This window comes from Kitasatospora misakiensis (assembly GCF_042656005.1).
GTDB lineage: Bacteria > Actinomycetota > Actinomycetes > Streptomycetales > Streptomycetaceae > Kitasatospora > Kitasatospora misakiensis.
The window spans coordinates 1-56135 of sequence record NZ_JBHSOF010000024.1 but is presented as its reverse complement, the minus strand read 5'-3'; the positions used below and the strand labels follow the sequence as shown (position 1 = coordinate 56135).

Annotated in this window: 52 protein-coding genes (1 of these 52 running past the window's edge); 22 read left to right on the top strand and 30 right to left on the bottom strand. The window is 75.6% G+C overall.

Annotated elements, in window-relative coordinates:
• Positions 1 to 2237 carry the 3' portion of a cytochrome P450 gene (locus tag ACFP3U_RS19495; protein ID WP_380226844.1) on the top strand. The gene continues 760 nt to the left of window position 1, outside the view, so the window shows 2237 of its 2997 coding nt (coding positions 761-2997); the start codon falls outside the window, past its left edge; its stop codon occupies positions 2235 to 2237.
• 85 nt (positions 2238 to 2322) lie between these two features.
• Here the strand turns inward: ACFP3U_RS19495 and ACFP3U_RS19490 are convergent, their stop codons facing one another.
• The 7 genes from ACFP3U_RS19490 to pdxR (ACFP3U_RS19460) all read right to left on the bottom strand — a co-directional run bounded on the left by ACFP3U_RS19490 (position 2323) and on the right by pdxR (ACFP3U_RS19460) (position 8586).
• On the bottom strand, positions 2323 to 2532 hold the full coding sequence (locus ACFP3U_RS19490) for a DUF6126 family protein (protein ID WP_380226843.1): 210 nt from the start codon (positions 2530 to 2532) through the stop codon (positions 2323 to 2325).
• Positions 2529 to 2921, bottom strand: coding sequence for an ArsR/SmtB family transcription factor (locus ACFP3U_RS19485; RefSeq protein WP_380226842.1), 393 nt, complete (start codon positions 2919 to 2921; stop codon positions 2529 to 2531). Before ACFP3U_RS19485 ends, ACFP3U_RS19490 begins: the two co-directional genes overlap by 4 nt.
• Before the next feature lie 123 nt (positions 2922 to 3044).
• On the bottom strand, positions 3045 to 3911 hold the full coding sequence (locus tag ACFP3U_RS19480) for a hypothetical protein (RefSeq protein ID WP_380226841.1): 867 nt from the start codon (positions 3909 to 3911) through the stop codon (positions 3045 to 3047).
• 122 nt (positions 3912 to 4033) lie between these two features.
• Positions 4034 to 4495: a hypothetical protein gene (locus tag ACFP3U_RS19475; RefSeq protein WP_380226840.1), complete on the bottom strand. Its 462-nt coding sequence runs from the start codon at positions 4493 to 4495 to the stop codon at positions 4034 to 4036.
• A 255-nt stretch (positions 4496 to 4750) separates the two neighbouring features.
• Entirely contained in the window at positions 4751 to 5578 is an 828-nt protein-coding gene (locus ACFP3U_RS19470) for a nucleotidyltransferase domain-containing protein (protein WP_380226839.1), read from the bottom strand.
• A 262-nt stretch (positions 5579 to 5840) separates the two neighbouring features.
• Positions 5841 to 6860, bottom strand: coding sequence for a glycoside hydrolase family 3 N-terminal domain-containing protein (locus tag ACFP3U_RS19465; RefSeq protein WP_380226838.1), 1020 nt, complete (start codon positions 6858 to 6860; stop codon positions 5841 to 5843).
• Positions 6861 to 6990: 130 nt separating this feature from the next.
• Complete coding sequence (gene pdxR, locus ACFP3U_RS19460) at positions 6991 to 8586, bottom strand: MocR-like pyridoxine biosynthesis transcription factor PdxR (protein ID WP_380226837.1); 1596 nt, start codon at positions 8584 to 8586, stop codon at positions 6991 to 6993.
• A gap of 28 nt (positions 8587 to 8614) precedes the next feature.
• Here pdxR (ACFP3U_RS19460) and ACFP3U_RS19455 point away from each other — a divergent pair, with 28 nt between their 5' ends.
• Complete coding sequence (locus ACFP3U_RS19455; protein ID WP_380226836.1) at positions 8615 to 9481, top strand: methyltransferase domain-containing protein; 867 nt, start codon at positions 8615 to 8617, stop codon at positions 9479 to 9481.
• A 118-nt stretch (positions 9482 to 9599) separates the two neighbouring features.
• Here ACFP3U_RS19455 and ACFP3U_RS19450 read toward each other — a convergent pair whose 3' ends face one another.
• Positions 9600 to 10106, bottom strand: coding sequence for a MarR family winged helix-turn-helix transcriptional regulator (locus ACFP3U_RS19450; RefSeq protein WP_380226835.1), 507 nt, complete (start codon positions 10104 to 10106; stop codon positions 9600 to 9602).
• 99 nt (positions 10107 to 10205) lie between these two features.
• On the opposite strand from ACFP3U_RS19450, the gene ACFP3U_RS19445 reads away from it, so the two are divergent.
• From ACFP3U_RS19445 to ACFP3U_RS19435, 3 genes are all read left to right on the top strand, one after another.
• Positions 10206 to 11180: an EamA family transporter gene (locus ACFP3U_RS19445; RefSeq protein WP_380226834.1), complete on the top strand. Its 975-nt coding sequence runs from the start codon at positions 10206 to 10208 to the stop codon at positions 11178 to 11180.
• A gap of 81 nt (positions 11181 to 11261) precedes the next feature.
• The gene (locus ACFP3U_RS19440) at positions 11262 to 11900 is read left to right on the top strand and encodes an NAD(P)-dependent oxidoreductase (RefSeq protein WP_380226833.1); all 639 of its coding nucleotides are present in this window, start codon (positions 11262 to 11264) and stop codon (positions 11898 to 11900) included.
• Positions 11901 to 12169: 269 nt separating this feature from the next.
• Positions 12170 to 13738 (top strand): alpha/beta hydrolase, encoded by a 1569-nt coding sequence (locus ACFP3U_RS19435; RefSeq protein ID WP_380226832.1) that lies wholly within the window; start codon positions 12170 to 12172, stop codon positions 13736 to 13738.
• Positions 13739 to 13842: 104 nt separating this feature from the next.
• Here ACFP3U_RS19435 and ACFP3U_RS19430 read toward each other — a convergent pair whose 3' ends face one another.
• Entirely contained in the window at positions 13843 to 14208 is a 366-nt protein-coding gene (locus tag ACFP3U_RS19430) for a hypothetical protein (RefSeq protein ID WP_380226831.1), read from the bottom strand.
• A gap of 123 nt (positions 14209 to 14331) precedes the next feature.
• Positions 14332 to 15198, bottom strand: coding sequence for a helix-turn-helix transcriptional regulator (locus tag ACFP3U_RS19425; RefSeq protein WP_380226895.1), 867 nt, complete (start codon positions 15196 to 15198; stop codon positions 14332 to 14334).
• Positions 15199 to 15388: 190 nt separating this feature from the next.
• On the opposite strand from ACFP3U_RS19425, the gene ACFP3U_RS19420 reads away from it, so the two are divergent.
• Complete coding sequence (locus ACFP3U_RS19420) at positions 15389 to 16273, top strand: NAD-dependent epimerase/dehydratase family protein (protein ID WP_380226830.1); 885 nt, start codon at positions 15389 to 15391, stop codon at positions 16271 to 16273.
• A 105-nt stretch (positions 16274 to 16378) separates the two neighbouring features.
• On the opposite strand, the gene fusA is transcribed toward ACFP3U_RS19420, so the two are convergent.
• Together fusA and ACFP3U_RS19410 are read right to left on the bottom strand one after the other, a co-directional pair.
• Positions 16379 to 18547, bottom strand: a complete 2169-nt coding sequence (gene fusA, locus ACFP3U_RS19415; protein ID WP_380226829.1) for an elongation factor G — start codon at positions 18545 to 18547, stop codon at positions 16379 to 16381.
• Positions 18548 to 19803: 1256 nt separating this feature from the next.
• Positions 19804 to 20850 carry a DUF2690 domain-containing protein gene (locus ACFP3U_RS19410; RefSeq protein WP_380226828.1) on the bottom strand — a complete coding sequence of 349 codons (1047 nt, stop codon included), beginning with the start codon at positions 20848 to 20850 and terminating at the stop codon, positions 19804 to 19806.
• 227 nt (positions 20851 to 21077) lie between these two features.
• Between ACFP3U_RS19410 and ACFP3U_RS19405 the strand changes: the two genes are divergently transcribed.
• Both ACFP3U_RS19405 and ACFP3U_RS19400 read left to right on the top strand, forming a co-directional pair.
• Complete coding sequence (locus ACFP3U_RS19405; protein WP_380226827.1) at positions 21078 to 21779, top strand: CHAP domain-containing protein; 702 nt, start codon at positions 21078 to 21080, stop codon at positions 21777 to 21779.
• A gap of 237 nt (positions 21780 to 22016) precedes the next feature.
• Entirely contained in the window at positions 22017 to 22328 is a 312-nt protein-coding gene (locus ACFP3U_RS19400; protein ID WP_380226826.1) for a hypothetical protein, read from the top strand.
• A gap of 33 nt (positions 22329 to 22361) precedes the next feature.
• Here ACFP3U_RS19400 and ACFP3U_RS19395 read toward each other — a convergent pair whose 3' ends face one another.
• The gene (locus ACFP3U_RS19395) at positions 22362 to 23324 is read right to left on the bottom strand and encodes a DMT family transporter (RefSeq protein WP_380226825.1); all 963 of its coding nucleotides are present in this window, start codon (positions 23322 to 23324) and stop codon (positions 22362 to 22364) included.
• Between the two features lie 47 nt (positions 23325 to 23371).
• On the opposite strand from ACFP3U_RS19395, the gene ACFP3U_RS19390 reads away from it, so the two are divergent.
• Positions 23372 to 23959, top strand: coding sequence for a MarR family winged helix-turn-helix transcriptional regulator (locus tag ACFP3U_RS19390; RefSeq protein WP_380226824.1), 588 nt, complete (start codon positions 23372 to 23374; stop codon positions 23957 to 23959).
• Between the two features lie 107 nt (positions 23960 to 24066).
• On the opposite strand, the gene ACFP3U_RS19385 is transcribed toward ACFP3U_RS19390, so the two are convergent.
• Complete coding sequence (locus ACFP3U_RS19385) at positions 24067 to 24471, bottom strand: winged helix-turn-helix transcriptional regulator (protein ID WP_380226823.1); 405 nt, start codon at positions 24469 to 24471, stop codon at positions 24067 to 24069.
• Positions 24472 to 24605: 134 nt separating this feature from the next.
• On the opposite strand from ACFP3U_RS19385, the gene ACFP3U_RS19380 reads away from it, so the two are divergent.
• Positions 24606 to 25544 carry an NADP-dependent oxidoreductase gene (locus ACFP3U_RS19380; protein ID WP_380226822.1) on the top strand — a complete coding sequence of 313 codons (939 nt, stop codon included), beginning with the start codon at positions 24606 to 24608 and terminating at the stop codon, positions 25542 to 25544.
• Positions 25545 to 25612: 68 nt separating this feature from the next.
• Positions 25613 to 26335, top strand: a complete 723-nt coding sequence (locus ACFP3U_RS19375) for a ribonuclease H family protein (protein WP_380226821.1) — start codon at positions 25613 to 25615, stop codon at positions 26333 to 26335.
• Between the two features lie 21 nt (positions 26336 to 26356).
• On the opposite strand, the gene ACFP3U_RS19370 is transcribed toward ACFP3U_RS19375, so the two are convergent.
• On the bottom strand, positions 26357 to 26623 hold the full coding sequence (locus tag ACFP3U_RS19370) for a hypothetical protein (protein ID WP_380226820.1): 267 nt from the start codon (positions 26621 to 26623) through the stop codon (positions 26357 to 26359).
• 88 nt (positions 26624 to 26711) lie between these two features.
• Entirely contained in the window at positions 26712 to 27095 is a 384-nt protein-coding gene (locus ACFP3U_RS19365; RefSeq protein ID WP_380226819.1) for a hypothetical protein, read from the bottom strand.
• Positions 27096 to 27557: 462 nt separating this feature from the next.
• Between ACFP3U_RS19365 and ACFP3U_RS19360 the strand changes: the two genes are divergently transcribed.
• From ACFP3U_RS19360 to ACFP3U_RS19330, 7 genes are all read left to right on the top strand, one after another.
• The gene (locus ACFP3U_RS19360) at positions 27558 to 28232 is read left to right on the top strand and encodes a hypothetical protein (RefSeq protein ID WP_380226818.1); all 675 of its coding nucleotides are present in this window, start codon (positions 27558 to 27560) and stop codon (positions 28230 to 28232) included.
• 304 nt (positions 28233 to 28536) lie between these two features.
• The gene (locus tag ACFP3U_RS19355; RefSeq protein WP_380226817.1) at positions 28537 to 30192 is read left to right on the top strand and encodes an outer membrane protein assembly factor BamB family protein; all 1656 of its coding nucleotides are present in this window, start codon (positions 28537 to 28539) and stop codon (positions 30190 to 30192) included.
• Positions 30193 to 30517: 325 nt separating this feature from the next.
• Positions 30518 to 30676, top strand: a complete 159-nt coding sequence (gene pqqA / locus ACFP3U_RS19350) for a pyrroloquinoline quinone precursor peptide PqqA (RefSeq protein WP_380226816.1) — start codon at positions 30518 to 30520, stop codon at positions 30674 to 30676.
• Complete coding sequence (pqqC, locus tag ACFP3U_RS19345) at positions 30673 to 31479, top strand: pyrroloquinoline-quinone synthase PqqC (RefSeq protein ID WP_380226815.1); 807 nt, start codon at positions 30673 to 30675, stop codon at positions 31477 to 31479. The genes pqqA and pqqC overlap by 4 nt, the downstream gene beginning before the upstream one ends.
• Positions 31476 to 32921 (top strand): pyrroloquinoline quinone biosynthesis protein PqqE, encoded by a 1446-nt coding sequence (gene pqqE / locus ACFP3U_RS19340; protein WP_380226814.1) that lies wholly within the window; start codon positions 31476 to 31478, stop codon positions 32919 to 32921. Before pqqC ends, pqqE begins: the two co-directional genes overlap by 4 nt.
• A gap of 10 nt (positions 32922 to 32931) precedes the next feature.
• A complete protein-coding gene (pqqB, locus tag ACFP3U_RS19335) occupies positions 32932 to 33879 on the top strand; it encodes a pyrroloquinoline quinone biosynthesis protein PqqB (protein ID WP_380226894.1) in 948 nt (315 codons plus the stop codon).
• A 227-nt stretch (positions 33880 to 34106) separates the two neighbouring features.
• Positions 34107 to 35654: a lytic transglycosylase domain-containing protein gene (locus ACFP3U_RS19330; RefSeq protein WP_380226813.1), complete on the top strand. Its 1548-nt coding sequence runs from the start codon at positions 34107 to 34109 to the stop codon at positions 35652 to 35654.
• 107 nt (positions 35655 to 35761) lie between these two features.
• Here the strand turns inward: ACFP3U_RS19330 and ACFP3U_RS19325 are convergent, their stop codons facing one another.
• Positions 35762 to 36103, bottom strand: a complete 342-nt coding sequence (locus ACFP3U_RS19325; RefSeq protein ID WP_380226812.1) for a hypothetical protein — start codon at positions 36101 to 36103, stop codon at positions 35762 to 35764.
• Between the two features lie 455 nt (positions 36104 to 36558).
• On the opposite strand from ACFP3U_RS19325, the gene fxsT reads away from it, so the two are divergent.
• The 3 genes from fxsT (at position 36559) to ACFP3U_RS19310 (ending at position 41911) form a co-directional block, all read left to right on the top strand.
• Positions 36559 to 39432, top strand: coding sequence for an FxSxx-COOH system tetratricopeptide repeat protein (gene fxsT, locus ACFP3U_RS19320; protein WP_380226811.1), 2874 nt, complete (start codon positions 36559 to 36561; stop codon positions 39430 to 39432).
• A gap of 183 nt (positions 39433 to 39615) precedes the next feature.
• Entirely contained in the window at positions 39616 to 40569 is a 954-nt protein-coding gene (locus ACFP3U_RS19315) for an ATP-grasp domain-containing protein (RefSeq protein WP_380226810.1), read from the top strand.
• A gap of 52 nt (positions 40570 to 40621) precedes the next feature.
• Positions 40622 to 41911 carry a cytochrome P450 gene (locus ACFP3U_RS19310; RefSeq protein ID WP_380226809.1) on the top strand — a complete coding sequence of 430 codons (1290 nt, stop codon included), beginning with the start codon at positions 40622 to 40624 and terminating at the stop codon, positions 41909 to 41911.
• Between the two features lie 56 nt (positions 41912 to 41967).
• Here the strand turns inward: ACFP3U_RS19310 and ACFP3U_RS19305 are convergent, their stop codons facing one another.
• The 12 genes from ACFP3U_RS19305 to ACFP3U_RS19250 form a co-directional block, all read right to left on the bottom strand.
• Positions 41968 to 43029 (bottom strand): DUF5954 family protein, encoded by a 1062-nt coding sequence (locus ACFP3U_RS19305; RefSeq protein WP_380226808.1) that lies wholly within the window; start codon positions 43027 to 43029, stop codon positions 41968 to 41970.
• 142 nt (positions 43030 to 43171) lie between these two features.
• Positions 43172 to 43756: a TerD family protein gene (locus ACFP3U_RS19300; protein WP_380226806.1), complete on the bottom strand. Its 585-nt coding sequence runs from the start codon at positions 43754 to 43756 to the stop codon at positions 43172 to 43174.
• Between the two features lie 163 nt (positions 43757 to 43919).
• The gene (locus tag ACFP3U_RS19295; RefSeq protein WP_380226805.1) at positions 43920 to 44564 is read right to left on the bottom strand and encodes a class I SAM-dependent methyltransferase; all 645 of its coding nucleotides are present in this window, start codon (positions 44562 to 44564) and stop codon (positions 43920 to 43922) included.
• A gap of 110 nt (positions 44565 to 44674) precedes the next feature.
• Positions 44675 to 45340: a membrane protein insertion efficiency factor YidD gene (yidD, locus tag ACFP3U_RS19290; RefSeq protein ID WP_380226804.1), complete on the bottom strand. Its 666-nt coding sequence runs from the start codon at positions 45338 to 45340 to the stop codon at positions 44675 to 44677.
• Positions 45341 to 45453: 113 nt separating this feature from the next.
• Positions 45454 to 46227, bottom strand: coding sequence for a bestrophin-like domain (locus ACFP3U_RS19285; RefSeq protein WP_380226803.1), 774 nt, complete (start codon positions 46225 to 46227; stop codon positions 45454 to 45456).
• Positions 46228 to 46306: 79 nt separating this feature from the next.
• Positions 46307 to 46990 carry a hypothetical protein gene (locus ACFP3U_RS19280; protein ID WP_380226802.1) on the bottom strand — a complete coding sequence of 228 codons (684 nt, stop codon included), beginning with the start codon at positions 46988 to 46990 and terminating at the stop codon, positions 46307 to 46309.
• A 656-nt stretch (positions 46991 to 47646) separates the two neighbouring features.
• Complete coding sequence (locus tag ACFP3U_RS19275) at positions 47647 to 49053, bottom strand: family 2B encapsulin nanocompartment shell protein (RefSeq protein WP_380226801.1); 1407 nt, start codon at positions 49051 to 49053, stop codon at positions 47647 to 47649.
• A 502-nt stretch (positions 49054 to 49555) separates the two neighbouring features.
• Positions 49556 to 50683 (bottom strand): hypothetical protein, encoded by a 1128-nt coding sequence (locus ACFP3U_RS19270; RefSeq protein ID WP_380226800.1) that lies wholly within the window; start codon positions 50681 to 50683, stop codon positions 49556 to 49558.
• Between the two features lie 144 nt (positions 50684 to 50827).
• The gene (locus tag ACFP3U_RS19265) at positions 50828 to 51652 is read right to left on the bottom strand and encodes a DUF1963 domain-containing protein (protein ID WP_380226799.1); all 825 of its coding nucleotides are present in this window, start codon (positions 51650 to 51652) and stop codon (positions 50828 to 50830) included.
• 158 nt (positions 51653 to 51810) lie between these two features.
• The gene (locus tag ACFP3U_RS19260) at positions 51811 to 52320 is read right to left on the bottom strand and encodes a hypothetical protein (RefSeq protein WP_380226798.1); all 510 of its coding nucleotides are present in this window, start codon (positions 52318 to 52320) and stop codon (positions 51811 to 51813) included.
• 209 nt (positions 52321 to 52529) lie between these two features.
• Complete coding sequence (pdxR, locus tag ACFP3U_RS19255) at positions 52530 to 54089, bottom strand: MocR-like pyridoxine biosynthesis transcription factor PdxR (RefSeq protein ID WP_380226797.1); 1560 nt, start codon at positions 54087 to 54089, stop codon at positions 52530 to 52532.
• A gap of 93 nt (positions 54090 to 54182) precedes the next feature.
• A complete protein-coding gene (locus ACFP3U_RS19250) occupies positions 54183 to 54470 on the bottom strand; it encodes a hypothetical protein (protein ID WP_380226796.1) in 288 nt (95 codons plus the stop codon).
• 360 nt (positions 54471 to 54830) lie between these two features.
• On the opposite strand from ACFP3U_RS19250, the gene ACFP3U_RS19245 reads away from it, so the two are divergent.
• Entirely contained in the window at positions 54831 to 55139 is a 309-nt protein-coding gene (locus tag ACFP3U_RS19245) for a chaplin (RefSeq protein WP_380226795.1), read from the top strand.
• A 120-nt stretch (positions 55140 to 55259) separates the two neighbouring features.
• On the opposite strand, the gene ACFP3U_RS19240 is transcribed toward ACFP3U_RS19245, so the two are convergent.
• Positions 55260 to 55673 (bottom strand): universal stress protein, encoded by a 414-nt coding sequence (locus tag ACFP3U_RS19240; RefSeq protein ID WP_380226893.1) that lies wholly within the window; start codon positions 55671 to 55673, stop codon positions 55260 to 55262.
• Positions 55674 to 56135: the final 462 nt, after the last annotated feature.

Genomic DNA, 56135 nt, shown 5'->3' with positions numbered 1-56135 from the left:
GGCCCGGCAGTGGCCGGTACGGCGCCGCGTCCGGCGGCGGCTGCCCGATGACCGGGGGCGGCGGCCGGCGCGCCACCCTGCCCGCGCTGCTGCGCGCCGCCGTCGACCCCGCCACCGGCCGGCCGCTCACCGAGGCCGACGTCCGCTCCGAGGCGATCACCATGTTCGGCGCCGGCACCGAGACCGTCTCCACCACGCTCACCTGGCTGATCGACGAACTGGTCCGGCACCCCGACGTCGAGGCGCGCGTGCTGGCCGAGTTGGACGAGCACCTCCCGGCCGGCACGGTGCCCACCCCGGAGGCGCTCGCCCGGCTCACCTACACCCGCGCCGTCACCCAGGAGGTCGTCCGGCTGCACGCGCCGAACGCCTTCCTGATGCGCACCGCGCGGGTGCCGGTCGCGCTCGGCCCGTACCGGATCCCGGCCGGCACCGAACTGCTCTACAGCCTCACCGCCGTCCACCGCGACCCCGCCCTCTACCCGGACCCGCTCCGGTTCCGCCCCGACCGCTGGACCGGCACGACCGGCACCGGCGGCGCGGACGGCGCGAGCGGGGCCGGCGCCGCCCGCCAGGCGTTCCTGCCGTTCGGCGCCGGCAAGCACAAGTGCATCGGCGAGGCCTTCGCCTGGGCCGAGTTGACCGTGGCGGCCGCCGCCGTCCTGCGCCGCTGGCGCCCCACGGCCGTCCCGAGAGCGCGCGCCCGCGAGGTGGTCTGGACGACCGTCCAGGCCCAGGGCCTGCGGGTACGGCTCGCCCCGCGCGGCAGCCGGGCCCCGCACGCCCCCGGCACCCGCCGCACCCCCACGCCCGGCGGCCGGGACGACACGCCTGCCCGGTGCCTGCCGATCGCCGGCCCGCGCCGCCACGGCCCGTCCCCGGCCGAGACCGGACCCTCCGGCGCGGCTCCCCCGGCACCCAAGTCCCCCGCAACCCCCGCCGGCGGCACCGTCCCCGTCGAACCGCTGCGCACCGTCGGATCCGCCGGACCGCGCCGCTCGACGGTGCTCCCCGCCCGCTCGGCCTCCGGCCTCCGCCGGACCCCGGCCGCCGGACGCCCGCACACCACCGCCCTCCGGACCGCCGCGCGCACGGTCGCCCGCACCGCGTCACGCAGCGCCCAACGGACCGGCGCCGCCCCCCGGAGCGGTACCTCCGCAGCGAGCACGAAGACCGTCCGGCCGCTCACCACCCCCGGGCCCCTCGGCCTGCTCGGGCCGACCACCGCCGTCCCCCGGCCGCTCCCCCCGCTCCGGCCCGCGCCGGCGCTCCACCCCGGGACGCGCACCGCCCCCGACACCGCCCGGCCCACCCGGCGCACCGCCGAGGGTCCGCGCCCCCCGGCGGAGCTGCGGGCCGCCGCCGCCCGGCACAGCGACTGGGCGCTCGCCCACGGCCTGCTCGCCCCGGCCGACCTCGCGCGCTACCACACCTACGCGCTGCCCGAGCTGATCGGCCACTCCTACCCCCGTGCCCGCGGCGCCGAGTTGGACCTGCTGATCGACGTCCTCGGCTGGTTCACCATCCTCGACGACCGCTTCGACGGCCCGCCCGGCCGCGACCCCGCCCAGGCCCGGGCGATCGTCGAACCCCTGCTCGCCGTCCTCGCCGGCCGGCCCGTCCCCACCGGCACGCCCCAGCCCCAGTTGCTCGACGCCTGGCGGGAACTGTGGCAGCGCCAGAGCGCCCCCATGCCCGCGGACTGGCGCCGCCGCACCGCCGGGGAATGGCGCGCCTGCCTGGAGACCTTCCTCGCCGAGACCGCCCACCGGGCCGCCCGCACCCACCCCGACCTCACCGAGACCGTCCGGCTGCGCCGCCACGCCAGCTGCCTCTACCCGTTCATGGGCATACTGGAGCACGTCCACGGCGGTGAGGCTCCGGCCGCCCTGCACGCGGACCCCGCGCTGCACCGCCTGCGCGCGAACACCGCCGACGTGTCGACGCTGATCAACGACCTCTACTCGGCCGACCGCGAGGCACGCCAGAAGCTCGCGGCCTTCAACACCGTGCTCACCCTGCAACGGGTCCGCGGCTGCACCCGCGCCCGGGCCGTCCGCGCGGTCGGGAGCAGGATCGCCCGGCTGACCGCGGAGAGCGAGACGCTGCGCCGCCGGCTGCTGCTCCGGCACCCCGCCGGCCACTGGTACCTCGACGGCACTCGGGAACTCGTCGACGGCGTCTACGCCTGGACCAGCACCAGCCGCCGCTACACCGGGGAGGACACCCCGCGCTGATCCCGGCCGGCGACCGTCCGGAGGAGTCCGGCCCCGGGGCCGACCCGGGGCCGGACTCGGGGCCGAACTCGGGGTCGGACCCGGGTCACTTCCGGTCGCCGAGGGCGAACAGCAGCAGGACGAAACCCGCGAACAGGTGGGTGGCGAAGATGTAGACGCCCGCGCGGATCAGCATGGCCCTACGCCGTGCCTTCTCCTCCAGCGTCGCCCTCGCCTCGGGCATCGCCTGCTCGTCGGACATCGTCTGCTCCTCGGGCGTCGCCGCCGGCCCGCTCTCGCGGGGGTACTCGCTCATCGCTGACCCGCCCGCACGGCACCGGCACCGGTACCGGCGCCTGCACCAGCAGCACCACCGGCCTCCGGCGCCCGCAGCTCGGTGAGCAGCGCGCCCTGGTCGGTGATCAGCTCGGTCAGGATCCGCCGGGCGGCCCGCAGCAGCTCGGCGACGTCCGGCGTGCTGAGGGCGTAGACGACGGTGTTGCCCTCGCGGGTCGCCGTGACCAACTGGGTCCGGCGCAGGACGGCGAGTTGCTGGGAGAGGTTCGACGGCTCGATCTCGATCGCGGCCAGCAGCTCGCGGACCGGCCGCGGTCCGTCCTGGAGCAGTTCCAGGACGCGGATGCGGACGGGGTGTCCGAGCGTCCGGAAGAACTCCGCCTTCGCCTGGTAGAGCGGGACCGGCATCGTCCGTTCCCTCCCTGTATGTCGGTGGTGCGCGTATTGGTGGTGCGCGTGTCGGTGGGTGCCGTGGTTCGCCACCGGGTGGCGGGAAGCATCATCCTTCCAGATGAAGATTTCTTCAAGTCCTCATGGACGGGTGGCCGCCGCCGACGGCGCGGGCCGGGTGGCCGTCGCGGACGGCGTGGGCGGGGCGCAGACCGCCGCCGGGAACCGCGGCTCGACGCGCCGCACGCTGGCGCAGCCGTCCGTCGAGGCGGCGGTGGCGATCACCGACCAGCCCTCGGGCTTCGCGCGGAAGTACCAGCGCGCCGTGCGCCCATGGCTCTGACAGTCCGGTCCGGCCTCACCGCAGACCGGCCCGGTCGGGTAGGAGATGTCCAGCGCGAGCCAGCTCCCGTCGCAGCCGACCAGGTCCCACATCGAGTGCTTCGGCGAGTCGGCGTCCGCCATGGCCTGTTCGTACGAGCTCGGGGTGCAGCCGGTCGGCTCGGGGTCGCAGCCGCGCGGCCCGCAGCGGCGCAGGGCCGGCGGCACGGCGCCCTTGGCGGTGAAGACGTAGGAGGTGTTGATGAACACCTTCTGCTCACCGATCGGACCGGGCAGCGGCACGGTCGTGCTCCCCGGTTCCGAGCCGACGCAGCCCGACCGGGTGTCCGCCGAGCGGCTCTCGTAGGTGACCCGGACGTAGACGGTGCCGTTCTCCACGGTGTCCACGACGCCCTTGGCCCCGCGCGCGCAGTCCGGTGCGCCCGCCGACACGGGGAACTCGACCGCGAGCGCCCGTCCGTCGTCGGTGAGCCGGACGGCGGTGACGTCGGACGGTCCGACCTCCGTCCACGCCGGGCCCGCGCCGTCGCCGGGTCCGCCGCCGGACCCGGCGCCGTCGGTGGCCGCGCGGCTGCCGCAGCCGGCCATCAGCAGCAGGGCCGCCGACACCCCCAGCGCCCGCGCCGTGAGCCGTCCGGCGTTTCCGGCACGCAGGTGCCCGATCATCTTGCCCCCCGAGGTGCGGTCTTTCGTCCGCCCACCGTACCCGCGGGTAGAACGGCGCGGGCCCGGGGCCGTCCTCGAACCCCGGGCCCGCACCGCCCCGTCCTAGCGGTGGGCGCGCGTCATCAACACGGCACCACGACGTCGACGGTCACCGGCACCGGACCCCACGGGTAGGTGGCGACGCTGAAGCTGCCGCGCACGGTGGAGCCGCACGGCACGGTGCCGCCGACGCCGCGCACCTGGACGGTGCTGGCGGTGAACAGCGTGCGCCCGCTGACCGAGCCGAGCGACGGGCCGCCGACGACCTGGCCGGACAGGCCGGTGAGCAGCTCGACGGTCTGCGGCCACGGGCTGCCGGGGCTCGGCGGGCCGGCCAGGCTGACCTGCCCGTACAGCTGGACGCTGTCGCCGGTGACCTCGGCGCACACCTTGGTCGACAGTCCGGCCTGCAGGCCGGACGCGCCGCAGGTGACGCTGGTGGACGTGGTGGTGGCCCGGGCCGCGCTCGCCTCGGCCGGCACCGCCAGCAGAGCCGCCGCTCCGACGATCCCGGCCGCGGTCAGGGTGAGTCGGTTCATCCGCATGGTCCGCCCCTCCTCTTTCTCTCTTCGCCTACAAGGCGCTACAGGACCACATGTGACATTTCACATGTGGCATGACGTCAGCCTGGCATGCGATTCGAATGTGCAAAAGGATCACGATCCGAAGAGTTGATGATCGGACCGGAAACTGGCCTTCGATGGCGTGATCACCCGCCCTGGACGGCGCGATCAGGCCCCTGAGCGGCGGATCCGGCCACCTCGGCGGGAGCGCCCCCCCGGCCGCCGCTCCTCCGGCCGCTACTCCCCCAGCGGCAGCCGCCCGACGCCCAGGCGACGGGCGCTCTCGATGGCCATGCCCGTGAACGCCAGCGCGTCGGCCCGCCGGGTGAACGGGTTCGGGTAGAGCGAGCGGCGCCGCCCGCCGTCCCGGATCCGCAGGCACTCGTCCACGATCCGGTGCCACCGGTCGTCGAACACCGCCCGGGCGTACTCGCCGGCCCCGCGCTTCGAGGCGATCCGCCCGGTGGCCAGCGTGTAGTGCAGCCGGCTCACCCCGAGCACGCCCCAGGCCGGGCCCCCGGCGCTCAGACAGGCCAGCCCCGGACGGGACGCCAGCCGCGAGGAGCGCCGCACCCACGGGCGCCAGTACTCCTCCAGATTGCCGACCGCCCACGCGGCCAGCTCCCCCGGCGCGGTGTCGATCATCAGCTCCTGGGCCCGCGGGCCACAGAGCGTGACGCCGTGCTGGGCCAGCGTGTGCCAGAGCACCGGCGTGCGGCCGGTTCTCACCCGGCGCCGGACCGTCCCCCCGAACACGTGCGGCCCCGGCGCCGCCTGCGCGGGCGAACCCGCGAGTTCGTGCCAGGTCAGATAGGGGCCGTCGAACGCGGGGCGCGGATAGCGGACCGCCAGCCGGGCGTGCGCGCGCTCCACTCCCGCGAGCTGCGCCGCCGTCAGCGGTTCGGCGGAGACGGCCACGAAGTCGATGTCGCTCCGCGACGGGTGGAAGTCGCCCAGGGCGGTCGAACCGACCACGTACAGGCCCTCGACCAGCCCGGGCGCGGCGGCGTCGACCAGGGCCAGGTAGGCGTCGGCGATCTCGTGTACGAGAGGGTGCACAGTCACGGCGGCAAGCCTGCCATCAGGATGACCCTCCGTGTCCGCTCGTTTCCGTTAACGATCGGCGCGTGTTGGTCATCTGTGCACCCTCTTTGCGCCACCCTCACCCCTTTGCGCGCCACCCCCACGCCACCCTCGCCACTCGCGCCACCACGGGCGGGTGCGGACGGTGCCGGGCGCGGCCGGGCGGGCGTTGGAGAAGGCGGGCAGTGGCGGGCGGTGGCGCGTGTCGGCGGGCGGTGGCGCGCCGGTTCGGGGCGGCGGCGGTTCAGGGGCGCGCGAGGGAGGTGCGGAGGGCGTCGACGCGGTCGACGGCGTCGGCGAACTCGGTGGCGTCGAGCCGGCCGCTGTCCAGCGCGGTGGCGAGGGCCTCGACGGCGGCCTCGCCCTGCTGGACCTTGCGGCCGGAGCACAGCAGGAGGTCCATGCCGGCCTCGGCCGCCGCGACGGCCCGGTCCCCGGTGTCCCCGAAGGCGGTGAGGGCCTTGGCCTCCAGGGCGTCGGTGATGGTCACCCCGCGGAACCCGAGGCGCTTGCGCAACTCGCCCCAGACGACGGTGCGCGACAGCCCGGCCGGGTGGTAGGCGTCGAGGGCCGGGTAGACCGCCCACGACATCATGACCAGCCGGACGCCGGCGGCGACGGCGGCCCGGTACGGCTCCTCGCCCCGCGCCCGGAGCTCGGCCAGCGGGACGGACAGCACGACGGGGCCCTCGTCGGTGTTCTCCTCACGGGCGGCGGCGCCGAGCCCGGGGAAGTGCTTGGCGGTCGCGGCCACGCCGAGGCTCTGCTGGGCGGTGAGGAAGGCGGTGCCCAACTCGGCCACCACCTCGGGCTTCCGGCCGTACGAGCGCTCGAAGTGGTCGATGAAGTTGTCCGGTGTGTCGAAGACGTCCAGCACGGGCGCGAGGTTGACGTTCAGACCCGCGTCGACCAGGGTGCGGCCCGCTCCGGCGCCGGAGCGGGCCGCCTCGCCGGCCGGGTCGGCGGCGGCCCCGGTCTGCCGGGCGGAGAGGACCGGCTCCCCGGGCAGCCGGCGGACCTTCCCGCCCTCCTGGTCGGTCATCAGCAGCAGCGGGGCGCCTCCCGGGGCCTCCGCCGCGGCCTGCTTCAACTGCGTGACGGCCGCCTGGAGTTCCGCGGGCACGAGGGCGTTGTCCTTGAACAGGATGACGCCGGCGGAGCGGCCCGCACGGATGGCGTCGAGCAGCGCGGGCGGCGGGACGGCATCCGTGTAGGAGTGGACGACCCGGCGGCCGGCGAGCTGGAGCGATGCGGTGGTGGGCACGGGGGTGGTCCTCTCCCTGGGCGTGGTGGCGTCGTCGGGCTCGTCGGGCTCGTCGGGCTCGTCGCGACGGGGCCGGTCCTCGGGTCGGCGACGCGCCCACGGACGGGCCGGGGACGTGACACCAGCAGCCTCACCCCCGGAGCGGTGGTCCCGCCTCCCGGAGCAGCCGTCCGAGGACGGCGACGCCCTCCTCGATCTCCCCGGGCGCCCCGGCCGCGTAACCGAGGACCAGCCCAGGCGGGTGCGGCAGCCGGGCGTGCCAGGAGAGCGGATGCACCTTCACCCCGTGCGCCAGCGCCGCCGTGGCGAGCTCGGTGTCGGTGCAGCTCAGACCGGCCGGGAAGGTGAGCATCAGGTGCAGCCCGGCCGCCTCGCCGTGAACCACGGCGCCGGGCAGCCGGGCGCCGATGGCGGCGATCATCGCGTCGCGTCGGCGCCGGTGACGGGTGCGCAGCAGGCGCAGATGGCGTTCCAGGGCGCCCGACTCCATCAGCCGGGCGAGGACCAACTGCGGGAGCGCGGCGTTGCCGAGGTCGCTGAGCCGTTTGGCGTCGACCAGGCGGTCCCGGTAGCGGGCCGGGGCGAGCATCCAGCCGGTGCGCAGGGCGGGGGCGAGCAGTTTGGAGACACTGCCCAGGTAGAGGACCCGCTCGGGGAGGACGCCGCGCAGCGCGGGCACCGGCGGGCGGTCGTAGCGGTGTTCGGCGTCGTAGTCGTCCTCGATCACCAGCCCGCCCTCGGCCGCCCACTGGAGCAGCGCGCGCCGCCGGGCGCCGCCGAGCACCACCCCGGTCGGGAACTGGTGGGCGGGTGTCAGCAGCACGGCGCGGGCACCGGTGGCGCGCAGCGCGTCCACCCGGACGCCCTCGGCGTCGACGGGGACGGGCGGGGTGGCGGTGATCCGGTGGCCGAGGTGCTGGCGGGTGCCGAGGGAGCCGGGGTCCTCCACGGCGACCACGTCGAGGCCGTCCGCCCGGAGCACCTCGCCGGCGAGGGCGAGTGCCTGGGCGGCCCCCGCCACGACGAGGATCTCCCCGGGGTCGGCGCGGATGCCGCGGTTGCGGGCAAGCCAGTCGGCGACGGCGCGGCGCAGGGCGGGGGTGCCGCGCGGGTCGCCGTAGCCGAAGTCGTGGGCGGCGAGGTCGCGCAGGACGGCGCGCTCGGCGCGCAGCCAGGCGGTGCGGGGGAAGGCGGCGAGGTCGGGGACGCCGGGTGCGAGGTTGATCCGGGCGGGGGCGGTGCGCAGGGCGTCGAAGCTGGCGGGGACGGGTGTGCCGTCGAAGGGCGAGCCGTCGAACGGTGGGCCGGGCGGGGGCTCGGGCCGGGGCCGGGGCGGGCTCTGGGCGGCGGCGGCGCGGGTGGGCGCGGGGATCGGGGCGGACGGCGCGGGGGTGGGTGCCGGCGCCGGTGCCGGTGCCGGTTCCGGGGCGAGCGGGTCGACGACCACAGTGCCGCCCCGGCCCCGGCCCGCGATCCGCCCCTCCTCGGTCAGGCGCCGGTAGGCGTCGGTGACCACTCCGCGCGAGACCCGCAGATCGGCGGCCAGCACCCGGGTGGCGGGCAGCCGGCTCCCGACCGGCAGCCGGCCGTCGCCGATCGCCTGCCGGAGCCGCCGCGCCAGCCAGTCCGCGAGCCCGCCGGCGGGCGCCTCGCGGGGATCGAGCTGGAGGAAGTCGGCACCCGCCGTTTTGGACCTGTCGACCGGCCGATCATTGGACCTGTGCACCGGTCCATTCTGCCGGGAGGGTGAGGGCATGACGATCACCACCGGCGACTCCGCCTCCCCCGCGACCCCTCCGGCCCCCGCGCCCGACGACCGGGCCTACGTCCACGGCTACTCCCCCGCCGAGGCCCGGCGCCTCGGCGACCAGGCCGACACCCTCGCCGCCCTCCTGCACGCCGGCACGGCGTACCCGCCGGGCAGCCGGGTCCTGGAGGCCGGGTGCGGGGTCGGCGCGCAGACGGTCCACCTGCTGGCCGCCCACCCGGGCGTGCTGCTGACCGCCGCCGACATCTCGGCCGAGTCGCTGGCCCGGGCCCGGGAGCGGGTCGCCGGGCAGCTGCCCGAGGCCCGAGTCCGCTGGCACCACGGCGATCTGCACCGACTCCCCTTCCCCGACGGCGCGTTCGACCACGTCTTCGTCTGCTTCGTGCTGGAGCACCTCGCCGACCCGGCGGCGGCCCTGGCCGCGCTGCGCCGGGTGCTGCGCCCGGGCGGCACCCTCACGGTGATCGAGGGCGACCACGGCTCGGCGTTCTTCCACCCGCGCGGCGAGGCCGCGCAGCGGGTCGTCGACCACCTGGTCCGGCTCCAGGCCGACGGCGGCGGGGACGGCCTCCTCGGGCGGCGGCTGCACCCGCTGCTCACCGGGGCCGGGTTCCGGGACGTCGCGGTCGAGCCGCGCACGATGTACGCGGACGGCGCCCGGCCCGCGCTGGTCGAGGGGTTCACCCGGCGGACCTTCCTCGCGATGGTCGAGGCGGTGCGCGCCGACGCGGTCGCGGCCGGCCTGACCACCGCCGAGGCCTTCGACCGGGGCGTCGCCGAGCTGCGCCGCGCGGCGGAGCCGGGCGGAACCCTCCACTACACCTTCTTCAAGGCGGTGGCGGTCAGGCCGTGACCGGTCGCGGCGGTCACGCCGTGACCGGTCGGCCGCGGTGACGCGGGGTCACTCCGGGACCGGTCGGCCGCGGTGACCCGAGGTCACTCCGGGACCGGTCGGCCGCGGTGACCCGAGGTCACTCCGGGTCGTCCCCGAGGGTGCTGAGCACGACGCGCAGGGCGTCGACGAACGCGGCGGTCCGGGTCTCGTCGAGGTCGGCGAGGATGCGGCGCTCGGTCGCCAGGTGGTCCGGCAGCGCGCGGTCGATCAGGTCGTAGCCCTCCCGGGTGAGTTCGACCTCGCGGCTGCGGCCGTCCGAGCCGCTGGGCGTACGGGTGACCAGGCCGCGGGCCTCCAGCCGGTCGAGCCGCTGGCTGATCGCCCCGGAGGTGACCATCGCGCTCTGCATCAGGCGGGTCGGGGTGAGGCGGTACGGCGGGCCGCTGCGGCGCAGGGTGGCGAGCACGTCGAAGGAGGCGAAGTCGAGGTCGTGCCGGGCGAAGGTCTCCTTCAACTCGGCGTCGACCAGCCGGGACAGCCGCTTGAGACGGCCGATCACCTCCATCGGCGAGACGTCGAGATCGGGGCGCTCGGCACCCCACTGCTGCACGATCCGGTCCACATGATCCACGCGCTCTGCCATGCCTCCAGGGTAAACGATTCCTTAGCGGTGAGATACCTCACAGCGACCGCCCCGACGGCCCCTTGCGGAGATGCCTTAGCGCTGAGATATATTGGCTTAGTGCTAAGCAATCGACTCGCCATCGTGCTGATGACCGCCCTCGCCCCCGCGATCTGGGGCTCCACCTACCTCGTCACCACCGAACTGCTGCCGCCGGGGCGGCCGCTGCTCGCCGGGGTGCTCCGGGCCCTGCCCGCCGGGCTGCTGCTCGTCGCACTCACCCGCCGCCTGCCGACCGGCAGTTGGTGGTGGCGCTCGCTCGTCCTCGGCGCCCTGAACATCGGCGCGTTCTTCGCCCTGCTGTTCGTCGCCGCGTACCGCCTGCCCGGCGGGGTCGCCGCCACCGTCGGCGCCGTGCAGCCGCTGATCGCCGCCGGCCTCTCGGCCACCCTCCTCGGCGACCGCCTCTCGCTGCGCACCCTCCTCTCCGGCATCACCGGGGTGGCCGGCGTCAGCCTGCTCGTCCTGCGCGCCAACGCCCAGTTGGACGCCCTCGGCATCGCGGCCGCACTCGGCGGCGCGGTGGTCATGGCGACCGGCGTCGTCCTCTCCAAGCGGTGGGCCTCCCCGGCCCCGCTGCTCGCCACCACCGGCTGGCAGCTCACCGCGGGCGGTCTGCTGCTGCTCCCGGTCGCCCTGCTGGTCGAGGGGCCGCCGCCGTCCCACCTCACCGGCGAGAACCTGCTCGGCTACGGCTACCTGAGCCTCATCGGCGCGGCCGTCGCGTACGCCCTCTGGTTCCGCGGCATCCGCGCCCTCCCGCCGACCTCGGTCACCTTCCTCGGGCTGCTCAGCCCCGTGGTCGCCACCGCCCTCGGCTGGCTCGTCCTGGGACAGGACCTCTCGCCCGTCCAGGCGCTCGGCGCGCTGATCGTGCTCGGCTCCCTCGTCGCCGCCCAGACCCAGCGACCGCGCACCCCGTCGACGGTGGTGGCCGGCCGGCCTGTGGCCGAGCCGTCCGGCGTCGCCGCCCTCGCCGCCACCGTCGCCGGCACCGGTGACCGCGGCGACGGCCGGGCCCGCCAGACCGCCTGACCGCCTGACCGCCGGCCCGTCCGGTCCCTCCGAGCACACGTCCCTCCCTTCCTCCCCGCTCCACCCCAAGGAGAAGTCCCCATGCGCATCACCGTGTTCGGCGCAAGCGGCAACGTCGGCAGCCGGATCGTGGCCGAGGCCGTCGCCCGCGGCCACCAGGTCACCGCTGTCCTGCGTGATCCCGCCCGCCCGCACCGACTGCCGCCGACCGTCCGGACGGCCACCGGTGACGCCCGCGACCCCGAGGACGTCCGCCGCCTCGCCGCCGGACAGGACCTGCTGGTCACCGCCACCCGGCCGACCCCCGGCCACGAGGACGAACTGGCCGTCGCCACCAAGGGCCTGCTGGCCGGGCTGGCCGGCACCGGCGTGCGGCTGCTGGCCGTCGGGGGCGCCGGGAGCCTCACCCTGCCCGGCGGCGACGGCGTGACCCTGGTGGACTCCCCCGACTTCCCCGCCGCGCTGCTCCCCATCGCCAACGCCTGCGGCGAGCAACTCGCCCTGTACCGCGCCGAGACCGAGGTCGACTGGACGTACCTCAGCCCGGCCGCCCTCCTCGAACCGGGCGAGCGGACCGGCCGGTTCCGACTGGGCCGGGACGAACTCGTCGTCGACGCGGACGGCGCCTCGGCCATCTCCATGGAGGACCTCGCCGTCGCCCTCCTCGACGAGGCCGAGCAGCCCGCCCACCGCCGCAGCCGCTTCACCGCCGGCTACTGACCACCGGTCAGCGGCCGCCGGTCGCTGACCGCCGTTCACCGGCCGGTTTCCCGCCCCGGACCGCCCCACCGCTCGACGGAACCCGCCGGATCCGCCGACGCGGTGGGGCTCCGCGCGTCCACCGGGCACTCCGGCCCGGCCCCCCGACCGGGCGCTCACCCGAAGCGGGACCTGGAGCAGGCTTCCGGGTGAGGGTGGTTCAGGCACCACCGAAAAGACGGGTGCCCGCCTGATCGACCACGATCGATCAGACCGCCAGGATCAATGCCATGACCACAGGACCTCTCGCCCCAACCCTCCGACACTCCCGGCTCACCACCCTCGGCAGGCGCGCCGCCGCGCTGCTCGCCGTGCTCGCCCTCGCCCAGACCGCGGGCACCGGCGGTGCCGTCGCGGCGCCCACCGGGTCGAGCGCTCCCGCCGTCCCCGCCCGCTACACCCATCAGCAACTCGCCTGGCAGCCCTGCGCGGAGGAGGCCACGCTGGAGTGCGCCACCATGACCGTCCCCCGGGACTGGCACCATCCGGGGCACGGCCCCGACCTCGCCGTGGCGGTCTCCCGGCACCGCGCGAGCGATCCGGGCCAACGGATCGGCACCCTGCTCACGGCCGCCGGCGGCCCCGGCGGGCAGGGGCTGCTGCGCCCCGCGGACCATGTGCGCAACGCGCCCGCCCTCGGCGCCGCCTACGACATCATCGGCTTCGACCAGCGCGGCGTCGGCCGGAGCACCCGGGCCGTCTGCCAGACCCCCGAGGAGTTCCAGGCCTTCTTCACCGGGGACTTCCGCGACGACACCCCCGCCGACCGCGCCCGGGTGATCGCCGCCTCGCGCGCCTTCGCCACCGACTGCGAGCGGCGCAGCGACGGTCTGCTGCCCTATCTGACCACCGAGCAGACCGCCCGGGACATCGACCTGCTGCGCGCCCTGCTCGGCGAGCGGCGGATCAGCTACTACGGGCCGTCCTACGCGACGATGATCGGCGCCTACTACGCGACGCTCTTCCCGCACCGGATCGAGCGGATGGTGCTGGACAGCAACATCGGCTTCGACGGCACCTGGGAGCGCTTCCAGCAGGGCCAGCCGATGAGCTTCCAGCGGCGCTTCGAGGAGGACTTCCTGCCGTGGCTGGCCGCCCGTGACGCCACCTACCACTACGGCACGACGCCCGCCGAGGCGAAGGACCGCTGGGAGGCCCGCCGCGCCGCCCTGCGCGCGCACCCGATCGTCGACGGCTCGCTCGTCCTCGGGCCGAACCAGTTGGACAACGGCACGATCCAGGGCATCTACCGCGAGAACAACGGCTTCACCCTGCTGGCCACCGCGCTGACCGCGCTCGACGACTGGCCGGCCGCCGACCCGGCCGCCCGCGCCACGGCCCGGCGGGTCTTCGGCGCGTACCTCAGCCCGGAGTTCCTGGCCGCGTACTTCGCGGTCACCTGTAGCGACACTCCCTGGACGCGCGACCTGTCCGTCTGGGCGGAGCGGGGTGCCGAGAACGCCGCCCGCTGGCCGCTGGTCGGGGCCCGTACCCTCGCTTTCTCCGCCGTCTGCGCCTCCTGGCCGACCGCGACCGCGCCCCGGGTCCGGGTCACCGGCGCGGGCCTGCCGCCCACGCTGATGCTCAACTCGGTGCACGACCCCGCGACGTACTACGAGGCCGCGCTCTCCGCCCACCGGGCCCTGCGCGGCTCGCGCCTGGTGACGGTCACCGGGAACGGCGACCACGGCCAGTACCCCGGGCCGAACGCCTGCGTCCGCTCCGCCGTGGAGTCCTACCTCCTCGCGGGGAAGGTCCCCGCCGGGGACCTCACCTGCCCCTCAGCCGACACGGCCTGAACCTCCCCGTGGCGTACCGGTCCTGACCGCAGCGCCGTCGGATCCTCCCCCCGAAGGATCCGACGGCGGCGCACCCGGCGGGCCGCACCCGCCGGATCAGGAGATCAGGGGCGGTCCAGGGTGATGGAGTTGATCGGGCCGAGGTCGGCGTAGACGCCGGTCTCGGCGGCGATGTCGCGGCCGCAGCCCGTGCCGTTGTAGCCGGTGCACAGGTGGGCGTGGGCACCGCCGGACTGGTTGTTGAGCACCCAGTGCCAGCCGTGCTGGTTGCGGAGGTTGTGGGCGCCGTAGCTGTAGAACACATCGGTCGGCGGCCGGTCGGTGCCGGAGTCCTGGGGGTAGATGCAGACCGCCCCGTACGGACAGCCGTCCCAGGAGCCGTCGGCGGCCTGGGCGCCGGAGGTCCCCATCGTGGTGACGGCGGCGGCCGCGAGGGCGAGCGCGGCGACGGTGTGCATGATCTTGCGCATGGTGGTTCTCCCTCAGATGCTGGTCCGGCCCGTGTTCGACCGGTGTTCAGCAGCGTAGGAAAGCGCGGTCCGCAGCGGTCCCTGACGAATGACAGGGTGGTACAGGAGAGGAGGAACCGAAGCTCAGCCCGAGGCCGGCCCGTCCGCGGTCACCGGTGCGAGGTCCTGTCGCCCGACGACCCGGAGCAGGTCGAGGCGCTCCGCCGTCAGGCTGCCGGGCGGCGCGGTGTGGACGAGGAGCAACTGGTCCTGGCCCGCGGCGGCCAGCACCTCGCAGTCGAGGTCGAGCCGACCGACCACCGGATGCAGGACCGTCTTGCGCCCGCTGCGCCGGACGGCCACGTCGTGCCGGGCCCAGTGGCCGGCGAACTCCTCGCCCGTGGCGAGCAGCCGCGCCACCAGCCCGCGCAGGTGCGCGTCCCCGGGGCGGGCCGCGTGGGCGGCGCGCAGATGGGCGACGTGCGCGCGGGCGAGCCCCTCGTGGTCCTCGGCGGGGAAGAGCGCGCGGGCGGCGGGGTCGGCGAACCAGCGCAGGACGACGTTGCGCCGCTCCGCCGGCCCGTGCTCGAAATCGCCGAACAGCGCGGCGGCCATCGGGTTCTGGGCGAGCACGTCACCGACGTCCGACACCACCTGCGCCGGGGTGTCGTGCAGGCGGTCCAGGATCAGCAGCAGGCCGGGCCGGACGTGGCCGAGCGGGGTGTGTCGGCGCGGCGGGCGGTGGCCGGCGAGGTGGAACAGGTGGTCCCGCTCGTCCTCGGTCAGGCGCAGTGCCCGGGCCAGGGCGGAGACCAGCTGGGCCGAGGGCTGCGGGCCGCGGCGCTGTTCCAGGCGCGCGTAGTAGTCCACCGAGAGTCCGGCGAGCTGGGCCACCTCCTCGCGGCGCAGGCCCGGGGTGCGGCGGCGCGCACCGGACGGCAGGCCGACGTCGGCGGGGGTGAGCCCGGCGCGGCGGCGGGTCAGGAAGTCGGCGAGGGCCGGTCGGTCGATCACCCGCCCATCCTCCGCCCCGCGCGGGCCGCGCAACCAGGGATCGGCGATCCCTGGTTGCGGAGGTCTCTGCCGCCACCGCCGCACCCTCGCCAGAGTGATGGCCGGGAGGGCGGCGACACCGGCGCACCGGGCGAACGGCGGCCCCCTCCCCGCGACGGGGCCAGCACCGCCCGGGGAGTGATGAGCGATGACGACGTTTCTGGTGACGGGCGCCACCGGCCAGGTCGGCCGCAGGTTCGTGCCACGGCTGGCCCAGTGGGCGGGGCCAGGCGCGGTCCGGGTCCTGGTGCGGGAGGAGGCACGGGCGGCGGAGGCCACCGCCCGCGGGCTGCGGGCCGTCGTCGGCGACCTGCGGGAACCGGCCGACCGGGCCGCGGCGCTGAAGGGCGTCGACGTGGTGGTGCACGTGGCCGCCGCACTGCGCGGGGTCTCGGACGAGGAGGCCTTCGCGGTGAACCGGGACGCCACGATCGCCCTCGGGCGGGACGCGGCCGAGGCCGGGGTCCGGCGCTTCGTGCACACCAGCACCAACCTGGTGTACGGGCGGGGGTCGAGCCGGCCGGCCGTCGAGGGCGACCCGCTGGACCCGGATCCGGCCTGGGGCGCGTACCCCGCGTCCAAGGCCGCGGCGGAGACCGGGCTCCGAGCGCTCGGCGACCGGCTGCCGCTGGTCGCGGTGCGGCCCGCCTTCGTGTACGGCGAGGGCGATCCGCACCTCGCGGACTCGCTGGGGTGGGCCGGCCGCTGGGCCTCGCACCAGCGCCTGCCGATCGTCCACCACGCCGACGTGGCGCGGGCCCTGTGGGCCGCGGCGGTCACCCCCGGCGTGGCGGGCCGCAGCTACAACGTGGCGGACGACGCCCCGGTGACCGCCTGGGACCTGCACGAACTCAACGGCGCGCCCCGGCCCGCAGCCTGGACGGCCGCACCGGGCGCCGCACCGAGCGCCGACCCGGCAGGGGCCGCGAACCCGTGGGAGGGCCAGGTCTCGACCGCGGCGATCCGGCGCGAACTGGGCTGGCGCCCGCTGTACCCGTCGGTGTGGACGGCCCGGGACGCGGGCGCGCTGTAGCGGCGCGGCGGCTCGCGGGCGGACGGCAGCCCCACCGCCGACCACCCACCGCCCACCACCGGGCCCACGCGTGGTGGGCCCGGCGGCCGGTGGGCCGGGCAGGGCCTAACGGGCGGCGGCCGGTGCCGGGGCGTAGCCGGCCGGGCGGGTGGTGAAGGTGCCCCGGCCCTGGGTGCGACCGCGGAGGGCGTTCGCGTAGCCGAACAGTTCGGCGAGCGGCACGACCGCCGTCACCACCGCCGTTCCGCCCTGCGGGTCGGATCCCTGGACGCGGCCCCGGCGGGCGGCGAGATCACCGAGGACCCCACCCACCGCCTCCTGCGGCACCGTCACCGTCACCTCGGCGACCGGTTCCAGCAGCACCATCCGGCAGGCCCGCATCGCCTCCCGGAGGGCGGCCCGACCGGCGGTGCGGAAGGCGAGGTCCGAGGAGTCCTTCGGGTGGGTGGCCCCGTCGGTCAGGGTGACCCGCAGGCCGGTGACCGGGTGGCCGCCCAGCGGGCCCTCGGCGAGCGCGTCCCGGCAGCCCGCCTCGACCGCCTGGACGTACTCCTTCGGCACCCGCCCGCCGGTCACGGTGGACACGAACGCGAAGCCCTCGCCCTCCTGCTCCCCGGCCGGCCCGTCCAGCGGTGCCACGTCGATCACCACATGGGCGAACTGGCCGGCGCCGCCGTCCTGTTTGACGTGCCGGTGGACGTGGCCGGTGACGCCGCGTTCGACGGTCTCCCGGTGGGCGACCTGCGGGCGGCCGACGGTCACCTCCAGGCCGTTGTGGTCGCGGCGGATCTTCTCCACCGCCACCTCCAGGTGCAGTTCGCCCAGGCCGGAGAGCACCCGCTGGCCGGTCTCCGGATCGGTGCGGACGACCAGCGACGGGTCCTCCTCCGCGAGCCGGGCCAGCGCGACGGCCAGCCGGTCGGTGTCGACCGAGCGCCGCGCCTCGATGGCCACCGTCACCACCGGTTCGGCGGTGACGGCCGGTTCGAGGACCAGCGGCGCGCCGGGCGCGCAGAGCGTGGCGCCCGTGCGGGCGGCCTTGACGCCGATCGCCGCGACGATGTCCCCGGCGACGGCCGAGTCCGTCTCGGTGAGGCTGTCGGCCTGCACCCGGAGAATCCGGGCGATCCGTTCGGCACGGCCGGTCCCGGCATCCAGCACGGTGTCCCCCTTTCGCAGTGTTCCGGCGTACAGCCGCAGATAGGTGAGCCGGCCGGAGGCGGTCACATTGACCTTGAACACCAGCGCGGTGAGCGGCCCGTCGGGATCGGCGGCCCGCTCCAGCTCCGTTCCCCCGACGCCCGCCACGCCGTCGGCCCCCTCGGCACCGCCGGCACCGCCCGTGCCGGGCGCGGCGCCGCGCACCGGCGGGACGTCCAGCGGCGACGGCAGGTAGGCCGTGACGGCGGCGAGCAGCGGTTCGATCCCGCGGTTGCGGTAGGCCGAGCCGCACAGCACCACCACGGCCTCGCCGCTGCGGGTGAGGTCGCGCAGCGCGGCGGCCAGGGTCGCGGTGGAGACCTCGGTGTGCGCGTAGTACTCCTCCAGCGCGGCCGGGTGGAGCCCGGCCACGGCCTCGTCCAGGTGCCGGCGCCGGAGCTCGGCCTCGGCCCGGAGTTCCTCCGGTACCGGCCCCTCCCGGAGGCCGTCCCGGTCGGGGCCGGCGTCCCAGGTCAGGGCACGCATCGTCAGCAGGTCGACGACGCCGATGAAGCCGTCCTCCCGTCCGATGGGCAGTTGCACGGCGAGCGGGACGGGGTGCAGTCGCTCGCGGATGGAGGCGACGGCGGCGTCCAGGTCGGCGCCGGCCCGGTCCAGCTTGTTGACGAAGGCGATCCTGGGCACGCCGTGCCGGTCGGCCTGGCGCCAGACGGTCTCGCTCTGCGGCTCCACGCCCGCGACGGCGTCGAACACCGCGACCGCCCCGTCCAGCACCCGCAGCGAACGCTCGACCTCGTCGGCGAAGTCGACGTGACCGGGGGTGTCGATGAGGTTGATCCGATGACCGTCCCAGAGACAACTGACCGCCGCGGCGAAGATGGTGATGCCGCGTTCCCGCTCCTGCGGGTGGCAGTCGGTGACGGTGGTGCCCTCGTGGACCTCACCGCGCTTGTGGGTCTCGCCGGTCAGGAAGAGGATCCGCTCGGTGACCGTGGTCTTGCCCGCGTCCACGTGGGCCAGGATGCCCAGGTTGCGGACGGTGGCGATGCCGGCGAGGACGGCGGACGTGGTGGCGGTGGCGGCGTTGTTCGTGCGGCGGACGTCGGTGCGCATGGCCCGGTGCCTTTCGAGGGTGGTGCGAGAAAGGGGCGGCGCGATTACGGCGACGACGCGCTCGGCCCGACCGGCCCTACCCCGCCAGGCCCCGACCGGCCCCGCCCTCGTCCGTCCGGTCCGGACCCGACCCGGTGGACCGCTCCGGGCGGCCGGTGGCGGCTCGGGGCTTCGGGCAGGCGGAGCGGAAGGCGGAAATAGAAGGCTGAACGGAAGACCGGCGACGTGACCAGATGTCAGAGGTGCGTCGCGCAGATCCGATGCCGGCCGCGCAGCGGGCACCGGAGGGACGAGGACACCAGGATCACCTCGAACCGGGACGAGGGGATGACAACAGCGGTGCGGTGTCGCACGACCGGTCCTCCCTCTGCTCGTCACGGCGCGCGCCACCACCGGAACCACGGCGGCGCGTCTCTGGAGCCGAGTGTAGGGAGTGGACCGCCCCGGGTCACGCCCTTTTCCGGCCCCGGTTCGCCACCGCCACCACCCTTGCCACCCAACGCCGTTCAGCCCCGCGCCGTTCGCGGCCGCTCCCGGGCACCGCGCGGCCCCTTCCGACCTCACCTCCCGACCGCCACCGCCAGCCGACGCGCCCCCTCCACCCGCTCCGCCGGCTCCGCGACCGCCGCGAACCCGACCCGCAGATGGACGGCCGGCGGCTCGGCCGGGAGGTAGCGCCGCCCGGCGTCGACCAGCACGCCGTGCGCGCGGGCCGCGTCGGCGACCGCGAGGTCCGTCGAACCGTCCGGCAGTCGCAGCCACAGATGCAGCCCGCCGTCCGCCGTCCGCCGTCCGCCGTCCGCCGTCCGCCAACCGGACCGGAGTCCAGTCCGGCAGCCGCTCCGTCAGCGTGTCGGCCAGGACGCCGCAGCGTTCGCGCAACGCCGCGGCGAGCGTGCGCAGATGGCGGCCCCAGGCCGGGGTGGAGAGCAGTTCGACGGAGGTCTCCTGGAGCGGCCGGGCCACGAGCGACGACCGCACCAGGGGTGAGCACCGCGCCGGTCGGATTGTGGAAGGCCGGCTGGCAGTGGAGCAGCCGGGCGCACCCTGCTGTTCGGCGGCGGCGCGCTGGGCGGGCTCGCCGCCCGAACTGCTGGCGGGGTGGATCGGCCCCGAGGAACGCGCTCCGGGCCGCGGCGGCCGGGTCGGCGGCGGCCGTGATCGGACTGGCCCTCTCCCCCGTGGTGCGGCTGCGGTCGCTGCCGACCGTCCCGGCGGAGGCTCCGCCGCCGTCCTGATGGTGACCCGGCCCGTGGTCAGGAGGGATCCGGCGCGGGAGCCGAGGTCGGCGTCGGGGCCGGGGCCGCCGGCGGGGTCGGGACCTCGGTGGCGCAGACGGTGCCGCGGGCGTCGACGATCGCGCAGGCCCGGGCGTCGGCCGGGCCTGCGGACCGGACCATCTGGGTGTGTGCGGTGCGTCCGGTCTGCTGGCGGTACTCCTCCTGGTCCGGCGGGGTGCCCTCGCGGCCGAACACCTGGACGCGGTCGCCCGGGGAGCTTCCCGACATCCTGGCCCAGGCGGCCTGGCACCCGGGGCTGAACCGCAGTTCGACGAGCACGCCGAAGTCCCGGCCCTGCGCCGTGGTGACGGCGTCGCGCTGGCAGACCGTGGTGTTGGGCTCGACGTGGAGACAGCCGACGGCCCGGCAGGAGGCGGCGGCCGTGGCAGTGGCGTCGGCGGCCGTGGCGGTGACGGCGGGCGGAGCCTGCGCGGGCACCGGCCGGGCGTCGTCCGACCGGTCGGCCGCCGTCGGGCCGAGCAGTTGGTGGACGAGGAGACCGCCCGCGGCCACCCCGGCCAGGGCGGCCACGATCCCGGCCGCCCAGGCCACCCGGTGCCGGCCCCGCTCCCGCGCGGGAGCGGGCAGCGGTCCGGCGGCCGGGACGACGTCCACCACCGAGGCGTCGCCGTCGGCCTCCTTGCCGTCGACAGCCGCACCGTCAGCACCTGCTCCATCGGCGGCCGTTCCATCGGCGCCCGCGCCATCCCCTCCGGCCCCCGCACGGAGCTCGCCGTCCACCCGTGCCCGCAGCGCGAGCGCGAGGGCGAGGTCCTCCTCGGCCAGGCGGTAGCAGGACCACAGCGCGCGGACCGCCGCCTCCGGGGCCGGGTGCCGCCCGTCCGGGCTCTCGTAACGGGACACCGTGGTCTGGGCGATGTTGAGCCGCCGGGCCACCGTCTTCTGCGGCACGTCGCCCGCCCGGGCCCGCCACTCGCGCAGCGTCCGCGCGAGTTCCGTCCGCGCCGAGGGCGTCGCCCCGCCGCCGTCGGCCCCCGGTCCGATGGCTCCACTGTCCGGCATCCGCCCGCTCCCCTCTCCTCGGCCTCTGCATATCCGCAGCTCAGCGCGGTGCATACCCGGCCGCATACGAATGAGTAACCACTTGGTCGCGCAGCGTAGGAGTCGGCGGCCCTGCCGTGCAACGCTGATGACCAGCCGGTGAGGACACCCGGCGAATCCCCATCCCTCCCGTACCCGGGCCGACGCATGCCGTCCGGGTCACGGGAATGCACCCGAAGGAGTCACCCATGCACACGACCCGTCACCTCACGCTCGCGGCGCTCAAGCAGCGTGCGGGCCGCACCGTCGCCCTCGCCGCGCTGACGGCGGCCGCGTTCACCGGAAGCGGCGTCGCCGAGGCGCTCGCCCTCCCGACCGCGCCGGTCGCCGCCACCACGGCGGTCACCACGGCGATCACCACCCTCGCCGACGACACCGGCGACTCCGGCACGGGGAGCGACGTCCTGCGCAGCGGTGCGGCCGCACCGGCGGCGGCCACTCTGCGGGACCGGATCGTGGCGGCGGCGCGCGGCCAGATCGGGGTCACCGAGGGCAGCCAGGCCTGCCAGAAGTACCTCACCGGCAAGGGCCAGACCTGCCGCAACACCTCCTGGTGCGCGGCGTTCGCCGAGTGGACCTGGCGGCACTCCGGGGTGAAGAACGGGCCGACCACGCTGGTCGCCCGGGGCGTCGGCAAGTGGGGGCAGGACCACCACCTGTTCCACGCCGGCTCGCCGAAGCCCGGTGACATCGTCGTCTACGGCCCGCCCGCGAACACGCCGGGCGGCCACGTGGGCGTGGTGGTCTCGGTGAACCGTGACGGCACGCTGGACACCGTCGAGGGCAACTTCGGCAGCAAGGTGACCCACCGCCACATCAACCCGCGCACCGCGACGGGCGGCACGAAGAACTGGAAGATCTCCGGCTACGTGACCCCGCCCGGCGCCTGATCCCGACGCTGGCCACACCCCGGCCGGCTCCGCTCCCCCGGCCCGGTGCCGCCCCGCCCTCCCACGGCGGGCGCGGCCCCGGGCCGAGGGCGTTCACCGCGCTCGGCCGGGCGGCGTCCGACCCACCGGACCGCCGACGCGTGGAACCGCCGGCGGCCCGCCGCGCGTCCGAGGGCGTGCACGTGCTTGCCACCCCGGCGACCGGACGGGGTCGGGGGATTCGGGGAGGCCGTCGAGGTGTTGATCCTGCTCGTCCTGTTCGTCGCCGGCGTCGGCCTGGTCCTCATGGGCGTCGACAAGCTGCACACCGCCGTCCCCACCTGCTACGGCCAACCGATGTCGCCCGGCGACATCTGCCACGTCCGCGTCAAGGGCTCCTTCGGCGACGGCATGCCGGAGCCTCACGACACCACCTACCAGGAGCAGTTGGACGGCCTGACCAGCGGCGGCTGGACCGCGATCGTCGTCGGCGTCGTCCTGCTGACGCTCGCGGCCGTGATCACGGTCTCCTGGACCGTCACCGCCATGCGGGAGGAACGGAACGCCTGAATCCCGCGCCGCGTACGCGGTCTCGGCGGACGGTCAGCGGCCCGCGCCCGGACCCACCGCGTCGCGGCGGGCGTCGGCCTCCTCGGCGGAACGGGGCGCGACCTCCCCGCCCCGCCGGCCGGGCCACCACCCCCCTCGGTGCGCGAGCGCCCGGCCGCCCGGTCGGCCGAGGGCAACCCCCATGAGGACCAGCAGCAGCCCGGCGCACTGGAACGGGCCGAGGTCCTCGCCCGCCACCGCCGTGCCGAGCAGGACGCCGGTCAGCGGATTGAGCAGCCCCAGCAGGCCGACCGTGCCGGGCGGCAGATGGCGCAGGCCCGCGAACCAGACGGCGAAGGCCAGCGCGGTCGCCACCACCGCGACGTAGCCGAAGGCCAGCAGCTCCCGCCCGGTGGGCGCCGTGGGCGCGCCCTCGAAGGCCGCGGCCAGGGGCAGCAGGACCAGCCCACCCGCCACCAACTGCCAGGCCGTGGTGGCGAGCACGTCCGCGCCGTCCCGCCATCGGCCGGCCAGCACGTAGCCGAGCGAGGAGAGCAGCATCGCCGCCGCCGAGGCGGCAAGGCCGGGCAGGCTGACCGGTTCGGCCCGGGTGAGCAGCATCAGCCCGACGCCGGCGAGGCCGACCAGCGCGCCGAGCAGGTGGGCGCGGGCGGGCCGGGTGGCGGTCAGGGCCCAGGCGAGGAGCAGCATGGCGAGCGGCGAGGCCGCCATGACCGTGGAGGCGACGCTGGTGGCCAGCGACTGCGAGGCGATGTAGAGCAGGACGAAGAACCCCGCCGTGTTGAGCAGCCCCAGCACGGCCGTCCGCCACCACCAGGCGCCGCGCGGACGCCGCAGCCGCAGGGCCAGCAGGAGCAGGCCGGCGGGCAGCGCGCGCAGGGCGGCGCCCCAGAGCGGACGGTCCGCCGGGAGGAACTCGCGGGTGACGAAGTAGTTGGCCCCCCACGCCACCGGCGCGACGGCGGTCAGCAGCACCCATCGAAAACTGGCTTCCATGGAAGGCAATATACCTTCCATGGAAGCTATCGCGCTAGGATGGGGCCATGGCACCCACCGAACCCGGCCCCGACAGCGCCCCGGCGGCCCCCTCAGCGGCACCGACGGCACCGGCGCCCGACCACGTCGCCGCCATCCAGGCCGAGTGGCGCCGGGAGCGCCCCGACCTCGACGTGTCCCCGCAGGCGGTGATCGGGCGGCTCCACCGGCTGGCCGGCTGGCTGACCGAGGAGCTCTGCCTGGTCTACGGGCGCTACGGGCTCGGCGAGGGCGAATTCGACGTCCTGGCCGCGCTGCGCCGAGCGGGGGCGCCGTTCGAACGGGCGCCTGGGGAACTGGCGGCGCACACCATGGTCACCACCGGCGCCATGACCAAGCGGATCGACCGGCTGGAGCGGGCCGGCCTGGTCACCCGGCGCCGCAGCGAAGCGGACGGGCGCGGCCGGGTGGTCGCGCTCACCGAGGCGGGCCGCCGACTCTTCGACGAGGCGTTCACGGCGCACATGCGCAACGAGCACCGCCTGCTGGGCGTCCTCACCGCCGAGGAGGCGGCGGCGCTGGAGGGCCTGCTGACGACCTGGCAGCGGCGCCTGGACGACACCGGAACGCCGACGACAGGAGCCGCCGACCGGTAGCCCTGGACGGCCGCCCCGCCGGTCGGACCAGCGCGTAGCCGCCGCACCACCCGGCCCCGCCCCGCCCGGCCCCGCCCCGCCCGGCCCGGCCCGGTCAGCCGGCCCGGTCAGTCGGCCGCGGCGCCGTCGTAGACCTCCCGGTGGGCGAGCACCTCGGGCATGTTCTCCTCGGCCCAGTACTTGATCGCCCGCAGCAGCGGGAGCAGCCCGGTGCCCAAGGGCGTGAGCGCGTAGTCCACCCGGGGCGGGACCGACGCGGTGACCGTCCGGGTGAGCAGCCCGTCGCGCTCCAGGGCGCGCAGGGTCTGGGTGAGCATCTTCTCGCTGACGCCGGCCAGGCGGCGGCGCAGGTCGCTGTACCGCTGCGGGCCGTCGGCCAGCGCGTTGACGATCAGGCTGACCCACTTGTCGCCGATCCGGTCCAGCAGTTGGCGGGCCGGGCACTCGGCGAGGTAGGCGTCGAAGCCGGCCCGCTCGGCCGAGCGGCGCTGGGCGGCGGTGGTGGTCGCCATCGACTCTCCTCTTCGTACGGTACGCACTTCCGGGTGCGTACTTCCTGACGGAGAGCAACTCTCCCTAGGTTTGGTGGTGTTCGCAAGGCCCCTGCCGGAACCCCCGGCGGGGCACCCGTGGGAAGGAGAGCACGATGCGTGCCGTGGTCGTTCGCCGGTTCGGTGGCCCGGAGGTCCTGGAGCTGGTCGAGGTGCCCGATCCGGAACCCGGCCCGGGCCAGGTGCGGATCCGGGTGGCGGCGGCGGCCGTCAACCCGGTGGACGCGGTGACCCGGGCCGGGGTACTCGCCGCGGCCGGACTGATGGGACCGCGCGAGACCGTCGGCATCGGCTGGGACGTGGCCGGCACTGTCGACCGGCTCGGCCCCGGGGTCTCCGGGTTCGCGCTCGGGGACGAGGTGATCGGGCTCCGCGACCGGCTGGACGTCCCGCTCGGCACCTACGCCGACGCCGTGGTGTTGGACGCCGCGGCACTCGCCCCAGCCCCGGCCGGCGTGTCGCCGGTGGCGGCGGCCACCCTGCCGCTGAACGGGCTGACCGCCGCCCAGGCGCTGGACCTGCTGGACCTCCCACCCGGGGCGACGCTGCTGGTCACCGGCGCGGCCGGCGCGGTGGGCGGCTTCGCCGTCCAGTTGGCGGCGCGGCGCGGCCTGCGGGTGGTCGCGGTGGCGGGCGAGCGGGACGCCGCGGCGGTCCGGGAGCTGGGCGCCGAGTGGCTGGTGCCGCGCGAGGCCGCCGACCTGGCCGCCGAGGTGCGGGCGCTGGTCGCCGGCGGGGTGGACGGGGCGTTGGACGCCGCGCTGCTCGGGGTCGCGGCGCTCGGCGCGGTCCGCAACCGGGGCGCCTTCGTCGCGGTGTCGGCGGGCGCGGCCCCGGTCGGCCTGCGCGGGATCCGGGTCGCCCACGTCTGGGTGGCCGCCGACGGCGCCGCGCTCACCGAACTCTCGGCCCTGGCCGAGCACGGAGAACTGACCCTCCGGGTCGCCGACACCCTCCCGCTGGAGGAGGCCGCCACCGCCCACCACCGCCTGGCGGCGGACACCCTGCGCGGCCGGCTCGTCCTGGTCCCCTGAGGCCCCGACGCCGGGGGACGGGGCCCCTTGGGCGCCGCGGAGGGCCCGCGGGCTGGCATGATCGCGGTATGAACGACCGAATCATCGCCGCCTGTGACGGGGCGGCCAAGGGAAACCCGGGCCCGGCGGCCTGGGCCTACGTAGTGGCGGACAGTGCCGGGGCGCCGCAGCGCTGGCGGTCCGGCGCGCTGGGCCACAGCACCAACAACGTGGGCGAACTCACGGCGCTGGAGCAGTTGCTGGCCGACACGGACCCCGCCGTGCCGCTGGAGGTCCGGCTGGACAGCACGTACACCCGCGATTCGGTGACGAAGTGGCTGAAGGGCTGGAAGCGCAACGGCTGGAAGACCGCCGCGGGCAAGCCGGTGGCCAATCAGGAGCTGATCCAGCGGATCGACAAGCTCCTGGACGGGCGGGACGTCACCTTCGTCTACGTGCCCGCCCACCAGGTGGACGGCGATCCGCTGAACGCCGTGGCCGACAAGGCCGCCAGTGACACCGCGCGGACCCAGGAGTCCGCCGCCGGGACCGCCGACGACCTCCCCGTTCCGGACCCGGCCCCGAGCGGCCCCGCCCGGAACGGCTCGGCCCGAGGTGGTGCCACCCGCGCTGGAGGCACCGGCTCGACGGCCGCGGCGAAGCGCCGTTCCTCCGGGAGCGCGCCGACGCTGTCCGCGCGTTTCCCCGGCACCTGCCCGTGCTCCCGGCCGTACGCCAAGGGCGACAAGATCACCAAGGTGGGCGGCAGTTGGGGACACCCGGAGTGCGCGGCGGCGCAGACACAGGACTGAGGGATCGGTAACGCCGGGGGCTCAGGCAGCGCCCTGCCGCCGGGCCTCCCGGCGGGTCCGGAGCCAGCCGACGGCGGCGAGCAGGCCGACCGTGCCGCCGACGCCGAGCTTGACCGCCCCCTTGGCCACCAGCCAGCCGAGTCCGGGTGCCGTCCAGCCCAGCCCGTGCAGCACGACCAGCAGCACCAGCGCCCCGCAGACCGCGGCCAGTACGGTGATCAGCACGGCCAGGCCGGTGGGCAGTTCGCGGTCCTCCGCGACCGGATCGTTCGTTCCCCCAGTGTTCATGGGGCGAGTCTAGCGACGGCCCTGGCCAGACCGGTCCCCGCCGATCGGCCCCCTCGGCGCCCCGAAACCCCTGGCCGCCCGCCCGGGCTCAGCGCCGGGCGTGGTGGGTGTCCCCCGTGTGCTCACCGGTCTCGTGGTCGGGGAAGCTGATGGCCAGGGTGACCCGGTACTCGAAGACGTCGTCGCGGTGACCGGGGACGCGTGCCCAGGCCAGCGAGTGCACCTCCGCCTCGGGCGCCTGCCGGCACCAGGCGGCGGCCTCCTCCAGCGCCCGGGCCGCCGACCGTCCGGTGCAGACCACCGCGGTGTACGCGGCCACCGCGAGGTCGCCGCCGGTCCGGCCGCCCCTGGACGCGGCCCGGACGGCGGCGGCCGCATGGGTCAGGTCGCGGGCGAGGTCGTCGACCACCCGGGGCGGCGCGGGCAGCAGGGCCGGGGCCTCGGCCACGGTCTCCGGCAGATTCGTGCTCACTGTCAGGGCCTCCGTCCCTCTGTGTCCCACTGGTCGCGCGGTCCGCCCGTCCCGGGATCCGCCTTGATCGCGGGCTCAGAATGCCGGGCCGCCGTTCCTGGCATGACCACTTTCACCAGAACGTCACCCGTCTGGGGAAGACGACCTTCCGCGCTCGACAACGGCCCGGTCGCACTGGTATTGGAGGATCTCCGCATCCGGCCTGGTCAGTCGACCGGCCGCGGGCGCCGCCGGGAGCCCGGCCGCACGTGCCCGTACCACCCCCGTGCCCCCGGACCGCCGTCCCGGGCCCCGGACGCGCCCGCTCCGCAACCGGGCCGCGACCTGCCCACGATGACCGTGACCGTGACAGAGCCGTCCAACTCCCGTAACCGGAACGGGAAATATCGCCCCGCCCCGAGCCGTAGGATCTTGCCACGACGCAGTCCGCCGCACCGGCGGACGCCATCGGAGGGGGCTTCCATGGACCGCAGGTCACCCATCACGTCCGGCCGCCGGTACGCCTGGCTGCCCGCACTGGCGCTGGCCGCGGTCGCGGTGGCCGGCTGCTCCTCCTCGGGCGGCGGCTCGACGGCGGCCTCCGCACCCCCGCCGAGCGCCGGCACCACCGCGAGCAGCCCCGCGGCCACCGTCCCGACGGCCACCACCGCCCCGTCCGTCACCGCCCCCACCGCCACCGCCACCGCCACCGCGACGCCCACCGCCCCGGCCGGCAACGGCAAGCGCCCCGCCGACGCCTGCACCCTCCTCACCTCCCCCCAGGTCGTCGCCGCCGTCGGCACCGCGGGCCCGTTCACCGGCACCCACCCCAGCCCGGTGGACGGCAAGGCGGTCTGGGGCTGCACCTGGGGCTCCCGGCAGTCCTACGCCCACATCCGCGAGTCCTCCCCGTCCTCGCTGGCCACGCTGAAGGCCAACCCGGAGCTCACGGCCACGCCGGTCCCCGGCATCGGCAAGGAGGCCTACCTGATCCAGCGCAAGAACGGAACCCACCCCTCGGTGTACTTCGTCGCCGAGGACGGCCTGGTCTACGAGGTCGAGGTGGTCAAGGACCGCGGCCCGAACGACGACGTCAACGCCCCGGCCGAGATCGCGGCCGAGAGCGCGCTGGCCCTGCTGCTGTCCAAGGCCGTCTAGGGTCCGGGTGAGGCAGCTGCGGCGCGCTCCGGGCCCCGGCCCGGGGCGCGGCCGGCCGGCGCAGTGCGTTCCCTCCGGGGCGTGAACGGGGCGGGCTCCGGGGTGCCGGGCGGATGCGGGTACGGCACGGGCGTTCACAGAATGACGCCACGGCGCCGTAGCCGTACTCCCCCCGACAGCCAAGGCGGATCGCATGAGCCGATCTCACCCACCCGCGCGCCCCACCGGACCGGTCTCGGAGCCGATACCCCGAGGTCCGATATCCCGGGGTCCGACCTCCCGGGGCCCGAGGTCCCCGCAGCTGATGGGCCCGCACCCGACGTCCCAGGGCCCGGCCTCCCCGCCGCCGGGCCCCGCGAGCCCCCCGCCCGGCCCCCACCGCAGGCGCCCCCGCCGGGCCTCGCGGTCCGGAGCGGCCCTGCTCTCCGGGCTCGCGCTGCTCGCCCCGGCCCTCGCCGCCGGCGCGCTCGGTGGCGCGGCCCCCGCCCGGGCCGACAGCCCGACCGTCTCGGTCAACAGCATGCGCACCGCCTGGGACGCCAACGAGCCCGGCCTCGCCCCCGCCACGGTGTCCGGCGCCGACTTCGGCCGCCGCTGGTCCACCGCCGTCGACGGCGCGGTGTACGCGCAACCGCTGGTGGCCGGTTCGACCGTGATCGTCGCCACCGCGACCAACCACGTCTACGGCGTCAACGCGGCCGACGGGAAGATCCTCTGGCAGCGCGCGCTCGGCACCCCGGTGGCCTCCTCCACCGCCTGCCTCTCGCCCGGTACCGGCATCATCTCCACGCCGGTCTACGACAAGGCGAGCAAGACGGTCTACCTGGTGAGCAAGTCCAGCGAGGGCGGCGCGCACTTCTCGGTGCACGCCCTGGACGTCGCCACCGGGGCCTCGCGCAGCGGCTGGCCGGTCGCCGTCCAGGGCGCGCCGGTGAACAGCCCCGGCGTCGCGTTCAATCCCAACACCTCCGCCCAGCGGGCCGGACTGCTGCTGCTGGACGGCGCGGTCTACTTCGGTTTCGCCTCGGACTGCGGGGCCGGCACCTACGTCGGCACGGTCGCCGGCGTCAACACCGGCACCCGCAAACTCACCCTCTGGTCCACCGAGTCCGGCTCCGCCTCGCAGAACGCGGGCGTCTGGATGAGTGGCGGCGGCCTGGTCTCCGACGGGGCCGGGCGGATCTTCATCGCGACCGGCAACGGCGCGGGCGACGGCTCCTCGCCGCTGAAGGGCCCCGGCGACAAGCCCGGCGGCCACTTCGCCGAGTCCGTCGTCCGGCTGGGCCTCAACAGCGACGGCAGCCTCGCCCCGCGGGACTTCTTCAGCCCCACCAACAACCGCGAGATGGACCACGGTGACGTGGACCTCGGCTCCGGCGGCCCGGCCGCCCTGCCGGCGGGCTTCGGCACCGCCGCGCACCCGCACCTCATGGTGCAGGTCGGCAAGGACGGCCGGATCTTCCTGCTCGACCGGGACCGCCTCGGCGGCATGGGCCAGGGTCCGAACGGCACCGACGGCGTGGTCGGCACCACCGGTCCCTTCAAGGGCGTCTGGGGCCACCCGGGCGTCTGGGGCGGCGACGGCGGCTACGTCTACCTGGTCGAGAACTACGGTTCGCTGCGCGCCCTCAAGTACTCGGTGAACAGCGCCGGGAACCCGCAGCTGGCCAGCGTCGCGACCAGCCCCGAGGGCTTCGGCTACGCCTCCGGCTCCCCGGTCGTCACCTCGAACGGGACGGCGGCCGGCTCGGCCCTGGTCTGGACGATCTACTCCGGCACCGGGCCGGGCGGCCAGAACGGCGAACTGCGGGTCTACGACGCGGTTCCGGTCAACGGCGCGCTCAAGCTGCGGCGCAGCTTCGCGCTCGGCACGGTGACCAGGTTCTCCGTCCCGGCGACGGACGGCGGGCGGGTGTTCGTCGGCACCAAGGACGGCCACCTGCTGGCCTTCGGCCGGTAGGCCTGAGTCCGGTAAGCCTGACTCCGGTAGGCCCGAGCCCGGTCCACCGAGGCCGGACACCGGGCACGACCCGGCCCCTCCCGCCGCACCTGACACACCCCGTGACGCCCACTCGACACGGCACTGTCGGAGCGGCACACTCGACACCGGTTTCCCTCCCGGGCCCGGCCCGGGAGCGGAGCCCGTCGCGTCACCCGTTCGAGCGCGAATGTCACGCGATCGCGCGGTCCGGACCGGCGGGCGGGCCCAGCGGCTCGTAGCGTCCTGCTCCAGGGGCTGCCGGGCCCCCACCCCCACCCCCACTTCACCGAGGAGGGCAACTCCCATGAAGTCCACGCTCACGCCCCAGCTGTCCGTCACCACCGCCACCACCGCGTCCGCCGCCCCGGCGGCCGCGGCCAAGCCCGCCTGGTCCGCCCCGGCGGTGGAGTGCCACCGCACCAGTGCGGAAGTCACCGCGTACGCCGCGCGGACCACTCGGTGACCCAGGCTTCCACCTCCGCGTCGACCCGCGAGGAGTTCGCGGCCAGGCTGTACGGCCTGCGGGGACGGTACTGGGACACCCACCCGTTCCATCTGCGCCTGCACTCCGGTGGCTGCACGCCACCGGAGTTGCGGCGCTGGGTCGCCAACCGCTGGTACTACCAGCTGTGCCTGACCCGGAAGAACGCCGCGATCATCGCCAACTGCCCGCTCCCGGAGGTCCGTCGGGAGTGGACCCGGCGGCTGGGCTACCAGGACGGGCCGAACGAGGGCGAGGGCGGGCTGGCCGACTGGCTGGTGCTCGCCGAGGCCGTCGGCCTGGACCGCGCCGAGGTGCTGGACGAGCGGCACGTGGCGCGCGGCGTGCGCTTCGCCGTCGACGGCTACCTGCACTTCTGCCAGACCCGGCCGTGGACCGAGGGCGTGGCCGCCGCGCTGACCGAGATGTTCTCGCCGGACCACATGGCCGAGCGGGTGACCGCCTGGCAGAAGCACTACGACTGGATCGACCCGGCCAGCTACGCCTACTTCGAGCACCGGATCCCCGACGCCCGCCGGGACAGCGCCCGGACGCTCGACGTGGTGCTGGACCACTGTGTGACGGCCGAACAGCAGCAGACCGCCGTGGCGGCGCTCGCCTTCAAGTGCGAGGTGCTGCGGGCGATGCTCGACGCCGTCGACTACGGCCCGGAGACCGCCGCCACCGCCGGGTCCGCCGCCCCGGGCGCGACCGTCGGGTCTGCCGGGTCTGCCGAATCTGCCGGGCCTGCCGGGTCTGCCGCGAGCTCCTGGACCGGCCGGTGACCGCCGCACCCGCCGCCGTGGCCCCCGGGCTGCGGCGCGGGGTGCGGCTGGTCCACGACCCGGTCCGCCAACAGGCCGCCCTGCTCTACCCGGAGGGCGTGCTGCTGCTCAACGGCACCGCCGCCGCCGTCCTGCGGCACTGCGACGGCCGGCGCGACGCCGCCGAGGTCACCGCCCGGCTCGCCGAGGAGTACGAGGGCGTGGACGCCGGCCAGGTGCTCGCCCTGCTGGCCGACCTCGCCGAGCGCCGACTGCTCACCCTCGACGGCACCGGCGCGCCCGCCGAGCCGCGACCGGCGGCCGGACTGCCCGGGGCCGCGGCCGGCAGGCGCGCGCCCGCCCCGCTCGGCCTGGTCGCCGAACTCACCCACCGCTGCCCGCTGCAGTGCCACTACTGCGCGAACCCGGTCGAACTCACCAGGCAGCGGGACGAGTTGGACACCGAGCAGTGGCTGCGGGTGCTCGACCAGGCCCGCGGGCTCGGCGTGCTCCAGGTCCACCTCACCGGCGGCGAGCCGCTGCTCCGTCGCGACCTGACCACCATCGTCGCGCACGCCCGCGAGCTGGGCCTCTACACCAACCTGATCACCAGCGGTCTGCCGCTGGACGGCGCGCGCGCCGCCGAACTCGCCGAGGCGGGCCTGGACCACGTCCAACTGTCCGTCCAGGACGCCGACCCGGTGAACGCCGACGCCATCGCCGGGCTGACCCGGCTCAACGGGCCCACCGGGCACGAGCGCAAGCTCGCCGCGGCCGCCCTGCTCACCGCCGCCGGCCTGCCGCTGACCGTCAACGCCGTGCTGCACCGCGGCAACGTCGAGCGGCTCGGCGCGATCGCCGACCTCGCCGTCGACCTGGGCGCCGAACGGGTCGAACTCGCGCACACCCAGTTCTACGGCTGGGCCTGGGTCAACCGGGCCCACCTCGCGCCGAGCGACGAGCAGGTCCACCGGGCCGAGCGTGACGTCGCCGCCGCCCGCGCGCGGCACGGCGACCGGATCGAGATCACCCATGTCGTCGCCGACCTCCACAGCGGCACCGCCAAGCCGTGCATGAACGGCTGGGGGAACGAGCAGTTGGTGGTCGCGCCCGACGGTGCCGTGCTGCCCTGTCTGGCCGCCGCCCAGCTGCCCGGGATGCCGGTGCCGAACGCGGTCACCGACGGACTGGCCGCGAGCTGGCACGACTCGCCCGCCTTCAACCGGTACCGCGGCACCGACTGGATGCCCGAGCCGTGCCGCAGCTGCGACCTGCGCGAGCAGGACTTCGGCGGCTGCCGCTGCCAGGCCTTCCAGTTCACCGGCGACGCCGGCGCCACCGACCCGGCCTGCCGGCTCTCCCCGCACCACCACCTCGTCCACGCACCGGCCCCGGCGCCCGGCCCGGCCCCGCTGCCGCGCCGGTTCACCGCGCCCGTCCCGCCCGCCCCGGGCCCGGCCTAGGGAGCACCCCCTGAAGATCCGGATCCTCGGCACCGCGGCCGGCGGCGGCCTGCCCCAGTGGAACTGCGGCTGCGCGGGCTGCGACACCGCCCGCCGCACCGGCGCCGCCCGCCGCCAGGACTGCCTCGCGATCAGCGCCGACGGCGCCGCCTGGTACCTGGTCAACGCCTCCCCCGACCTGCGGTCCCAACTGCTCGCCACTCCCGAGCTGGCGCCACCGCCCGGCACCCGGGCCACCCCGCTCCGCGGCGTCCTGCTGACCAGCGGCGAACTCGACCACACCCTGGGGCTGGTGACCCTGCGGGAGGCCGCCGAGCTGACCCTGCACGCCACCGCGCCGGTCCGGGCCGCGCTCCACGGCGCGTTCCCGGTCGGCCCGCTGCTCACCCCGTACACCAAGGCGCACTGGCACACCGTCGTCCCGGGGGAGCCGGTGGAGCTGGCCGGGGGGCTGGTGGCCGAGGCGCTGGCGCTCGGCGGCAAACGGCCCCGGTACGCGGCCGACCTGCCGGGCCTGCCAGGCCTGCCAGGCCTCCCGGCTCTCGCGGCCGGGGAGCCGTCGGCGGAGCGGACGGACTGGGTGATCGGCTACCGCTTCACCGAGGCGGACGGCCGCGCCATCGCGGTCTACGCCCCCGGCCTCGCCGAGTGGACGCCCGCCGTCGACCGGGCGGCGGCCGACGCCGACGTGGTGATCCTGGACGGCACCTTCGCCACCGACGACGAACTCGCCGAGCGCACCGGCGGCGCCCGCACCTCGCGCGGCATGGGGCACCTGGCGGTCGCCGACTCGCTCCCCCACCTGGCCCGCCGGCCCGGCCCGCGCTACCTCTACACCCACCTCAACAACACCAACCCGCTCGCCCACCGGGGTTCGCCGGAGGCCGCCGCCCTGGCACCGGCGCTCGCGGCGGCCGGCGCGGCCGTGGCCGAGGACGGCGTGCTCCTCGACCTGTGAGGGGTCGCTCCTTCCCCTGACCGTGCCCGGTCGAACCGGTCCACCGTCCGTTCACCGAACCGTGTCGCCCGGTATCGCCCCAGGCCACCGGGGGCCTGTCAGATCGTCGTGATACTAATCATCCGGGTCATGGGATCTGTCATGGGATCTGTCATGCACCGGATGGCACGATGGTGACAGCCCGTCCGTTCCCAGGGGACCGGACGGTGACGGGGAGGGGCGAGTCCATGGTGAGCAGCAACGGCGCGGCCGCACGAGGCGACGGCAAGCCCGCGGCGACCGGGCGCCGGGAGGGCCGGACGGCCGGCCGCCGGCTGCGGCTCGGCAAGCGGGTGACCGGCATGCTGGCGGTGTTCACCGCCCTGGCCGCGCTGACCGGTTCTCAGGTGACCGGCCTCGGGCTCGCCCCGGCCGCCGCGGCGGACACCGTCCCGGAGCAGCTCGCCGGCGGCGGCATCCCGGGCACCGGCCCGGACGGCACCGCCGCCTCGCCGTTCGGCCCCGGCGCCACCCCGCTCCCCGGCGGCCTCGGCACCGCCGCGGTCGACGGCGGCGGCACCCTGCCGGTGGCCCAGCCGCCGCTCGCGCCGATCACCTCGCCCTTCACCGACCCGCTCCGGTCCGGTCCGGCCCTGCCGGAGACGGTCTTCGCCGCCTACCGCAAGGCCGAGGCGGCGCTGACGCTGCGTTCCCCCGGCTGCCACCTGCCCTGGCAGCTGCTCGCCGCGATCGGCGAGGTGGAGTCCGGCCAGGCCGGCCGGGGCGCGGTGGACGCCGGCGGGACGACGTTCCGTCCGATCCTCGGCCCGGCGCTGAACGGCGCCGGTTTCGCGGCGATCGCCGACACCGACGGCGGCCGCTACGACGGTGACACCCAGTGGGACCGCGCCGTCGGACCGATGCAGTTCATCCCCTCGACCTGGGCCTCCTGGGGCGTGGACGCCAACGGGGACGGCAAGGCCGACCCGAACAACATCTTCGACGCCGCCGAGGCGGCCGGCCGGTACCTGTGCGCGGGCGGCCGCGACCTGTCCGACCCGGCCCAGCTGGACCGGGCGGTGCTCGGCTACAACCACTCGGCCGAGTACCTGCGCACGGTCCGGAACTGGATGGCGCACTTCGGCTCCGGCAGCCCGGTCACCACCCCGAACCGTCCGGGCACGCCGGGCCCGCTGACGCCGCTCCTCCCGGTCATACCGTCGGCCCCGGTCACCCCTGGCGGCACCACCGGCGCGCAGCCGGCGCCGAACCCGCCCACCGGGCCGGCCACGCCGGGCACCCCGACCAGCACGCCGTCGGCCGAGCCCTCGCCGAGCGCGACGCCGTCCGCGTCCCCCTCGCCCTCGGCCGAGCCGAGCAGCACCCCGTCCAGCACTCCGTCGACCACGCCCACCGGCACGCCGTCCGGGGGCGCGAGCCCCAGCGCGACCGCCACGCCGACGGCCACGCCCACCGCGACGCCGACCGGCACCCCGTCCACGACGCCCAGCGCCACGCCGACCGCGACGCCCACGGACACACCGACCACCTGCCCGACCCCGACCGGCACGCCGTCGGGCACCCCGACCGGTACACCGAGCGCGACCGCGAGCCCCTCCGCGAGCGCGAGCGCGACCGCCACCCCGTCGGGGACCCCGTCGGCCACCCCAAGCACGACGCCCACGCCGACCGCCCCGGGCTGCCCCACGCCCACCCCATCGGCGACCCCGTCCGCCACCGCCACACCGAGCGCCTCGGCCTCACCGTCCGCGGCGCCGTCCCCCTCAGCCCACTAAGCGCTCTCCTTCGGACCAGGTCGGATCGGCCGGGCCCCGCTCCCGGGTGCCCGCATAGACCAGGGCCGGTCCGTCCTCGCGGACGGACCGGCCCTGGTCGTGCTGGGTCAAGCGGCGTCCGGGCCGGGCTCGGGGTCCGGGCCGGCGGCGGCGTCGTCGGTGGTGGTGGCGGCGGCGGGCGAGGCGTCCGGGCGGTCGGACGTGCTGTGGGCCCGGCCGGCCGGTGGGAAGGCCGCGATGAGCGTGGTGGTCACGGCGAGGCCGAAGTTCCCGGCGTTGACGGCGGTGGCTCCGGCGAGGGTCATGGCGAGTCCGGCGACCGCGCCGGACAGGGCGAGCCCGGCCAGCCGGACGGTTCGGCCGCCGAGCCGGCCGCGGAGTCGGCGGCCGCGGGTCCGCCCGGCCGATCGCCGCGGACCGCGGCCGGTCGGGGGTGTCTGGGTGTGCACGCTGAGCCCTCCTCCCGTGCGGTCCGGCCCGCCGGCCGAACCGCCGTTCTCCGAGACCTCGGAATATCGTCATCCGATTCGATTCCGGAAATTCCGGCGACCGTTCTCGCGGAGAACTCCCCGTGCCGCACGACGCCGCCGGAATCGGCCGGTGCGGCGGCGGAATTCCCGACAGCGCACCGTGTCTACAGATCACCACCCCCCGGGGCGTCCCGCCAGAACCGAGGCCGATCACGCGCCAGGTCCGGGCAGATCGCCCCTTTTCACGGACAACGGTTCGACGAGTTGGGACGCGGCGCGTCCCGTAATGGCGCGGGACGCGTATGCTGTCGGACACCTCGGGACACCGTCGGACAGGCATGGGGGGCTGTGCGATCTCGATGAACGGGCATTCCGCGGATCATCTCGATCCCGCTTCCGCGACGAGCAAGGAAGACCTCGCACGCTGTCTGCGCATGCTGCGGATCCGTGCGGACAGCCCGTCCTACCGGGACTTGGAGAAGAAGGCGCTCCAGCTCGGCCGCTCGCTGCCGAGGACGACGCTCGGCGAGGTCCTGTCCGGCCGCCGCTTCCCGAGCAAGGCGTTCCTGCTCGTCTTCGTCGAACTGTGCGGTGTCGACCCGGCCGCCGAGCCGGCCTGGGAGAGCGCCTGGAACCGTCTGGCCGTCCGTTACAAGGCCGATGTCCGCTCCGAGTCGGGACCGGGTGCGGAGGACCCGCGCCCCGACCTGTCCCGCCAGGAGCTCCGGGCCACCCGGCAGCGGGTGCGGGAGCTGGAGGAGGAGGTGTCGGAGCTGCACGCCGCCGCGACCGCCCGGACCGAGGCGTCCCGGCGCGCCGGGGAGGCCGTCGGACGGGCCGTCGAGGCGTGGACGGCGGTGGCGGACGAGCTCGACCGGCGGGGCGAGCGCGCGCTCGCGGCCCGCGCGCGCACCGCTCTGGCCGAGGTGGCCGAAGCCGAGTTCGCCGGAGCCGGAGCCGCCCCTGGGACGAGACCCGGAGCCGCGACCCCACCCCCCGCCGGATCCATTCCCGGCCCCCGCACCGCCCCCGACCTGGACCCCAACCCCGACCTGGACCCCGACCCCGCCCCGCCCGTCCGGTCGGCGCACGACGCCGACCCGGACGCCGCCCCGCTGCCCGGCCGGGTCAGCGGCAGCCTCCCCGCGGTCTGGAACGTCGAGCCCCGCAATCCGGAGTTCACCGGCCGCGGAGCCGTCCTGGCCGACCTGCGCCGCCGCCTCGGCACCGGGAGCACCGGCGGGGTGCAGGCCCTGCGCGGGGTCGGCGGCGTCGGCAAGACGCAGATCGCGATCGAGTACGCCTGCCGGTTCGCCTCCCACTACGACCTGGTCTGGTGGATCGCCGCCGAGGACCCGGCGCTGATCGGCGAGCAGGTGGCGGCCCTGGCGGTGGAGCTGGCGCTCACCGAGGCGGGCACCGACACGGCGACGGCCGTCGCCGTCCTCAAGGCCCACCTGCGCGGCCGGAACCGCTGGCTGCTGGTCTTCGACAACGCGGACGACCGCGCCGGGGTGGCCAAGTGGCTGCCGGGCGGCCCCGGCCACGTCCTGATCACCTCGCGGGCCGGCGGCTGGGAGGGGATCGCGACCACCGTCCCGGTCGACGTCATGGAGCGGGACGAGTCGGTGGCCCTGCTGCGCACCCGCCGCCCCGAGCTGAGCCCGGAGGACGCGGACCTGCTGGCGAGCGCCCTCGCCGACCTGCCGCTCGCCCTGGCCCAGGCGGGCGGCTTCCTCGCCGAGACGGCCACCCGGGTCGGCGACTACCTGGCCCTGCTGGACACCCACGCGACGGCGGTGCTGACCGAGGGCGCCACCGGCGACTACCGCAAGCCGCTCGCGGGGGCCATCGACCTCAGCGCGACGAGGCTGGCACGGCTGGACCCGCTCGGCCTGGCGGTGGTGCGGCTGTGCGCGTTCCTCGCCCCGGAGTCCGTCCCGGTGCACTGGCTGCTCGCGTTCGGCCGGTCGGTGGCGGCCCGAGCCCCGCAGGCCGACGACCCGCACGCCCCCGGCACGCACGGCCCCACCGACCCGCACGCCGCCCCCGACCCACACGCCGCCACCGGCCCGCTGGCCGCCCTGGCGCTGGCCGACACCGACCCGGTCGCCCTGCACCGGGGCGTCGGTTCGGCCGTCCGGCTGGGCTTGGCGACCAGCACCCACGACGGCGTCCGGCTGCACCGCCTCGTCCAGGCCGTCATCCGGGACCAGCTGGGCGCGGACGCCGCCGACGTGCGCCGCCACGCGCGGACCGTCCTCGTCCAGGCCGCGCCCGGCGACCCGGAGGATCCCGCCACCTGGGCCACCTGGGCCCGGGTGGTGCCGCACCTGCTCGCCGTCGACCCGGGCGAAGCCGACGCGCCGGAGCTGCGCGACCTCGCCTGCGACGCCGCCTGGTACCTCACCGAGCGCGGCGACTCCGAGGCGAGCGCCCGCCTCGCGGCGGACCTCCACACCCGCTGGACGGCCGCCTCCGGTCCCGACGACCGGCACGTCCTCTGGGCGGGCCGCTGCCTGGCCCGCGCCCACCGCGAGCAGGGCCGGTACGAGGCGGCGCACCTGCTCTACGGGGCGTCGATGCCGCGCAGCCGCCGCGCCCTGGGCGAGGACGACCCGCAGACCCTGCGGCTGGCGCACGGGCACGCGATCAACCTGCGCCTGCGGGGCCGCTACGAGGAGTCCCAGCGGCTCCAGGAGGACACCCTGGCCCGGTACCGGCGCCTGCTCGGGCCCGACCATCCGCACACCCTGCACTCGGCGAACCACCTGGGCGTCGACCTCGGCGCGCTCGGCCGCTACGAGCAGGCCCGCGAACTCCACGAGGAGACCCTCGCCCGGTACCGGCGGGTGCTCGGCGACGACCACCCCGACACCCTCCGCTCGGCGAACCACCTGGCCGCCGACCTCAGCGCGCTCGGCCGCTACGAGCAGGCCCGCGAACTCCACGAGGAGACCCTCGCCCGCTGCCGACGGGCGTTCGGCGAGGACAGTCCGCACACGCTCCGGGCCGCGGACTCCTACGGCACCACCCTGCGCCGCCTGGGGCGGCTGGACGAGGCGCACCGCCTCCAGCGGGAGACCCTGGCGCGCTACCGGCGGGTGCTGGGCGACGACCACCCGCAGACGCTGCGGACGGCGCACCACTTCTCCGAGACGCTGCTCGCACGGGGCGAGGCCGAGGAGGCCCACCGGCTCCAGACCGACGCCCTGGCGGCCGCCCGGCGGGTGCTCGGCGCGGACCACCCGGAGACGCTGCACGCGGCCCGGCACCTGGCGCTCATCCGGTCCGACCTGGGCGGCTGAGCGGGCCTGGTCCACGGAATTCCGCCATTCCCGGGACAACCCTGGCCGCCGACGGTCAGGACATTCTACGATTGACCGACACCGGTCAGTAATCGGCACATCGACCGCGTGGGGAATTCCCCGGGGCCGGCCAGCTGGTAGCTTACTGCCGCACTGCCGCCCCCCAAGCCGAGGAAATGGCCGATGATCGATCCTAAGATCGCACTGGTAATGGCTAGGCCCCGTCCGGAAATCAATGCCGACCATGACATGCCCCTGCTCCTCCGGGCGCTTTCCGAGGCGGGTGCCGACGCAATCTCTACGGAATGGGACGATCCGGGCGTCGACTGGTCGCAATTCGATCTCGCGGTGATCCGCTCCACCTGGGACTACACCTGGCGGAAGCCCGAATTCCTCGACTGGGTCGACCTCTGCAGCCGGGCGACCCGGCTGGTCAACCCCCCGGAGGTGGTGCGCTGGAGCTCGGACAAGAGCTACCTCGGCACCCTCGCGGCGGCCGGCGTCCCGGTCGTCCGCACCCGCTACCTGGCCCCCGGCGACCCGGCCGACCTGCCGGACGACCACGAGTACGTGCTCAAGCCGGTGATCGGCGCCGGCGCCCGCTACGCCGCCCGCTACCGGCCCGAGCAGAACGACGAGGCGCGCGAGCAGGTGGCCCGGATGCACGCCGAGGGCCTCACCGCCATCCTCCAGCCGTACATGAGCGGCATCGACGCCACCGGCGAACGGGCGCTGGTCTTCGTCCGGGGACGGTTCCTGCACGCGATCCGGAAGAACGCGGTGCTCTCCCCCGACGTGCCGTTCGACCAGCGCAAGGTCGCCCACCCGGGCATCCAGCCGTGGTCGCCGACCCCCGCCGACCTGGCGGTCGCCGAGCGGGCGCTGGCCACGGTGCCGGGCGCGGCGGACCTGCTGTACGCCCGGGTGGACCTCGTCGACAGCGCCGACGGCACGCCCGTGGTGATGGAGCTCGAACTGGTCGAGCCCAACCTCTTCCTGGCCGTCCACCCGGGCTCGATGGCCACGGTGGTCCAGGCGATCACGACCACCGCCGCGACCGCCGCCCTCCAGCGCCGCACCCAGCGCCGCACCCAGCGCCGCAGCGAGGACGACCGGGCGGTCCACGAACGACGCTGAGCCGGGAAGACGACTGGCACCGGCCGCCGCGGCCGGCGAGGGGGGACACGTCATGAGCTCGGACAGCTACACCGCCGCCGGCACAGCAGCCGACCGGGCCGGGGAGGCGGACGAGGTGACGGCCGGGGAGGGCATCCTTCCGTTCGCCTGCCCCGCCGCCCTGGCCGAGCCGCCCGAGTTCGCCGGACTCCGCGAGCGCGGCGGCCTGGCCAGACTCCCCACGGCCACCGGCGACCGGGCCTGGCTCGTCACCGGCCACGCCGACGTCCGGGCGCTCTGCGGCGACCCCCGGATCGGCAAGTCGCACCCCGACCCGGCCCGCGCGCCCCGGCTCTGGGACGCCGCGCTGCTCGGCCCCGAGACCAACCACGCCACGGCGGTGGCGGACCACCGGCGCTGGCGGACCACCCTCACCGAGGCCTTCGGGGCACGCCGCGTCGAACGGCTCCGGCCCCGGCTCCAAACCTCCTTCGACGCGCTGCTCGGCGTGCTGCTCGACACGGGCCCGCCGGCCGACCTGTGCGCGGACCTCGCCCGGCCCTTCGCGCTCGGCGTGATCTGCGACCTCATCGGCATCCCGGCGGAGCGGCGGGACACGTTCGCCGCCTGGTCGGACCGGGTCCGCCGAGCCCCCGACCCCGGGGGCCCGGCGGACGCGGCGGAGTGGCGAGCCCTCGACCGCACGATCGGCGAGCTCCTCAACCAGCGCCGCCGCGCCCCCGCCGACGACCTCCTCACCGAGCTCGCCGCCCGCGCCGACGACTCCGACGCGACCGAGAGCGGCGTCCTGCGCCCCGACGAACTCCCGCACGCCCTCAGCGGCATCCTCCTGGCCGGCTACGAGACCGTCGCCACCCGCCTCCCCTACGGCCTGCTGTACCTGCTCGCCCACCCCGCCGCCCGCACGGCACTGGCCGCCGACCCAGGCCTCGCCCCCGCCGCCGTCGAGGAGGTCATGCGGCTCGCGGTACCGGGCGGCAGCTGGATGCCCCGCTACGCCCGCACCGACCTGGAGTACGGCGGCAGCCGGATCGCCGCCGGCGACCTCGTGGTCTTCTCCTTCCAGTCCGCCAACCGGGACGACCGGATCTTCCCGAACGCGGACACCCTCGACCTCGCCCGCACCCCCAATCCCCACCTGGCCTTCGGCCACGGCAAGTACTTCTGCCTGGGCGCCGGCCTGGCCCGACTGGAACTGCGGATCGCCTACGAGACCCTGTTCCGCCGCCTCCCGCACCTGCGCCTCGCCTGCCCGCCGGAGGAGGTCCCGGTCGACGCCACGAGCGTGACCGGTGGCCTCCACACCCTCCCCGTCACCTGGGGCCGGCCGACCGACAGGTGACGGACAGACCGCCGACCGGGCCGGGGGCGCGCTCCGGAGCACTCTCTCAGCCGCCGTCAGTCGTCCCCCGCTTCGCCGTCCTCGTCCTCGTCCTCGCCGTAGAAGATGCCCGCCTCGCGGTCGCGCTGTTCCTGGACCCGCAGTGGCGGCTCCGGGTCCCAGTCCGTGCTGCGGGGCGGCTCCGGGCCGTCCGGGCCGAGGCGGACCACCGGCTCGACCCGGACCAGTTGGAAGCGGCGGTCGGCGGCGCGCAGGTCGTTGGGCCGCTCGGCGTCCAGGCGGTCGGCGGCCTCCGCGTACCGGGCGAGTTCCTCCTCGCCGAGGTGCGGGTCCAGCCGGGGCGCGAACTCCCGCAGGTAGGCGGCGAGGGTGTCCCGGGCTTGCTGCGGGGTCTCGCAGGCGCCGGTCATCGGCCCCCAGCGGCCCTCCCGGTACTCCGCGACCGCACAGTGCACCGGCAGCACCAGCACGTTGGGGTGGAGGTGGGAGGCGAGCCGCGCCTCGTCCCGGACGTCCTCCGGGATGAACCGGCCGGTCGGCACCAGCGACATCATGTCCAGCCGCAGGATCCCGTCGACCAGCGTCACCCCGGCCGCCGGGTCGATCACGAACCCCCGGATCCGGGACGGCAGTCGGCACCCCTCGCCGACGGCGGCCGGGTCCGGGTCGGTCGGGCGGGGCGGTTCGATGCCGTCCGGGCCCGAACGCAGCACCTGCTCAGCGCGGAAGATCCGGTAGTCGCGGCCGCCGGCGGAGATCTCGTCGAGCGCCTCCCACTCCAGCCGTTCGTAGGCCGCGGTGTAGGAGGCGCGCTCCGCCTCGTCGAGTTCCCGGTCGGCGGCCTGGTCGGTGCCGGGTTCGGCGAGCGCCCACATCCGGAACGTGTGGCCCAGGTCGTCCCGGGCGGCCTGCGGGGTGGTGGCGTGGAAGTCCAGGACCCGCCAGGCGCCCGCGTCGGTGCGCTCCAGGCTGCCGAAGACGGGCGGCATCATCATCAGGTTCGGGTACTTCTCGCGGGATGCCCAGGCCTCCAGGCCGGCCACGGCGGCGACCGGGTCGTCCGTGTGGGTCACCCTGATCGTCAGGTGCTCCGGCAGTTGCACGGCGTCATCGTCCATGCGGCCAGTGTTAGCCGACTCGCGGAGGGCGCCGCAGGGTTATCGCGGAACTCCACCCGACCGGGCACGCCCGCCGACGCGGCCCGCGGGCATGCGGACGGGCCCGCCCGGAGATACCCGGGCGGGCCGCGCGGCCGGTCGCTCAGAGGTGCTTGACCAGCTCCGGCATGAGGTCCTGGAAGGTGCGTCCGCCGGCCGGCTGGCCGATCGCGATCATCTGCCAACCGGCCTGGGTGCGCTGCATCTTGGCCATGATCTGCGCGGTGTACGCGCCGCCGCCGGTGAGCGTGTACCGGGCCAGTTCGGTGCCGGTCTGGGTGTCGACCAGCCGGCAGAAGGCGTTCTCGACCTCCTGGAAGGTCTGGCCGGTGAAGGAGTTCACGGTGAAGAGGATCTGGTCCACCTCGGCCGGCACGGCGGTGAGGTCGACGGTGATGGTCTCGTCGTCGGTCGCGTCCCCGGCGCCGCCGGTCAGGTTGTCTCCGCTGTGCCGCACCGAGCCGTCGTTGCTGGTGAGGTGCTGGAAGAACACCACGTCGACCGGCTTGCCGCCGGAGAACAGCACCGCGGAGGCGTCCAGGTCGATCTCCTGGGAGGCGAACAGCTTGGCGAGGAAGCCCTTGCGCTGGGCCGCCCGCCAGCCGAGGCCCATCCGCACCACTCCCAGTCGGCCTCCGCCCGGCTTCTCCAGGCTCAGCTTCTGCCCCTTCGCCAGCGAAACGCTCATCGCGCCCTCCTCGTTGCTCGCCTGCGCCTTGAATCTACAGCACTGTAGATCTTCTTGGCGTCGCGGGACGCCTTCGTCCCGGGACACCTGCATACCCCGCGCACCCGCCCCGGATGCGGTCCGGCGCCGGAGGTCCGGGTGACCTCCCAGGCGGGGCGTCCGCTCAGGCCGTCCGCTCCAGGCGGACCAGGGCGTCCACCGCCTCCGCGGCGGCCCCGCCGTCCGCCGGGCCGCGATGGCCGGCGTCGGCGGCGACGGGGCGGCGGACCCGTTCGGCCCGGACGGTCCGCAGACCGGCGCCGGCCAGGTCGGCGAGGACGTCCTCGGGGGTGAAGAGCACGGCGGGGTCCTGCGGGCCGCCCACCCCCTCGGTCAGGTTGGTGCTGTCGTGGCCGACTACCAGCAGGGTGCCGCCGGGCGCGAGCGCCGCCGCGGCGCCGCGCAGCGCCGCCCGGCGGTCCTCGGCGGGGAGCTGGAGGTAGGCGACCACGACCAGGTCGTAGCCCTCCGGCGGCGCCTCCAGGCCGCGTGCGTCGCCGTGCCGCCAGGTCAGCCGGTCGGCGACCTCGTCGGGCAGCGAGGCGGTGAGCCGTTCGGCGCGGCCGAGGGCGACGGTGGAGAAGTCGAGGCCGGTGACCTCCCAGCCGAGGGCGGCGAGCCAGATGCTGTTGCGGCCCTCCCCGGCGGCGAGGTCCAGGGCCCGCCCGGGGGTGAGACCGGCCAGCTCGCGGACCACCCAGCGATTGGGCTCGGTGCCCCAGACCAGCTCGCTCGCGGCGTAGCGTTCGTCCCAGGCGCGGCTGTCCATGACCCGTTCTCCGTTCGACGCGGGGACTTCTCGGGAGGCCACCGTACCGGTCCGGGCAATGGCGAGAGGCCGACCGGGACACTCCGGCCGGCCCCGCGCTTCCGGTCGGCTCAGCGCTCCGGCACCGGGTCGACGCCGTTCCTGCGCCGGGCCGCGGCGGGGCGGCAGCGCAGCAGACGGCCGGCCGTGAGGCGGGCGCCGCGCACCGCGCCGTGCCGGTGCAGCGCCTGCACCGCGTAGGTCGAGCAGCTCGGCGTGTACAGGCAGCAGGCCGGGCGCTTCGGGCTGATCTCGGTGCGGTAGTGGTGCACCGCGCCGTACAGCACCGCGGCCGCCAGGCCGCGCGGCGGGGGCGCGGCCGGGTCCGTGCCGTGCTCCGCGCTGCGGGTCCGGCCGCCGCCCCTACCGCCCTGGCCGCCCCGGACGCCGGTGAGGGCGAACCGGAGGCCGGCGACCGTCATCACCGGGAGGAGCGCGAGCAGGCAGGGGCCGTCGCACCCACCGCCGCCGCCACCGCACCCGCCGTTGCCGCCACCCCCGCAGCCGCCACCCCCGCCACCATTGCCCCCACGGCCGCCGTTGCCGCAGCCGGAGGGCAGGTAGTCGTCGAAGTCGCTGTCCTTCTTCCGCTCCCCGTGCCTGCGCAGGTACGCCTTCCACTCCTGCTGCCGGCGCTTGCGCCGACGCCGCTCCTCGGCCGGCAGCCACCACCAGGCACGTCCAGGGCGCGTGGTCGTCGGGAACTGTTCGCCCTGGCCGGGCTGCTGGTGGGCCACTGCTCGCGATTCCTCTCGGCGCACACGCCGGGGCCGACCCCCAACGGCCCGATCAGATTATCGAAGGCCCGGATTATGGGGGTCGGCCCGCAGGAGGATTCCGAAGGGCGCGCTCAGTCGCTCCCGCCACCCAGGTGCGGGAACAGATCGGTGAACGTCTGGGTGGTGACCGAGACGCTCCGGCCGAACGGGTCGTCGAAGTCCCAGATCAGGAAGAGCAGGAAGGCGATCAGCGCGCTGAACGCCCCGGCCAGCAGCAACTCCCGGCGGGAGCGCCGGATCTGCAGGGCGAACACCATGCCGACCGTCACCACCGCGCCGACGATCAGGCCGAACCAGACCACGCCCGGCATCGTCGGGCCGGCGTTCTGACCGCGCGCGTTGCGGGCGTCGTCGGCGATGCTGATCCGGTCCAGGATCGGCTGGTAGGACTGCGCCTCCAGGTCCGAGGCCGGGGGACGGGTCGCGACATCGGTGCGCAGCTTGTTCAGCAACTCCGTGCCGCGCTCGGAGATCTCGCCGTTCTCGCGCATGTACGTCCACTCCACGTCGACCACGTAAGAGACGTAGGCGTCGACGTCGGCGCGGACCTTGTCGCGGAACTCCACCGGGTAGACCTCCGCCCGCGCGCTCACCTCGTGCAGCGCCTGCGCCTCACGGAAGACGTCGTCCTGCGCGACACCGCGTGTCTCCCAGACGCCGGCGATGGCGAGGCCGAGCACGATCGCGTAGACCACGCCGATCATCATCGTCATGTACTCGATGACGTCGGGTGTCTCGTCGGTGTCCTCGTCCTCACCGACACGGCGGTGCCTCAGCAGCACCACCGCCACCACGACGGCACAGGCCGCCAGCATGGCGATGGCCAGCGCCAACCACTCGGACATCGGGACTCCTTTCTCGGTCGGGAATCGACAGGGGTCGATCGAAAACAGTCGGGGCCGTACACCGAAGAGCTCGGGACGGCTACGGGAAAACGGAGCAGGGGGCGGGGAGCGGCGTCAGGAGCCGCTCGAACCGCCAGAACCGGAACCTGAACCTGAACCGCCACGGCCGCCACCACGGCCTCGGCCTCCCCCACCGCGCGAACGCAGCGCTGCCGCGGCGAGCACGGCGGGCACGGTGACGACCAGCATGGTCCGGGTCGGCGAACTGCCGTGGTGCCGCTCCGGTGCCTCCACCGGCGCGGCGGCCGGCACGGGCCGCAGCGTCGGGGCGGGACGCGCCGGGCTGGGGGCCGGGGGCGGCGGGGCGGGCGGCGGCGGGGCGGGCGGTTCGGGGGCGGGCGCCGGGGGCGGCGGGACCACCGGCGGCGCGGACGGCCGCGGGCTCGCCGGTCTCGGCGAAGGCGTCGGCGCGGGCGGGGTGGGCGCGGGCGGCCGGGGTGACGCGGTCGGCGGGGTGGGCCGCGGCGTCGGGACGGGCGGGGCGGGCGGCGCCGGGGCCGGGGTCGGCGGCGGTTCCGTGACCGGCGTGGGGGTCGGGGTGGGTGTGGCGGTCGGCGTCGGCGTCGCGGTGGGGCTCGGCGTGGGCGTCGGCGCGGGGGTCGTCCGCGTCGGCGTCGGGGTGACGCTCGGAGACGGCGTCGGCGACGGGGACGGGCAGGGGTGGTGGTGCGTCGGCTTCGGCGGCCAGGGCTTGGTCGGCCACGGCCACGGCTTCGGGTGCGTCGGGTACGGGTGGTGCAGGATCCCGGAGAGGTCGACGTCCACACCGACCTCCACGTCCACGTCCACCTCGACGTCCACGCCGCCGTGGCCGACCCCGACCGACACACTCGTGCCGGTGGAGACGCAGGTCTCGACGATCGGTCCGTGCGGGTTCCCGCCGTGCTGGGCCGTCGAGGAGCGGGCGGCGGCCGAACCGGTCAGTAACGCGCATAGCGCGGCCACAGCGGCGGCGGCCCCGGCCACTCGGACCCGCCGCGCCCGCGGGCCGGCGTGCACGGATAACGCGCTCTCGCGACCGCCCCGGCCGCCCCGACCGCCGCTCTCGACGGCCTCGCGGTCGGTGGCGTCGTTCGCCGGCACCCGGTCCGCGGTCACGACGACCCGTCCGTCGGTATCCGCCGGGGCGGCTGGTGCTGCGACATGGGCTCCATGCACCTCTCGTGTCGTCAGGAGGGCCGGCCCACGCCGGAAAGGGGGGCCGACACCGGACGGCCCGCCGCGGGGGCGGGCCGTCCGGCATCAGGTGAAACGATCATGCGGTGGGCCGGTTACGGCCAACCGGGCGAGCCCTCCGGGGACGGCCCGCCCGAGCGCGCGTCGCCGCGCCTCGCCGCGCAGCACGCCGTGCCGTACGGCTCAGTGGCGGCTGTGCGCGATCTCGACGTTCTCCAGGACACCGACGGCGTCCGGCACCAGGATCGCGGCCGAGTAGTACGCGCTGACCAGGTAGGAGATGATCGCCTTCTCGTCGATGCCCATGAACCGGACCGAGAGGCCCGGCTGGTACTCGTCCGGGATGCCGGTCTGGTGCAGGCCGATGACGCCCTGGTTGTCCTCGCCGGTCCGGATCACCAGGATGGAGCTGGTGTTCTCCTTGCTGATCGGGATCTTGTTGCAGGGCAGGATCGGCACTCCGCGCCACGCCGGCACCTGCTGCCCGCCGAGGTCGACGTGGTGGGGGTAGATCCCGCGCGCGTTGAGCTCCCGGCCGATCGCGGCGATGGCCCGCGGGTGCGCGAGCAGGTAGTCGGGGTCACGGCGGCGGTTGAGCAGCTCGTCCAGGTCGTCCGGGGTGGGCGGGCCGGAGTGGGTCTGGATCCGCTGGGCGAAGTCGGCGTTGTTGAGCAGACCGAACTCCGGGTTGTTGACCAGCTCGAACTCCTGGCGCTCGCGCAGCGCCTCGATGGTCAGCCGGAGCTGGTGCTCGATCTGGTTCATCGGCTGGTTGTAGAGGTCGGCGACCCGGGTGTGCACCTTGAGGATCGTCTGCGCGACGCTCAGCTCGTACTCGCGGGGCTTCAGCTCGTAGTCCACGAACGCGCCCGGCAGCTGGTACTCACCGTGGTGGCCGGCCGACATGGCGATCTCGGCCTCGCCGCGCTCGTTCTGGCGCTGGAGCGGCAGGGCCAGGAAGGCATCGAGGTGCGCCTGCAGCGCGGGCGAGTTGTCCCGGATCTGCTCGAAGTCCCGGCGGGGCAGCGAGAGCACGGTACCGGCGGTCACCGTCTTGGCGGTGAACTCCCAGACGGCGTCCTGGTCGAGGACGGACTGCTCGCCGAACCGGTCACCGTCACCGAGCACGCCGACCACCGTCTCGTCACCGTACTTGCCGGTGCCGATCTGGTTGATCTTGCCGTGGGCGATCAGGTAGATCCGGTCCGCGGGCTCACCGCGCTCGGCGAGCACCTCGCCCGGGCCGAAGTCGCGCTGCTCGCAGCGGTCGGCCAGCGCGGTCAGCACCGCGTCGTCCTCGAAGCCGCGCAGCAGGGCGAGTTCGCCCAGCTCCTGCGGGATGACCCGGACCTCGGAACCGGTCTTGATGAACTCGACCCGGCCGTCGCCGACGGTGTAGGTCAGTCGGCGGTTGACCCGGTAGGCGCCACCGGCGGCCTGCACCCAAGGCAGCACCTTGAGCAGCCAGCGGGAGGTGATCTCCTGCATCTGCGGCGCGGACTTGGTGGTGGTGGCGAGATTGCGGGCAGCGGCCGTCGTCAGGCTCGACTGTGCCACCTGAGGCGTCTCCGGGGGCGTCTCCACGGTCATCGGCAGGGTTCTCCATTCGTGTGATCAGGTCACGCCGACCCGTCGCGCGACCGGCGGCTGCCGGAACCTCGTCTGGACGGGTCATCAGATACGCGTATTGGTGGGGGTTTTGGCGGTCTTCGCGATGCAGGTGCGCCCACTCGGGCGATCCATCGGAACCCTAGATCACCAACACACGACCAACCCGGCGCGGCAGCCGAGCGCCCCCCGATTGGGTGAATCTCTCCGATCGGAAGGTTTGAATCCGAGGACCGTGCACCAGTGCGCCGTCACGGCTCTGCGCATGCGAATCGCCCAGACGTAGGAACGATTCACTCCACCCGAACGGAGCAGCGCGATGGTCCGCGCCCCAGCCGGTGGGGCGCGGACGTGGCGAACATGCGTTCGCTGTTCGAACACAATGCGAACAGGGCCGCCGATCAGGCCGGCGCCGGCCTCAACTCACCGGACCCGTCTGCCCGTTCGTCGTAGTGGGTCCTGGGCCGCCGGTGACGCACCGGACTCACCCGGCGGGCTCCTGGCCCGGGTGGGCCGCGCGCCTCGACGCCCTCAGGGCGCGCCGGTGCGCCGTCCACCACAGCGTGCCCACCACCACGGACAGGGCGATCAGGACGAACGCCAGGACCGGCCAACGGCTGTCGGCGAGCCGGATGTCGGCGAGCAGCAGCCCGGCCACCGCCGCGACCGGCACCAGCAGTGCGAACAGGGCCCGCCCGGCGGCGGCCACGACACCGGGATCGGCGCGGGCCCGGTGCAGACCGGGCCAGCCGGCCGGGTCGCCGCCGAAGTGGAAGGCGACCCCGCGAACCGCCAACCGGTCGGTGGCCCAGGTGTAGGACAGCGCCATGTAGGGGAGCCAGACCAGCGGCGCGACGGTGCCCATCAGGAGCACCAGGGCGAGCAGCGACCACTCCCCCGCGGACCGCCAGCGGGACGGCGGCGGGACGGTGCCCTCGCTGGTCAGCCCGAGCAGGCGGGCCATCCGCCAAATCAGTGCGCCGAACCCCCGGAGGCGGCCGGTGCTACGGGACGGGTCGGGCGGTGGCGGGCCGGCCGCGAGGGCCCGCTCGGCGGCGGCGAGGTCGGGGTGGGCGCCCTGGAGGACGAGCAGCTCAGGGGCACGGGCCCGGTCCGTGGGGTCCTTGCCGGCGAGGGCGGCCAACTCCAGCAGCAGTTGCCCCTGGGCCAGCAGCGCGGTGCAGAAGGCGAACGGCATCAGCCAGAGGAACGGTCCGCCGACGAAGGCGCCCTCGCTCTGGCTGACCCGCCGGGCGTGGTCGACGGCCCGCGCGGCCAGCTCGCCCGTCGAGGCCTCCGGGTGGGCCGCCCGGAGCGCCGCGACGCGGCGCGCGGCACGGGGACCGCGGTGGCGGACGGCGAAGACGGCGAGCAGTTCCGGCATCCGGGCCGGGTGAGCGCGCATCGAACGGACCAGCTCGGCGATGGGGGCGCCCTCCGACCCGGGGGTCGTGTCGGGGGCCGGGGTCCCGTCCGGCGCGGGGGCGTCGCTGTGCGCTGCGCGGTCCGGCGGCTCGGCCGGACCGGACGGGACCGCGGGCTCCGGGCGCCCGGGGTGTTCCGGTCGTGCGGGGTCCGGGTGCTCGGGGTCCGCGTCAGTCTTCGGGGCCACGTCCGTCCCACCGCTCCGCCGCACGCTCCGGCCATGCCCGGACCGGCGGCCGACCGCTCACCCGGGCCTCCTTCCAGCCTAGGCTCTGCCCGAGACCTCCCGCCTGCCGGGCGGCTCGGGACGCCGACCGGGCGGCGGGCCGGGTCAGGCGACCTCGAAGCCGTGCCGTACCCGGTCGAAGCGGCCGGCCGCGAGGTCCTCGTCGGAGATCCAGAAGGAGACGTTGACGCACTCGCCCCACTCGGCGGCCAGGACGCCGCTCTCGATCTGGAGCAGCGGGCGGTGTCCCTCGGGTCGGCCCGTGTCGGTGTCGCACCAGCCCAGCAGCCGGACCGCCGGGCGGGGCAGCCCCTCGGCGAGGTCCTGGGCGAGGTCGAGGGCGACCAGGAAGTCGTCCGGGAACAGCCGCTCCAGCTCGCGGTCCTGGTAGGACGGCGCGGAGACCGCCCAGGTGGCCCGGACCGGGACGGCCGGGACGGCGGGCGTGACCCCGTCGGCGGCCGGCGCGGGCCGCGGCGGCGCACCGGCGGGTATGTGCAGCACGCGGCAGCCGCGGCCGCTGAAGTCGGAGAGCCACTCGTCGTGGAAGAAGAGCAGCAGGCCGTCGGCGGGCAGTGGCCAGCCCCCGGCATCCGGCCCGGTGGACCGGAAGGCTGCGGCGAGGGCGGCGCAGTCGAGCTGGGCGAGCAGTTGCATCGGACGCCCGGCGAACTCGGGCCAGTCCGTGCCGGTCGGCAGCGCCGGCAACCCGCCGAGCCGCCCGACCACCGCGCCGTCCGGGCCGGAGGCGGCCGGGGGCTCCCCCGGTACGGGGTCGAGGACGAGGGAGGGGCGGAAGAGTCGGTGGACCAGGGGCGCCAGTTGCTCGCCGGCCCGGGCGCGGATCAGCTCCGCGACATCGCCGGGAATCGGCGGCGCGCCCTCGGCGGGCGCGGTCACGAGGGTCTCGGTGGTCACGAGTTCGGCCATGCGCCAAGCCTGCCACGCGGGTCCGACAACGCCCGTCGGCCGACTGCCGGAGCAGCGCGGACGGAACCGGCGAAGGCCCCGTCAGGTGCCGGTACGGGGGTGATCGGCACCTGACGGGGAGCGCGCTGACGGCCGGTCGGCCCGGGCGGGGGAACGGCTCAGGAACAGGTGACCTCGTTGCCGGGAACCGAGAAGATTCCGGAGTCGCTGGCCGCACCCGACGCGTACTCGTAGTAGAGGTACGTGTAGAAGTCGATCCGCGCGCCGTCGCCGCAGACCGAGTCGCCGCCGATGGTGTACGTCAGGGTGACCGTGGTGGTGGCGCCGGCCGCGACGGGGACGGAGTGGTGGACCAGGCCGCTGGTGGCACCGGTGTCGCAGGCCGTGACATTGCCGCCGCAGGAGGAGAAGGCGTACTTCAGGCCGGTGTTCAGGGTGGTGCCGTAGGTCGGCTGGATGGACTCGTAGACGAACTGCGCCGGGGTGTCGTGCGGGTTGGTCAGGGTCAGCGTCAGGGTGACCTCGGAGCCGGGGACGGCCGTGGCCTTGTCGACGGAGACGGACAGCAGCGGGGTGTCCGCGTGGGCGGGGGTGGCCGACAGCAGCAGGCCGAGGAGGAGGGCGAGGATCGCGGGCAGGCCGGTACGGCTCAGAAATGAAGTGCGCATGACCAACGAGCGTAGGCGGCGGTGCGCGCGCCGATGTCCGCCTCCGCCCCGGTCCGTACCGGCATATGACAGCGGAGCGGACACCCGGGGCCGTTTCCGTCCGGTTCCGCCGTCCGGCGACGGCCCGAGCCCTACCCTCCGCGCCCGCCCGGCCGGACCCACGACGTCGGCCGGGGCCGACGCGACCGACGACTCAGAGCGGCGACGGCTCAGAGCGGCGACGGCAGGATGGCGCAGAGCGCCTCCACCGCCGCCGGGTAGGCGTGGTCGGGCGGGGTCCCGTAGCCCACGACCAGGCCGTCCGTCGCCGGCATCGCCTCCGGTGCGAGCAGCGGGTGCCGGTAGTCCGCCAGCCCGTCCAGTGCCAGCCCCCGGTAGGCGGCCGCCTTGAGCACCGACCGCTCCGTCCCGGGTGCGAGCCGGAGCACCGCGTGCAGCCCGGCCGCGATGCCGGTGACCTCGATGTGCGGGGCGCGCTCGGCCAGCGCGCCGACCAGCCGGTCCCGGCGGTCCCGGTAGCGGCGGCGCATCCGTCGGACGTGCCGGTCGTAGCCGCCGGAGTCGATGAACTCGGCGAGGGTCAGCTGGTCCAGCGCGCTCGCCCAGGCCTCGCGCTCGCCCTTGGCGGCGAGCACCCGGTCCACCAGGTGGTCGGGCAGCACCATCCAGCCGAGGCGCAGCGCGGGGCTGAGGCTCTTGCTGGCCGTCCCGAGGTAGACCACCCGCTCCGGGTCCAGGCCCTGCAGCGCGCCGACCGGCTGCCGGTCGTAGCGGAACTCCCCGTCGTAGTCGTCCTCCAGCACCAGTCCGCCACGGCCGCGCGCCCAGTCGACCACCGCCGCGCGACGGCCCGGGTGCAGCGGACCCCCGGTCGGGAACTGGTGGGCGGTCGTGAGCAGCGCCGTGCGGACCTCCGGCTGGTGCGCCAACCCGCCCACCCGCGCGCCGTGTTCGTCGAGCGGGAGCGGGACTGTGGTGACCCCGGCGGCGGCCAGCAGGCCGCGGTGGAAGGCCAGCCCGTACCCCTCGACGGCGAGCGCTCCGGCCGTCCGGGCGGGGAGCACGGCGCGCGGGCCGTCGAACAGCAGCCGCAGCGCGTGGGCGAAGCCGGAGCAGATCACGATCCGGTCCGGGTCGGTGCGGACGCCGCGGGCCCGGGCGAGGTAGTCGGCGAGGACCTCGCGCAGTTCGCGCCGGCCCTGCGGATCGCCGGGTCCGAACGCCTCGTTGGGCGCGGCCGTGAGCGCCCGCCGTCCGGCGGCGAGCCAGGCGGCGCGCGGGAAGGCGGCGGCGTCGGGCTGTCCCTGCCGCAGGTCGTGGGTGGGGCGCGGCGGCGGGGAGGAGCGGCGGGCCCGGGTCGGGGGGACGGGTTCGGCCCGTTCGGCGACGGTGGTGCCGGAGCCCTGGCGGGCGGTGAGCCAGCCCTCGGCGACCAGTTCGGCGTAGGCGTCGGCGGCGGTGTTGCGGGCGATGCCGAGGTCGGCGGCGAGCGCCCGGTAGGGCGGCAGCCGGGTGCCGGGGGCGAGCCGGCCGCCGCGGATCGCCTCCCGGAGGGCGGCCATCAGGGCGGCCCGGCGACTGCCGGTGGCGGGCAGGTCGAGGTGCAGGTCGGCACCGGACGGGTCCGCGGTGGACGGGCCCGCGGTGGACAGATCCGCGGTGGACGGATCCCGATCGGACGCGCCACCGGTGGACGGACCTGCGCCGGACGGGCCTGCGGCGGTGCTGTGGCGGGGCGTCCGGGGCGGATCGACCGAGGTGTCCGTCATGGTCACGCAGCCTATCGCCGGGCCCCGGCGGTCCCGGGGGCGGGCCTGCCGCCCCCGGGACCGCCGGCCGTTCGACCCGGCCTTCGTCGTCGGTCAGTCGATCCGGATCGAGTCGACGATGTACGTGCGCACGTCGTTGCGGGTCCGCTCGGCGAGCGTCGAGTCGGTGGAGTAGGCGCTGACGGTCAGCCAGATGTTGCCGGACTGCGGGACGCAGACGATGGTGGCGATCACGTTCGCGTTGCCCCCGATCACCTGGTAGTCGCCGTCGCCCGCGAGGTCCCAGACCTGGAAGCCCTGGCGCAGGAGCGCGCTCTGGGCCAGGGCGAGGCAGTCGCCGAGGGTGTCGTTCTTGGTGAAGGTGCCCCAGTGTGCGTACATACGCGTCTCCCGTTCGTGCTGTGGTGGCGGCCGTCGGCCGGGGTCACCGGACCCGGGCTGCGGCCGTGCATCGAGAGTCGGCGAGCGGCTGTCCCGGACGCACGGGGCCGGGGTCCCGTTCCGGCCCGGTTTTCCCGGCTGGGACAACGGAAGGGGCGCCCCGGGTGAGCCGCACGCGGCGCCGAGCGAGGCGCGGCCGCACCACAGGGATCGCCGCACCACAGGGATCGCCGGACCGCCCCTCCGGTGCGCCGGCCGGGCGGCGGGGCTCCTGCATCGGTGTGCGATCAGGACTGCATTCGGGTGATCCTATGGTCGGATTATGTCGTCATGGGCGTGTCGGCTGGCTATTCCTTCGCCATGACCAACACCAGGAAGTACCTGCTCGCCGCCGGCCTCAGCGCCGCGCTGGCGGTCCTGTCCGCCGGCCCCGCCTTCGCGGGCGACTGCGACAGCACCGCGCACCACGCGCCCTCCGCCCCGGTCCTCAGCGGCCTCGACGGCTTCGAAGGCTTCAACGGCGGCGGCGGTACCGTCTGCATCAACCAGGGCGGCGCCTACGCCAGCGGCGTGGTGGCCAACTCCCCGGGCGTGCTGTCCGGCAACCAGATCCAGATCCCGATCAACTTCCAGGCCAACATCTGCGGCAACAGCCTCTCCATCCTGTAGCCGCCGCTCAGCCGGGCGGCGGCGGTTCGCCGGCGCCCACCCGTACGAACACCGCGAGGGCTGCGGCCCCGGCACCCGCCGGGACCGCAGCCCTCGATCCTCTTCTGCCGGGGACCGCGCCTACGGGACCACCGTGACCGGCCAGCGGCCCGCCTTGACCAGCCGCACCGCGACCGAGCCGATCACCCGGTGCCCGGCCTGCTCGGAGGCGCCGACCACCACCGCGTCCGCCCGCAGCTCGTCCGCCAGCCGCGCCAGGCCCGCGTACGGGTCGCCGCGCACGGTCAGGAACCGCCAGTCCACCCGCCAGACGTCGCGCAAACGGTGCTCGGCCTCGCGGAGCGCGTCGAGCAGCTCGTCGGCGATCTCCCGGGTCGTCTCCTCCACGGCCGCACCGGCGAGCGCGGTGGCCGCACCCAGCACCGGCTGGATGTACGCGACCGCCAGGGTGGCGTTCTGCCGCCGGGCGAGGCCCGCCGCGTAGGCGGTCGCCCGCCAGGAGGAGTCCGAGCCGTCCAGGCCCGCCACGATCATCTTCGGCCCGTCGGTGCCCAGCTCGAATCCGGCCGGGGCGACCGCCGCGCCCGGTTCCTCGGCCCCGTCGGCTGCCGCCGCTCCCTGCTCCGCATCGCTGTCGTTGCTCATGGCCCGAGGCTATTCCGGACACGGTGGGTGACGACAGGGGGCGCGACGGGTGAGGGCTGTGGTGGGGGCCACCCGCGCGGGGGTCGCGTCGTCACGGGTGGGGCGGGGCGCGGTCACGGGGTGTCGACCTGTGCGCGGGCTCACAGGCCCCCGCGTGTGGCCCGGACCACCATCAGGCCCTGTTCGATCTTGAAAAACGGTGCATTTGCCTTCAAATCGGCCCATTCTGGTGATCGTTACGACCGGTAACCCCCCACTGACCTCGCTAAACCTGCGAATCCTTGAAACCCACCAGAGCCGCCCGTAACTTCGAATGCGTCGCACCGAGCAACCACCGGGCCCAGCCCCCAA

Coding starts and splice junctions, on each gene's coding strand:
- ACFP3U_RS19490 (WP_380226843.1), bottom strand. CDS start 2,532: ATGAGCGAGTACCCCCGCGAGAGCGGGCCGGCGGCGACGCCCGAGGAG.
- ACFP3U_RS19485 (WP_380226842.1), bottom strand. CDS start 2,921: ATGCCGGTCCCGCTCTACCAGGCGAAGGCGGAGTTCTTCCGGACGCTC.
- ACFP3U_RS19480 (WP_380226841.1), bottom strand. CDS start 3,911: ATGATCGGGCACCTGCGTGCCGGAAACGCCGGACGGCTCACGGCGCGG.
- ACFP3U_RS19475 (WP_380226840.1), bottom strand. CDS start 4,495: ATGCGGATGAACCGACTCACCCTGACCGCGGCCGGGATCGTCGGAGCG.
- ACFP3U_RS19455 (WP_380226836.1), top strand. CDS start 8,615: ATGACGATCACCACCGGCGACTCCGCCTCCCCCGCGACCCCTCCGGCC.
- ACFP3U_RS19450 (WP_380226835.1), bottom strand. CDS start 10,106: ATGGCAGAGCGCGTGGATCATGTGGACCGGATCGTGCAGCAGTGGGGT.
- ACFP3U_RS19440 (WP_380226833.1), top strand. CDS start 11,262: ATGCGCATCACCGTGTTCGGCGCAAGCGGCAACGTCGGCAGCCGGATC.
- ACFP3U_RS19435 (WP_380226832.1), top strand. CDS start 12,170: ATGACCACAGGACCTCTCGCCCCAACCCTCCGACACTCCCGGCTCACC.
- ACFP3U_RS19430 (WP_380226831.1), bottom strand. CDS start 14,208: ATGCGCAAGATCATGCACACCGTCGCCGCGCTCGCCCTCGCGGCCGCC.
- ACFP3U_RS19420 (WP_380226830.1), top strand. CDS start 15,389: ATGACGACGTTTCTGGTGACGGGCGCCACCGGCCAGGTCGGCCGCAGG.
- fusA (WP_380226829.1), bottom strand. CDS start 18,547: ATGCGCACCGACGTCCGCCGCACGAACAACGCCGCCACCGCCACCACG.
- ACFP3U_RS19410 (WP_380226828.1), bottom strand. CDS start 20,850: ATGCCGGACAGTGGAGCCATCGGACCGGGGGCCGACGGCGGCGGGGCG.
- ACFP3U_RS19405 (WP_380226827.1), top strand. CDS start 21,078: ATGCACACGACCCGTCACCTCACGCTCGCGGCGCTCAAGCAGCGTGCG.
- ACFP3U_RS19395 (WP_380226825.1), bottom strand. CDS start 23,324: ATGGAAGCCAGTTTTCGATGGGTGCTGCTGACCGCCGTCGCGCCGGTG.
- ACFP3U_RS19390 (WP_380226824.1), top strand. CDS start 23,372: ATGGCACCCACCGAACCCGGCCCCGACAGCGCCCCGGCGGCCCCCTCA.
- ACFP3U_RS19385 (WP_380226823.1), bottom strand. CDS start 24,471: ATGGCGACCACCACCGCCGCCCAGCGCCGCTCGGCCGAGCGGGCCGGC.
- ACFP3U_RS19380 (WP_380226822.1), top strand. CDS start 24,606: ATGCGTGCCGTGGTCGTTCGCCGGTTCGGTGGCCCGGAGGTCCTGGAG.
- ACFP3U_RS19375 (WP_380226821.1), top strand. CDS start 25,613: ATGAACGACCGAATCATCGCCGCCTGTGACGGGGCGGCCAAGGGAAAC.
- ACFP3U_RS19370 (WP_380226820.1), bottom strand. CDS start 26,623: ATGAACACTGGGGGAACGAACGATCCGGTCGCGGAGGACCGCGAACTG.
- ACFP3U_RS19360 (WP_380226818.1), top strand. CDS start 27,558: ATGGACCGCAGGTCACCCATCACGTCCGGCCGCCGGTACGCCTGGCTG.
- ACFP3U_RS19355 (WP_380226817.1), top strand. CDS start 28,537: ATGGGCCCGCACCCGACGTCCCAGGGCCCGGCCTCCCCGCCGCCGGGC.
- pqqA (WP_380226816.1), top strand. CDS start 30,518: ATGAAGTCCACGCTCACGCCCCAGCTGTCCGTCACCACCGCCACCACC.
- ACFP3U_RS19330 (WP_380226813.1), top strand. CDS start 34,107: ATGGTGAGCAGCAACGGCGCGGCCGCACGAGGCGACGGCAAGCCCGCG.
- fxsT (WP_380226811.1), top strand. CDS start 36,559: ATGCTGCGGATCCGTGCGGACAGCCCGTCCTACCGGGACTTGGAGAAG.
- ACFP3U_RS19315 (WP_380226810.1), top strand. CDS start 39,616: ATGATCGATCCTAAGATCGCACTGGTAATGGCTAGGCCCCGTCCGGAA.
- ACFP3U_RS19310 (WP_380226809.1), top strand. CDS start 40,622: ATGAGCTCGGACAGCTACACCGCCGCCGGCACAGCAGCCGACCGGGCC.
- ACFP3U_RS19305 (WP_380226808.1), bottom strand. CDS start 43,029: ATGGACGATGACGCCGTGCAACTGCCGGAGCACCTGACGATCAGGGTG.
- ACFP3U_RS19300 (WP_380226806.1), bottom strand. CDS start 43,756: ATGAGCGTTTCGCTGGCGAAGGGGCAGAAGCTGAGCCTGGAGAAGCCG.
- ACFP3U_RS19295 (WP_380226805.1), bottom strand. CDS start 44,564: ATGGACAGCCGCGCCTGGGACGAACGCTACGCCGCGAGCGAGCTGGTC.
- ACFP3U_RS19285 (WP_380226803.1), bottom strand. CDS start 46,227: ATGTCCGAGTGGTTGGCGCTGGCCATCGCCATGCTGGCGGCCTGTGCC.
- ACFP3U_RS19275 (WP_380226801.1), bottom strand. CDS start 49,053: ATGACCGTGGAGACGCCCCCGGAGACGCCTCAGGTGGCACAGTCGAGC.
- ACFP3U_RS19265 (WP_380226799.1), bottom strand. CDS start 51,652: ATGGCCGAACTCGTGACCACCGAGACCCTCGTGACCGCGCCCGCCGAG.
- ACFP3U_RS19260 (WP_380226798.1), bottom strand. CDS start 52,320: ATGCGCACTTCATTTCTGAGCCGTACCGGCCTGCCCGCGATCCTCGCC.
- pdxR (WP_380226797.1), bottom strand. CDS start 54,089: ATGACGGACACCTCGGTCGATCCGCCCCGGACGCCCCGCCACAGCACC.
- ACFP3U_RS19250 (WP_380226796.1), bottom strand. CDS start 54,470: ATGTACGCACACTGGGGCACCTTCACCAAGAACGACACCCTCGGCGAC.
- ACFP3U_RS19245 (WP_380226795.1), top strand. CDS start 54,831: ATGACCAACACCAGGAAGTACCTGCTCGCCGCCGGCCTCAGCGCCGCG.
- ACFP3U_RS19240 (WP_380226893.1), bottom strand. CDS start 55,673: ATGATCGTGGCGGGCCTGGACGGCTCGGACTCCTCCTGGCGGGCGACC.